Annotated in this window: 45 protein-coding genes (1 of these 45 running past the window's edge); 29 read left to right on the plus strand and 16 right to left on the minus strand. The window is 73.5% G+C overall.

Translation table 11 applies throughout. From position 1 onward, the window contains the following. The first annotated feature begins 162 nt into the window (after positions 1 to 162). The 3 genes from ACIQOW_RS35210 to ACIQOW_RS35220 all read left to right on the plus strand — a co-directional run bounded on the left by ACIQOW_RS35210 (position 163) and on the right by ACIQOW_RS35220 (position 4,129). On the plus strand, positions 163 to 1,200 hold the full coding sequence (locus ACIQOW_RS35210) for a carbohydrate ABC transporter permease (protein ID WP_188294925.1): 1,038 nt from the start codon (positions 163 to 165) through the stop codon (positions 1,198 to 1,200). Next, positions 1,197 to 2,117, plus strand: coding sequence for a carbohydrate ABC transporter permease (locus tag ACIQOW_RS35215; protein ID WP_317619903.1), 921 nt, complete (start codon positions 1,197 to 1,199; stop codon positions 2,115 to 2,117). The genes ACIQOW_RS35210 and ACIQOW_RS35215 overlap by 4 nt, the downstream gene beginning before the upstream one ends. Before the next feature lie 164 nt (positions 2,118 to 2,281). Beyond that, positions 2,282 to 4,129, plus strand: coding sequence for a DUF4153 domain-containing protein (locus ACIQOW_RS35220; RefSeq protein ID WP_401091941.1), 1,848 nt, complete (start codon positions 2,282 to 2,284; stop codon positions 4,127 to 4,129). A 143-nt stretch (positions 4,130 to 4,272) separates the two neighbouring features. Here ACIQOW_RS35220 and ACIQOW_RS35225 read toward each other — a convergent pair whose 3' ends face one another. Continuing rightward, positions 4,273 to 5,820 carry an MFS transporter gene (locus ACIQOW_RS35225; RefSeq protein WP_401091942.1) on the minus strand — a complete coding sequence of 516 codons (1,548 nt, stop codon included), beginning with the start codon at positions 5,818 to 5,820 and terminating at the stop codon, positions 4,273 to 4,275. 287 nt (positions 5,821 to 6,107) lie between these two features. Between ACIQOW_RS35225 and ACIQOW_RS35230 the strand changes: the two genes are divergently transcribed. From ACIQOW_RS35230 to ACIQOW_RS35240, 3 genes are all read left to right on the plus strand, one after another. Then, positions 6,108 to 6,794 carry a TetR/AcrR family transcriptional regulator gene (locus tag ACIQOW_RS35230; protein ID WP_401091943.1) on the plus strand — a complete coding sequence of 229 codons (687 nt, stop codon included), beginning with the start codon at positions 6,108 to 6,110 and terminating at the stop codon, positions 6,792 to 6,794. 152 nt (positions 6,795 to 6,946) lie between these two features. Beyond that, on the plus strand, positions 6,947 to 7,645 hold the full coding sequence (locus ACIQOW_RS35235) for a ribonuclease HII (protein ID WP_401091944.1): 699 nt from the start codon (positions 6,947 to 6,949) through the stop codon (positions 7,643 to 7,645). Between the two features lie 100 nt (positions 7,646 to 7,745). Beyond that, entirely contained in the window at positions 7,746 to 8,399 is a 654-nt protein-coding gene (locus tag ACIQOW_RS35240; protein WP_401091945.1) for a hypothetical protein, read from the plus strand. A 121-nt stretch (positions 8,400 to 8,520) separates the two neighbouring features. Here ACIQOW_RS35240 and ACIQOW_RS35245 read toward each other — a convergent pair whose 3' ends face one another. Together ACIQOW_RS35245 and ACIQOW_RS35250 are read right to left on the minus strand one after the other, a co-directional pair. After that, complete coding sequence (locus tag ACIQOW_RS35245; protein ID WP_401091946.1) at positions 8,521 to 9,237, minus strand: hypothetical protein; 717 nt, start codon at positions 9,235 to 9,237, stop codon at positions 8,521 to 8,523. Positions 9,238 to 9,604: 367 nt separating this feature from the next. Further along, on the minus strand, positions 9,605 to 11,800 hold the full coding sequence (locus tag ACIQOW_RS35250) for a DEAD/DEAH box helicase (RefSeq protein WP_401091947.1): 2,196 nt from the start codon (positions 11,798 to 11,800) through the stop codon (positions 9,605 to 9,607). A gap of 229 nt (positions 11,801 to 12,029) precedes the next feature. Here ACIQOW_RS35250 and ACIQOW_RS35255 point away from each other — a divergent pair, with 229 nt between their 5' ends. Next, a complete protein-coding gene (locus tag ACIQOW_RS35255) occupies positions 12,030 to 13,580 on the plus strand; it encodes a DUF4192 family protein (RefSeq protein ID WP_401091948.1) in 1,551 nt (516 codons plus the stop codon). A gap of 34 nt (positions 13,581 to 13,614) precedes the next feature. On the opposite strand, the gene ACIQOW_RS35260 is transcribed toward ACIQOW_RS35255, so the two are convergent. Further along, complete coding sequence (locus tag ACIQOW_RS35260) at positions 13,615 to 14,928, minus strand: alpha/beta fold hydrolase (RefSeq protein WP_401091949.1); 1,314 nt, start codon at positions 14,926 to 14,928, stop codon at positions 13,615 to 13,617. 754 nt (positions 14,929 to 15,682) lie between these two features. Between ACIQOW_RS35260 and ACIQOW_RS35265 the strand changes: the two genes are divergently transcribed. From ACIQOW_RS35265 to ACIQOW_RS35300, 8 genes are all read left to right on the plus strand, one after another. Beyond that, on the plus strand, positions 15,683 to 17,806 hold the full coding sequence (locus tag ACIQOW_RS35265; RefSeq protein WP_401091983.1) for a glycogen debranching N-terminal domain-containing protein: 2,124 nt from the start codon (positions 15,683 to 15,685) through the stop codon (positions 17,804 to 17,806). A gap of 170 nt (positions 17,807 to 17,976) precedes the next feature. Then, on the plus strand, positions 17,977 to 18,735 hold the full coding sequence (locus ACIQOW_RS35270) for an NUDIX domain-containing protein (RefSeq protein WP_401091950.1): 759 nt from the start codon (positions 17,977 to 17,979) through the stop codon (positions 18,733 to 18,735). A 178-nt stretch (positions 18,736 to 18,913) separates the two neighbouring features. Then, entirely contained in the window at positions 18,914 to 19,192 is a 279-nt protein-coding gene (locus ACIQOW_RS35275) for a hypothetical protein (RefSeq protein WP_401091951.1), read from the plus strand. Positions 19,193 to 19,447: 255 nt separating this feature from the next. Further along, positions 19,448 to 21,115, plus strand: a complete 1,668-nt coding sequence (locus tag ACIQOW_RS35280; protein WP_401091952.1) for an ATP-binding cassette domain-containing protein — start codon at positions 19,448 to 19,450, stop codon at positions 21,113 to 21,115. A 3-nt stretch (positions 21,116 to 21,118) separates the two neighbouring features. Then, a complete protein-coding gene (locus ACIQOW_RS35285) occupies positions 21,119 to 22,024 on the plus strand; it encodes a hypothetical protein (RefSeq protein ID WP_401091953.1) in 906 nt (301 codons plus the stop codon). A 255-nt stretch (positions 22,025 to 22,279) separates the two neighbouring features. After that, the gene (locus ACIQOW_RS35290) at positions 22,280 to 23,158 is read left to right on the plus strand and encodes a FadR/GntR family transcriptional regulator (RefSeq protein ID WP_188296077.1); all 879 of its coding nucleotides are present in this window, start codon (positions 22,280 to 22,282) and stop codon (positions 23,156 to 23,158) included. 503 nt (positions 23,159 to 23,661) lie between these two features. Further along, positions 23,662 to 25,299, plus strand: coding sequence for an RNA polymerase sigma factor (locus ACIQOW_RS35295; protein ID WP_401091954.1), 1,638 nt, complete (start codon positions 23,662 to 23,664; stop codon positions 25,297 to 25,299). A 196-nt stretch (positions 25,300 to 25,495) separates the two neighbouring features. Further along, positions 25,496 to 26,413, plus strand: a complete 918-nt coding sequence (locus tag ACIQOW_RS35300) for a S1 family peptidase (protein WP_401091955.1) — start codon at positions 25,496 to 25,498, stop codon at positions 26,411 to 26,413. A 219-nt stretch (positions 26,414 to 26,632) separates the two neighbouring features. Here the strand turns inward: ACIQOW_RS35300 and ACIQOW_RS35305 are convergent, their stop codons facing one another. Continuing rightward, positions 26,633 to 26,866: a hypothetical protein gene (locus tag ACIQOW_RS35305; RefSeq protein WP_401091956.1), complete on the minus strand. Its 234-nt coding sequence runs from the start codon at positions 26,864 to 26,866 to the stop codon at positions 26,633 to 26,635. A gap of 537 nt (positions 26,867 to 27,403) precedes the next feature. Between ACIQOW_RS35305 and ACIQOW_RS35310 the strand changes: the two genes are divergently transcribed. The 3 genes from ACIQOW_RS35310 to ACIQOW_RS35320 all read left to right on the plus strand — a co-directional run bounded on the left by ACIQOW_RS35310 (position 27,404) and on the right by ACIQOW_RS35320 (position 32,300). Further along, positions 27,404 to 29,515, plus strand: coding sequence for a type IIA DNA topoisomerase subunit B (locus ACIQOW_RS35310; protein ID WP_401091957.1), 2,112 nt, complete (start codon positions 27,404 to 27,406; stop codon positions 29,513 to 29,515). Positions 29,516 to 29,913: 398 nt separating this feature from the next. Next, complete coding sequence (locus ACIQOW_RS35315) at positions 29,914 to 30,531, plus strand: DUF485 domain-containing protein (protein WP_401091958.1); 618 nt, start codon at positions 29,914 to 29,916, stop codon at positions 30,529 to 30,531. Beyond that, a complete protein-coding gene (locus ACIQOW_RS35320; RefSeq protein WP_401091959.1) occupies positions 30,528 to 32,300 on the plus strand; it encodes a cation acetate symporter in 1,773 nt (590 codons plus the stop codon). Before ACIQOW_RS35315 ends, ACIQOW_RS35320 begins: the two co-directional genes overlap by 4 nt. Before the next feature lie 79 nt (positions 32,301 to 32,379). Here ACIQOW_RS35320 and ACIQOW_RS35325 read toward each other — a convergent pair whose 3' ends face one another. Beyond that, complete coding sequence (locus ACIQOW_RS35325) at positions 32,380 to 33,066, minus strand: response regulator (RefSeq protein WP_188296082.1); 687 nt, start codon at positions 33,064 to 33,066, stop codon at positions 32,380 to 32,382. Continuing rightward, entirely contained in the window at positions 33,066 to 34,661 is a 1,596-nt protein-coding gene (locus tag ACIQOW_RS35330) for an ATP-binding protein (protein WP_401091960.1), read from the minus strand. The genes ACIQOW_RS35325 and ACIQOW_RS35330 overlap by 1 nt, the downstream gene beginning before the upstream one ends. A 314-nt stretch (positions 34,662 to 34,975) precedes the next feature. Between ACIQOW_RS35330 and ACIQOW_RS35335 the strand changes: the two genes are divergently transcribed. Genes ACIQOW_RS35335 through ACIQOW_RS35345 form a run of 3 tightly spaced genes read left to right on the plus strand, consistent with a single transcriptional unit; the run spans position 34,976 to position 37,815 of the window. Beyond that, entirely contained in the window at positions 34,976 to 35,800 is an 825-nt protein-coding gene (locus tag ACIQOW_RS35335; RefSeq protein ID WP_401091961.1) for an ABC transporter ATP-binding protein, read from the plus strand. After that, a complete protein-coding gene (locus ACIQOW_RS35340; RefSeq protein ID WP_401091962.1) occupies positions 35,790 to 36,707 on the plus strand; it encodes an ABC transporter permease in 918 nt (305 codons plus the stop codon). The genes ACIQOW_RS35335 and ACIQOW_RS35340 overlap by 11 nt, the downstream gene beginning before the upstream one ends. Before the next feature lie 46 nt (positions 36,708 to 36,753). Beyond that, positions 36,754 to 37,815, plus strand: a complete 1,062-nt coding sequence (locus ACIQOW_RS35345; RefSeq protein ID WP_401091963.1) for an ABC transporter substrate-binding protein — start codon at positions 36,754 to 36,756, stop codon at positions 37,813 to 37,815. An 86-nt stretch (positions 37,816 to 37,901) separates the two neighbouring features. Here the strand turns inward: ACIQOW_RS35345 and ACIQOW_RS35350 are convergent, their stop codons facing one another. The 6 genes from ACIQOW_RS35350 to ACIQOW_RS35375 all read right to left on the minus strand — a co-directional run bounded on the left by ACIQOW_RS35350 (position 37,902) and on the right by ACIQOW_RS35375 (position 44,852). Further along, entirely contained in the window at positions 37,902 to 38,804 is a 903-nt protein-coding gene (locus ACIQOW_RS35350; protein ID WP_401091964.1) for a sucrase ferredoxin, read from the minus strand. A gap of 24 nt (positions 38,805 to 38,828) precedes the next feature. After that, the gene (locus ACIQOW_RS35355; RefSeq protein WP_401091965.1) at positions 38,829 to 39,578 is read right to left on the minus strand and encodes a hypothetical protein; all 750 of its coding nucleotides are present in this window, start codon (positions 39,576 to 39,578) and stop codon (positions 38,829 to 38,831) included. 17 nt (positions 39,579 to 39,595) lie between these two features. After that, positions 39,596 to 40,615, minus strand: coding sequence for a hypothetical protein (locus ACIQOW_RS35360; protein WP_401091966.1), 1,020 nt, complete (start codon positions 40,613 to 40,615; stop codon positions 39,596 to 39,598). Positions 40,616 to 40,627: 12 nt separating this feature from the next. Beyond that, positions 40,628 to 41,890: a hypothetical protein gene (locus ACIQOW_RS35365; protein ID WP_401091967.1), complete on the minus strand. Its 1,263-nt coding sequence runs from the start codon at positions 41,888 to 41,890 to the stop codon at positions 40,628 to 40,630. A gap of 29 nt (positions 41,891 to 41,919) precedes the next feature. After that, positions 41,920 to 42,213 carry a hypothetical protein gene (locus ACIQOW_RS35370; RefSeq protein ID WP_188296090.1) on the minus strand — a complete coding sequence of 98 codons (294 nt, stop codon included), beginning with the start codon at positions 42,211 to 42,213 and terminating at the stop codon, positions 41,920 to 41,922. Between the two features lie 188 nt (positions 42,214 to 42,401). Beyond that, complete coding sequence (locus tag ACIQOW_RS35375; protein ID WP_401091968.1) at positions 42,402 to 44,852, minus strand: DNA topoisomerase (ATP-hydrolyzing) subunit A; 2,451 nt, start codon at positions 44,850 to 44,852, stop codon at positions 42,402 to 42,404. Between the two features lie 276 nt (positions 44,853 to 45,128). Between ACIQOW_RS35375 and ACIQOW_RS35380 the strand changes: the two genes are divergently transcribed. The 3 genes from ACIQOW_RS35380 (at position 45,129) to ACIQOW_RS35390 (ending at position 49,381) form a co-directional block, all read left to right on the plus strand. Further along, on the plus strand, positions 45,129 to 46,481 hold the full coding sequence (locus ACIQOW_RS35380; RefSeq protein ID WP_401091969.1) for a M16 family metallopeptidase: 1,353 nt from the start codon (positions 45,129 to 45,131) through the stop codon (positions 46,479 to 46,481). Between the two features lie 20 nt (positions 46,482 to 46,501). Continuing rightward, a complete protein-coding gene (locus ACIQOW_RS35385) occupies positions 46,502 to 47,866 on the plus strand; it encodes a M16 family metallopeptidase (protein ID WP_401091984.1) in 1,365 nt (454 codons plus the stop codon). A gap of 321 nt (positions 47,867 to 48,187) precedes the next feature. Next, the gene (locus tag ACIQOW_RS35390; protein WP_401091970.1) at positions 48,188 to 49,381 is read left to right on the plus strand and encodes an RtcB family protein; all 1,194 of its coding nucleotides are present in this window, start codon (positions 48,188 to 48,190) and stop codon (positions 49,379 to 49,381) included. A 90-nt stretch (positions 49,382 to 49,471) separates the two neighbouring features. Here ACIQOW_RS35390 and ACIQOW_RS35395 read toward each other — a convergent pair whose 3' ends face one another. Further along, positions 49,472 to 49,753, minus strand: coding sequence for an HPr family phosphocarrier protein (locus ACIQOW_RS35395; RefSeq protein ID WP_188296094.1), 282 nt, complete (start codon positions 49,751 to 49,753; stop codon positions 49,472 to 49,474). A gap of 227 nt (positions 49,754 to 49,980) precedes the next feature. Between ACIQOW_RS35395 and ACIQOW_RS35400 the strand changes: the two genes are divergently transcribed. The 4 genes from ACIQOW_RS35400 (at position 49,981) to ACIQOW_RS35415 (ending at position 55,492) form a co-directional block, all read left to right on the plus strand. Further along, the gene (locus ACIQOW_RS35400; RefSeq protein WP_401091971.1) at positions 49,981 to 52,851 is read left to right on the plus strand and encodes a GNAT family N-acetyltransferase; all 2,871 of its coding nucleotides are present in this window, start codon (positions 49,981 to 49,983) and stop codon (positions 52,849 to 52,851) included. 91 nt (positions 52,852 to 52,942) lie between these two features. Further along, positions 52,943 to 53,542, plus strand: coding sequence for a DUF5998 family protein (locus ACIQOW_RS35405; RefSeq protein WP_188296095.1), 600 nt, complete (start codon positions 52,943 to 52,945; stop codon positions 53,540 to 53,542). A 35-nt stretch (positions 53,543 to 53,577) separates the two neighbouring features. Continuing rightward, the gene (locus ACIQOW_RS35410) at positions 53,578 to 54,765 is read left to right on the plus strand and encodes an alkaline phosphatase family protein (protein ID WP_401091972.1); all 1,188 of its coding nucleotides are present in this window, start codon (positions 53,578 to 53,580) and stop codon (positions 54,763 to 54,765) included. Between the two features lie 70 nt (positions 54,766 to 54,835). Next, positions 54,836 to 55,492 (plus strand): thymidine kinase, encoded by a 657-nt coding sequence (locus ACIQOW_RS35415; RefSeq protein WP_401091973.1) that lies wholly within the window; start codon positions 54,836 to 54,838, stop codon positions 55,490 to 55,492. Between the two features lie 27 nt (positions 55,493 to 55,519). Here ACIQOW_RS35415 and ACIQOW_RS35420 read toward each other — a convergent pair whose 3' ends face one another. Then, positions 55,520 to 56,272: a VOC family protein gene (locus tag ACIQOW_RS35420; RefSeq protein WP_401091985.1), complete on the minus strand. Its 753-nt coding sequence runs from the start codon at positions 56,270 to 56,272 to the stop codon at positions 55,520 to 55,522. A gap of 165 nt (positions 56,273 to 56,437) precedes the next feature. Between ACIQOW_RS35420 and ACIQOW_RS35425 the strand changes: the two genes are divergently transcribed. Further along, positions 56,438 to 57,316 carry a sulfurtransferase gene (locus ACIQOW_RS35425; RefSeq protein ID WP_401091974.1) on the plus strand — a complete coding sequence of 293 codons (879 nt, stop codon included), beginning with the start codon at positions 56,438 to 56,440 and terminating at the stop codon, positions 57,314 to 57,316. Between the two features lie 64 nt (positions 57,317 to 57,380). Here ACIQOW_RS35425 and sepH read toward each other — a convergent pair whose 3' ends face one another. Next, positions 57,381 to 57,671, minus strand: partial view of a septation protein SepH gene (sepH, locus tag ACIQOW_RS35430; RefSeq protein ID WP_188296100.1) — the end only. 795 nt of this gene lie beyond the right edge of the window; the window shows 291 of its 1,086 coding nt (coding positions 796-1,086); its start codon lies beyond the right edge, outside the window; the stop codon is at positions 57,381 to 57,383.

Consider the following 57,671-nt stretch of genomic DNA (forward strand, 5'->3'; position numbering starts at 1 on the left):
CGCGGGCGCCGGGGTTCCGGACACCGCCTTCCGGTTTCCGGTTGCCGTGCCGTTCCGGGGGCGGGCCGGACGCACACCGAGGACCACCTGTCGTGGGGGGGGCGGGGCCACCCACCCGCACCGCCCGCCCCCTTCCCACCACACCCGAAGGGACGCGCAGCCATGTCCGTACCCGGATTCCCGACACCCGTCGCCGAGGCGGCCACCACGAGACTGGCGGCCGGTGCCTGGAGCGACGCGGCGGTCAAGTTCGGCAACACCGTCGGAGCCGTCGCGGGCTTCCTCGGCATCCTGCTGGTGGTCTTCCTGGTCGCCGGCCGGGCCAGGGGCCGCCTGTCCCGCCCGCTGGCGGTCGGGGTGTTCCTCGGCCCGGCGGTGGTGCTGCTGGCCGTCGGCCTGGTCGTACCGCTGGTCCGCACGGTCTACCTCAGCCTCAGGAACGACGACAGCAGCCGGTTCGTCGGCGGCGAGAACTTCGGCTGGGCCTTCACCTCCGACCCGGTGCGGAAGGTGCTGGTCAACACGCTGCTGTGGCTGGTGGCCGCGCCGCTGGCGGCGACCGGGCTGGGCCTGGTGCTGGCGCTGCTGGTGGACCGGATGCGCGGCCAGGCGGTGTACAAGTCGCTGATCTTCATGCCGATGGCGATCTCGCTGGTCGGCGCGTCGATCATCTTCAAGTTCGTCTACGAGTCGCGCGGGCCGGGGCGGCCGCAGATCGGCCTGCTCAGCCAGCTCGCCGTCGCGGTGGGCTGGGACGACCCCCCGAACTGGCTGCTCTCGCAGCCGCTGAACACCTTCCTGCTGATGGCGGTGATGGTCTGGGTGCAGACCGGTTTCGCGATGGTGGTGCTGTCGGCGGCGATCAAGGCGATCCCGGCGGAGGTGGTGGAGGCGGCCCGGCTGGACGGCGCGAGCGGGGTGCGGCTGTTCTGGTACGTCACCGTGCCGATGATCCGCACCACGGTGATGGTCGTGCTGACCACCGTCATGATCATCACCCTGAAGGCCTTCGACATCGTCCGCACCATGACCGGCGGCAACTTCGGCACCCAGGTGCTGGCCAACGAGATGTACTCGCAGTCCTTCGTCCAGTTCAACGCCGGGCGGGGCAGTGCCCTCGCGGTGCTGCTCTTCCTCGCGGTGCTGCCGCTGGTGGCCTACAACATCGTCCAGCTGCGGAAGGAGCGTGAGGTGCGGTGACCAGGACGGACGGTCGGGAGAAGCCGGTGCGGAGGGCCTTCAGCAGCCCGCTGGCCTCGGTGTTCGTGATCGCGATGACGGTGCTCTGGACGATCCCGACGCTGGGTCTGTTGGTGACCTCGCTGCGGCCCAAGCAGGACGTGACCGACAGTGGCTGGTGGAACGCCTTCCTCCACCCGGACCTCGGCCTCGGCAACTACCACGCGGTGCTGTTCGAGGGCGGTTCCGGTGTCTCCAGCGGCCTGATGCCCTTCCTGGTCAACTCGCTGGCGATCAGTGTCCCGGCGACGGTCTTCCCGCTGGTGCTGGCGGCGATGGCGGCGTACGCGCTGGCCTGGGTGCGGTTCCGGGGGAGCGACGCGGTGTTCTTCACGGTGTTCGCGCTCCAGGTGGTGCCGATCCAGATGGCGCTGATCCCGCTGCTGCGGCTGTTCGCCGGCGGGGCGCACCTGGGCCCGCTGACGCTGATCCCGGCGGTGGACCTGAGGGGCAGCTACGCGCCGGTCTGGCTGGCGCACACCATGTTCGCGCTGCCGCTGGCGGTGTTCCTGCTGCACAACTTCATCGCCCAGCTGCCGCGCGACCTGATGGAGGCCGCGGTGGTGGACGGCGCCTCGCACTTCAAGATCTTCCGTTCGATCGTGCTGCCGCTGTGCACCCCGGCGCTGGCCTCGTTCGCGATCTTCCAGTTCCTGTGGGTCTGGAACGACCTGCTGGTGGCGCTGACCTTCGCGGGCGGCACGCCGGAGGTGGCGCCGATGACGGCACGGCTGGCGCAGCTGTCCGGCTCGCTGGGTGGGCGCTGGGAACTGCTCACGGCCGGGGCGTTCCTGTCCATCATCGTGCCGCTGATCGTCTTCTTCAGCCTCCAGCGCTACTTCGTCCGGGGGCTGCTGGCCGGGTCGGTGAAGGGGTAGCCGGGGAGTTCCTGGTGGCGAGGGCGTTCTGAACACGTTCAGAGTCAACTTTTGAACCTGTTCAGAATGGTCTACAGTCGGCAGCGTCCGAGGCGCCGAGCGCGCCCGCCGGCGGACCACTCGTGGGTGGCCTCCGCATGCCCGCCGACCACTGAGGGGGACTCATGTCAGGTCTGTCCGCGCCTGCCCCGTCCGATGAACCGGGTCCGTCCGGACCGCAGGGCCCGACTGAGGCGCGAGGCCCGGCCGAGGCGCGGGGGCCGGCGGCGCCGCAGGGCCCGACCGCCTCGCAGGGCCCGGCGGCGCCGCAGGGCCCGATCGGGGCGCCCGGATCGTATGACCCGCACGATCCGTATCGGCCGTACGACCCGAACCGGCCGTACGGCTCCCATGGCCCGCACAGCCCGTACGGCCCGCACGGCCCCCACCGTGCGCCCGGCCCCGGCCCGCAGGGCGGGTGGGGTCCGGGCCTGAAGCCCGGTGCGCCGGAGCCCCAGGCCGGCGCGTGGCTGCGCCGCAGTGACCCGGAGCGTCGGGCGGGGGCCACGCCCCGGGTCGTCCTGGCCGCCCTGCTCACCGGCCTGCTGACGGCCTGGCTGCTCTACGGCGGCCTGGGCGCCAACCTGCTGATCTGCGGCGCCGCCACCGCCGTCGGGGCCGGGTTCGCCGCCCGGGTGGCGGGTCGTCGGATCCGGCCCTGGACGGCTGCCTGGAGCCTGCTGGCCCTCGCCCTGCTCGCCGTCCCGGCCTGGTGGGACGCGGGCTGGCCCGCGGTGCTGGCCGCCGTCGGCGCGCTCGCACTGGCCTCGCTGGCCCTGCACGGCGGCCGCCGCTGGCCCGGTGTCCTGCTCGCCCTGCCGGGGATCCTCTGGCAGTCGGTGCCTGCCGTGGGCTGGGCCTGGACCAGCATGGAGGGGCGCGCGGTGCCGGGCCGCGGCCGGATCGTCCCGGTGCTCAAGGCGCTCGCGGTCGCCGCCGGCCTGCTGACCGTCTTCGGCCTGCTGTTCGCCAGTGCCGACGCCGCCATGGCGGACCTGCTGGGCAACCTCAGCCCGGACCTCGACCTCGACCAGCTCCCGGGGCGCGGCGCGCTGTTCGTGCTCGGGGCGGTGGCCGCGCTGGGCTTCGCCCACATCGCGGCCGGCCCGCGCCGCTGGGACCGTACCGAGATCAGGCCGGGCCGGGAGCGCCGCCGGCTGGAGTGGGCGCTGCCGCTGGTCGCGCTCGACCTGATGTTCGGCGTCTTCGCGGTGGTCCAGGCCGTGGTGGTGCTCGGCGGCGCGGACGCCGTACTGAGCAACACCGGGATGAGCCGCTCCGAGTACGCCCGGCAGGGCTTCTGGCAGCTGAGCGTGATCACCGTGCTGACCCTGGTCGTGGTGACCCTCGCCAAGCGGTGGGCCCCGCGCACCACCCCCACCGACCGGCGGGTGGCGCGGATCCTGCTCGGCCTGCTCTGTGTGCTGGCGCTGGCCGTGGTCGCCTCGGCGCTCGGCCGGATGTGGTTCTACGTGGACGCCTCCGGGCTCACCCGGCTGCGGCTGTGGGTGCTGGTGGTGGAGGTCTGGCTGGGCGCCGTCTTCCTGCTGCTGATCGCCGCAGGGCTGGCCCGCCGCACCGACTGGCTGCCGCGCGTCGTGCTCCTCAGCGGGATGCTCACCCTCGCGGTCTACGGCCTGATGGGCCCGGACGCGATCGTCGCCGAGCAGAACGTCACCCGGTACGAGCAGGCCCTGCGGACCGATCCGCCCGCCGCCGCCATCGACCTGCGCAACGTCCGCTCGCTCTCGGCGGACGCGGTGCCCGCCCTGGACCGGCTCCCCGAACCGCAGCGGAGCTGTGCGCTGCAGCTGATCGCGCAGGACCTGTACGGGGAGCCGAAGCCCTGGTACGCGACCAGTCTCGCGACCGCCCGGGCGCGGGAGGCCCTGGCGGAACGGCCCCTGGAGGGCTCGACCGCGATCGGCCGCACGGCCTGCGACTGGGCTGGGCTGTCGTACGACGCCCGGTAGACCGACCGGGGCGGGTGGCCCGCGGACAACGCCCGGGGCCGGCCGGGAGCGTGTTGCTCCCGGCCGGCCCCGGGCGTTGCGGCGCCGTCGGCGCGTGGCAGCGCGTGTCGGCGGTGTCGCGGATTTGGTGCCTCGCGGCGCCGTCAGTGCATCGCGACGGCGGAGGAGTCGCTCGGCAGGTCGCCGGCCTTGGCCTTGATCACGAAGACCGCGACCACCAGGGCCACCGCCGCGAGGGCGGCGCCCACGATGAAGCCGTGCGAGATTCCCTCGGTGAGCACGGTGTTGGCGGCGTTCGTGCCCTGCGGGAACTCGTGGTGCTGCTGGAAGTAGGCCAGCTGATCCGGCGTCGCGGTCGCCATGAACGCCGGCAGCTGCACGGTGGCCTCGGCCGTGGCGTAGTGCGCGAAGACCGTGGTCAGGATCGACAGGCCGAGCGAACCGCCGATCTGCTGCATCGAGTTGAGCAGGCCGGAGGCTGCGCCGGTCTCCTCGCCCGGGACGCCGGCGACCGAGAGCAGCATCACCGGGACGAAGATCAGGCCCATGCCGAAGCCGAACACCACCGTGGGGCCGAGCACCCCGTCCAGGTAGCCGCTGTCCTTGCCCATCTGGGTCAGCCAGGTGAGGCCGACGGTGACCAGCAGCGCACCGCCCGCCATGAAGGGCTTCGGACCGTACCTGGCCTGGAGGTTGGAGGCGATCTGCGCGGCGACGACGATCGCGACGCTGATCGGGAGGAAGGAGACGCCGGCCTTCAGCGGGCTGTAGCCGAGCGGTCCCTGCACGAACAGCACGACGTAGAAGAAGATGCCGAACATGGCCGCGGCCAGGCAGAGCATCATCACCAGGCCGCCGGTGCGGTTGCGGTCGGCGAACAGGTGCATCGGGGTGATCGGCTGGTCGGTGCGGCTCTCGACCACGAAGAACGCGGCGAGCAGGATCGCGCCGGCCGCGAAGGAACCGAGCGTGATGCCGTCCGACCAGCCGTCCGAGGCGGCTCGGATGAACCCGTAGACCAGGCCGACCAGGCCGAGTGTCGAGGTGAGCGCGCCGGGCAGGTCGAAGCGGCCCGGGTGGCGCTTGGACTCGGCGATGTAGCGCGGCGCGGCGATCGCGATCAGGATCGCGATCGGCACGTTGACGAAGAACACCCAGCGCCAGTTCAGGTACTCGGTGAGCAGGCCGCCGGCCAGCAGGCCGATCGCGGCGCCCGAGCCGGCCACCGCGGAGAACACGCCGAACGCCCGGTTGCGTTCCGGCCCCTCGTCGAAGTTGGTGGCGATCAGGGCGAAGGCCGTCGGGGAACAGATCGCTCCACCGATGCCCTGGAGCGCGCGGGCGGCCAGCAGCAGGCTGCTGTCCTGGGCGAAACCGCCGAGCAGCGAGGCCAGTCCGAACAGCAGGGTGCCGAAGATGAACACCCGGCGGCGACCGAGGATGTCACCCGCGCGACCGCCGAGCAGCAGCAGGCCGCCGAAGGTCAGCGTGTAGGCGTTGATGACCCAGGACAGGTCGGTGGTCGAGAAGCCCAGGGCGTCCCTGATGTGCGGCAGTGCGATGTTCACGATCGTCGCGTCGAGGACGACCATGAGCTGGGTGGCCGCGATGACGGTCAGGGTGATGCCCTTGCCCCGTCCCTGGCCGGACTGCGGTGGTGAGTTCTTGCTGAGCGTGTCGGAGATAGCCACGAATGTGCCCCCTGCTGGCTATGTGCTCGGTGGTGCGGGTCCGGCGGATGCGCCGGTCCGGGCGCGGCGGTGCGCCCTTGCGCAGGCCTGGAAGGAACGGGATCGTTCACTAATCGGGACGATATCCTGGCCGTGATTGTGAACGCAAGCGTTCCTTAAGGATGGTGGCGATGGAGCGGTTGGTGCGACGCCTGGTGACGGACCGGTCCGGTCGGTCGTCGGGTCGGTCACCGGGGGAGACGGCCCCTCGGCTGGCGGAGGCGGGGGCCGCGGCGGGGTCCGGAGCCGTGGTCGGCACCGGGGCGGTGGCCGCGGGGCCGGGCGTCGGGGAGGGTTCGGGGCCGGGTGTCGCACCCGACTTCTGCCCGGTGCGGGCCGCCCGCCAGGCTCTGGCGAGGCCGGTTCGGCGGCGGGGGAAGGAACTGGAGAACGCGATCTTCGAGGCCGCGCTCGACCAGCTCACCTCCGGCGGATACGCGCGGCTGACCATGGAAGGGGTCGCCAGTGCGGCACGGACCGGGAAGGCCGCACTCTACCGGCGCTGGGCGTCCAAGGACGAACTCGTCATCGACGCCCTGGACGCCACTCTCCCACGCCCTTACGACACCCCCGACCTGGGGTCCGCGCGGGACGAACTCCACCGGCTCGTCGAGGGGTTCACGGAGGCGATGACCTCCCGGGTGGGCTCCGCGCTCAACGCCCTGATGGGCGAGATCGACCACGAGCGGGCCGAGGTCTTCAAGGGCTTCATCACCGACCGGGTCCTCGAGCCGACCGCGCGGACCATCCTGGAGATCCTGCGCCGTGGTGCCGCGCGCGGCGACGTCAGGCCCGGCGCCGCCACCCCGCTGGTGGCGGACGTCATTCCGGCGGTACTGCTCTACCAGGTCAAGATCCGAGGGCTGGAGACCATGGGGCCGGACTTCGCCGGCCGCCTGGTGGACGAGGTGCTGGAGCCGATGATCCGGGCCTGAGTGGGTCCGGGCCGTCCTCGGCGGGTCGGTGTCGGGCTCGCTGCCGGGCTCGGGGCTTGGGTCGGGGCCGGGGCCGGGCCTCGGGCGGCAGGGAATCCGCGGTCGTGGGGCGGGCTTAGGCTGGAGGCTGCCCCCGCTGAACGGAATACGCCATGCCGATCGTCCCTCCGACGCACTCCGTCGAACGCTCGCTCCGCCGGGCCGGCGCCAAGATCGTCGTCGGTCTCGACGAGGTCGGGCGCGGCGCCTGGGCCGGGCCGGTCACCGTGGGTGCGGCCGTCACCGGCCTGCGCAAGGCGCCGGAGGGACTGACCGACTCGAAGCTGCTCACCGAACTGCGCCGCCGCGCGCTCGCCCCGGTCCTCGCCGACTGGGTCACCGCGTACGCGCTGGGGCAGGCCTCGCCACAGGAGTGCGACGAACTCGGCATGACGGCGGCGCTGCGGCTGGCCGCCGTCCGCGCGCTGGAGGCACTGCCGGTCGAGCCCGACGCGGTCATCCTGGACGGCAAACACGACTACCTCGGCGGCCCCTGGCGGGTGCGCACGGTGATCAAGGGCGACCAGTCCTGCATCTGCGTCTCCGCCGCCTCGGTGCTCGCCAAGGTCCACCGCGACGGCCTGATGGCCGAACTGGGCGAGGGGTGCCCGGAGTACGGCTTCGCCGACAACGCCGGCTACCCGTCCCCGGTGCACCGTGCCGCCCTGGAGGAGCACGGTCCCACCGGGCAGCACCGGCTCTCCTGGGCGTACATGGACGCACTGCCGAGGTGGCGTCACCTCAAGCGCGTCCGGGAGGTCGCGGGTGGCGGTCAGGGGTCCGCCGACGAACAGTTGACGCTCGGTTTCTGATGGTCCGTCTGGAATTGCCCAGGTGAGGGTGGCGGAGCGGCGGCGCCCAATGGGTGGGGTGCCCGTGCGCGTCCGACCGGCATTTGATAGATATCCGGGTATGCCTGCCTTCCCCGAGGAGCCGGAGATTCACGAGAGCATTCCGGGCCCCGGCGTTCCCGTCCCCCGCGAGTCGGACGCACCAGCCCCCGCCACCGCACCCACCACCGTCGCCGCCCCGGCGCCGGTGCCCGGCCCCCGTCCGGAGCCTCCGCGCCCGGCCGCGCCGCGCGCCGCCCGTCCGGGACCGCCGCGACTGATCCCCAAGCCCGGACCGGCGCCGCGCCGTCCGGCCCCCGCCGCGCCGCAGACGGAGATCCGGCGGATCGCCGCCACTCCGGCGCAGGCGGTGGAGCGCGCCGATGACGCGGTCGACCAGCTGCTGGAGTCCGGGCGTGACCCGGGCGCCATCCTGGTGCTGACGGTCGGCGGGGCGCACCCCTGGCAGCAGCACGAGCTCTCCTTCGGTGAGGAGCGCTACTGGGCGCAGCTCGCCGAGGGCGGGGACGTGTTCTACGCGGACGCCGCACTGACCCGTCCGGTCCGCCGCGAGGTGGTCGTCCTGGTGGTCAACGGCGGACCGTCCGCCCGGGCCGCCGAGGCGTACACCAAGGCGCTCGGCCACGCGACCTCGCTGCTGGTGGTCTGCGGCGACGCCGGCCCGACTGCCGCGGGCGCGGCCGGCACCGCGCCGGGCCGCCCGGTCAAGGCCTGACCCCAGTCGTCCACTCCGGGCCCGGTGCCGTCGTACGGTGCCGGGCCCGACGTCCGTCCTGCGGTGCTCGACGGCCGGTGGCCGGTGGCCGGTGATCCGTGCGGCCGAGGCCGCCGCCGGATCAGCGCGTGCCGGTGCGGCGGGTCGGTTCGGTCGCTGCGATCCGCGCCGGGGCCCACGGGGGTTCGGACTGCGGGGCGCGCACCGCGTCCTCGCCGTGCTGGGCCTGCTCGGGCGCCGACTGGCGGGTGAGCTGACCGCGCGGGGCGTCCAGCGCCGAGCGCGGCGGCAGCTCCGTCACGGTGTGCACCGGTCCGTCGGCCCACGAGCCCGCGTGCGGCTTGCGCCCGCCCCGCCCGTCCCCGAGGACCTGCCAGCCCGCCGGGGTGAGTCCGATGTACGCGCCGCAGCGCAGTCCGTGCAGCGCGGACGCGTCCCGCAGCGCCCACATCCAGGCGCCGTCCTGCTCGGTCCAGCCGGGCGCGCCGTCGCGGCAGCGCAGCAGCACGGCGGTCCGGGTCGGCTCCGGCAGCCGCAGGTCGTGCGGGATGATCCGGCGCAGGTGGGTCAGCAGCGCGTTGCGGTGCTTCCAGCCGTCGGTGTCGTGAGGCCAGGGGGTGAACGAGGCCGAGGCGACGAGGTGGTGGAGAACGTCCAGGACGGCGAGCACGACGGTGCCCGGCGGGGGCAGGTGGCGCTGGTGCAGCTCCAGGACGAACTCGCGAGGGTCGCGCAGCAACGGGATCCCCGAGGCGGTCCAGGCCTCCAGGTCCAGCACCCGTCTGGGTTCCGCACTCCCGGAGAAGGGATTCTGACCTCGGTCGATGCCGTTGATCACGATCCTCCTTCCTGGCCCGTGGGCAGTCGGGTGCCTGGGTACGCCGAAGGGCGGATCCAACGGACCGGGTTTCGGGTACCTCCCAATTCTCGGGGCATCGGGGCCGGAGCGGCAACGATGAAATGATGAACGCCATCCGATAGTCCATGGTCTGCCGGATATGTTCCACAGCGGATCCAGCGCCGCGAAGGTGCCGCCAGGCCTTGATCCACAACGCCCGGAGGGCAGGGCGAACCGTCATCGGCACGGTGACCACTCCTTTCCCGGGCCGTTCGACCGGTGTGACCGAAATCGCTTCGCCTGATCCTTTCTGCTAGGCCATTCGAGTGAACGAGGTGGGTTTCGGCGACGGCTTTCCGCCGTTCCGTCACCCCTGCACGGCCAGTACCAGTGGCAGCACCGCGCTCGCCCCCGCCCGGCGCAGCAGTCGGGCGGCCACGGTGACCGTCCACCCGGAGTCGACGAGGTCGTCCACCAGCAGCACCGGCCCGCCCGCGGCCGCCACCGCCTGCTCCACCTCCGGTGGCAGGACCAGCGCGCCGGCCAGCGAGTGCAGCCGCTGGGCGCTGTTGCTGCGGGCGCCGTGCGGAGGCAGCCCGCCGGCGTACTCGATCCGGCCGAGCAGCGGCAGCCGCCCGATCTCGGCGATCCGCGTGCCGAGGCTGCCGACCAGCCGGGGCCTGGCCGAGGAGGCCATGGTCACCACACCCACGGGCCGCTCCAGCCGGGCGCCCTCCGTCGTCTCCGGCCCGGCCCAGCCGCCCGGACCGCGGGCCCAGTCGGCGAGCACCGCCACCAGCGCGTCCACCGCCTCACCGGGCACCGGGACGTCCGGCGCCTGCTCGGCGAGCAGGGTGCGCAGCCGGTTGCCCCAGCCGATGTCGGACAGCCGGCCGAGCGCCCGGCCGGTCTCCGCCTGCTCGCCCGCCGGGATCCTGCCCTTGAGCGGCACCCCGAGCGCGTCCATCCCGGTCGGCCAGAGCCGGCGCGGCTCGAAGCTCACGCCGGGGCGGCCGAGGGCGGCCCTGGCCGCCGCCAGGATCTCGGCGGAGACGTCAGGGGTGTGCAGCGGCCCGGCGCAGTTGTCGCACCGCCCGCACGGCGCGGCCTGCTCGTCGTCCAGCTGACGGCGCAGGAACTCCATCCGGCAGTCGGTGGCCGAGGCATACTCGCGCATCGCCCGCTGCTCCGCCTCCCGGGAGGCCGCGACCTTGGCGTAGCGGGCGGTGTCGTACTCCCAGCTCTGCCCGGTGGCCGTCCAGCCGCCCTTGACCCGGCGGACGGCGCCGTCCACGTCGAGCACCTTGAGCATGGTCTCCAGCCGGGCCCGGCGCAGGTCCACCCGGGGCTCCAGGGCCGCGGTGGAGAGCGGGCGGCCCGCCTCGGCCAGCGCGTCGATGGTGCGGCGCACCTGCTCCTCCGGCGGGAAGGCCAGCGAGGCGAAGTAGCGCCAGATCGCCTCGTCCTCACGCCCGGGCAGCAGCAGCACCTCGGCCCGGTCCACGCCGCGCCCGGCCCGGCCGACCTGCTGGTAGTAGGCGATCGGCGAGCCGGGCGAGCCGAGGTGCACCACGAAGCCGAGGTCGGGCTTGTCGAAGCCCATGCCGAGCGCGGAGGTGGCGACCAGCGCCTTGACCCGGTTGGCCAGCAGGTCGGCCTCGGCGGTGCGGCGGTCGGCGTCCTCGGTGCGGCCGGAGTAGGAGGCCACCGGGAAGCCGCGCTCGCGCAGGAAGGCCGTCACCTCCTCGGCCGCGGCCACCGTCAGGGTGTAGACGATGCCGGAGCCGGGGAGCCGGTCGAGGTGGTCGGCCAGCCAGGCGAGGCGGTGGGCCGGGTCGGGCAGGGAGAGCACGCCCAGGGTGAGGCTCTCCCGGTCGAGCGGCCCGCGCAGCACCAGGGCGTGCTCGTCGGTGGCGCCGGTGCCGAGCTGCTCGGCGACGTCGGCGGTGACCCGGGCGTTGGCGGTGGCGGTGGTGGCCAGCACCGGGACGCCGGGCGGCAGGTCCGCGAGCATGGTGCGCAGCCGGCGGTAGTCGGGGCGGAAGTCGTGCCCCCAGTCCGAGATGCAGTGGGCCTCGTCGACCACCAGCAGGCCGGTGGAGGCGGCGAGCTCGGGCAGCACCTGGTCGCGGAAGTCCGGGTTGTTCAGCCGCTCGGGGCTGACCAGCAGGATGTCGACCTTCCCGGCGCCGACCTCCTCCTGGATCCCGGCCCACTCGTCGGTGTTGGCCGAGTTGATGGTGCGGGCGTGGATGCCGGCCCGGCCGGCCGACTCGACCTGGTTGCGCATCAGGGCGAGCAGGGGCGAGACGATCACCGTCGGTCCCGAGCCGCGGGCCCGGAGCAGGGCGGTGGCGATGAAGTAGACCGCGGACTTCCCCCAGCCGGTGCGCTGGACGACGAGGGCACGGCGGCGGTCGACCACGAGGGCCTCGATGGCCGTCCACTGGTCCTCGCGCAGGGTGGCTCCGGGGCCGGCGAGCTCGCGCAGGACGGCCTCGGCCCTGGCCCGGACCTCGGCTCGGTCGGCGGTGGCGGTGGTGTGGGTGTCGGGCTGCTGCATGGCGTCCATGTAACCCCGTGCCGCTGACAAGCGACGAATGCCGGGGAGGGGAGACGGGGGAAGGACGGGTGTATTTCATCCGCTGGTCCGTTGAACGGCGGTCAAAATCCACTCGCGGGAGGCAGTTTCGACTACTCCGAATGAGTGAGGGAAAATTCGGGGTCGGAGTTATCCACAGGAAAAAAGAAGTTTTCGGTGGGGTTCGTGGATTGCGTCCACTCTTGCGGCCATGAACGCGATGAACAACGAGCACGTCATTCTGTCCCTCGGTCCGGCCTCCGGTCACCGGCAGGTCGTCATGCGCGGTCCGGCCGACATGGCCGAGCTGCTTCCGTACTTCCTGGGCTTCTACCCCGACGACAGCATCGTCGCGGTCGGCCTCCACGGCCCCGGTCTGCATCAGGGCGGGGTGATCCGGGCGGACCTGCCGCGGTCGCCCGCGCAGTGGCCGGCCGCCGCGGAGGAGACGGCCGCGCTGCTGGTCGCCCTCTCCGAGCGGCACGGCGCCCGGCCGCTCCAGGTGCTCCTCTACCTCTGCCAGGATCCCGGCACCGCCCACGCCCCACCGGTGGCGGACGGGCTGCGGCCGCTGGCCGACGCCCTCAGGGCGGCCTTCGGGCGCCGGGGCGTGGCCGTCAAGGAGTCGCTGTGCGTCTCGGACGGCCGCTGGTGGTCCTTCATGTGCCGCGGCGACGGGTGCTGCGATCCGGCGGGCAACCCGGTGCGGCGCAGCCCCGGTCCCGGTCCCGCGGCAGCCGCCGCGACGGTCGCCGGCCTGGTGCCGCGCGGCAGTCGGAAGGCGATCATCGGCGGGCTGGATCCGGTCGGCCCGCCGGAGGAGGCCGCCCAGCGCGAGGCGCTCGCCCGGGCCGAGGCGGTGGACGCCCTCGCCAGGGAGCAGCGCATCGCCCTGCTCGACCAGGCGGTCGCCGAGTTCCGGGCCGGGGCCAGGGAACTCGACGCGGACCGGACGGCGCAGCTGCTGCTCGCCCTGCGGGACCGCCTGGTGCGGGACCGCGGCGTCGAGTACGCCAGGCCCGACGAGCTGGCCCCGGCCGAGCGGCTCTGGCGCTTCCTCGCCCGGCGGGCCGTGCCGCCGTACGGGGGCTGCGCGGTGGCCCCGCTCACCCTGTTGGCCTGGACGTCCTGGGTCGCGGGGGACACGGCGACGGCGCGGGTCGTCCTGGGCCACGTGCTGCGCCTCGCCCCGGGCTACCTGCTGGCCGAGCTGCTCTACGAGTCGCTGAACGACGGCATGACGCCCCAGGGCCTGCTGGCCGCCGTCGAGGCCCAGCGGCGGCGGCGCGAGGAGCCCGCTCCCGGGACGGTCCCCGGCGACGGAGCGGAGCCTCCGGCAGGCGGGGCGCCGAGCGGTGGGGCACCGAGCGGGGAGGCGCCGCCGCCTGCCGGAGGCGTGCCGTCGGGCGCCGCGGCCGGCGGGGCCTCCGGTGAGCGGCCCGGACGGTCGTCCGGCGCGCGGCGGCACCGGCGAGGTGGGCGCCGGAAGGGCTCCTCCACGGCGTCGGCACCGGCTGATCCGGGCGCGGGTGCCCCCGAGGGCCCGGAGCCGGACGCCGGCGCCGCCGGATCGGTCGCCCTGCTGCCGGCGCCCGGGAGGGCTGTGACACCCGGGCACACCCCGGCCGCCGGGGAGCGGATCGCCCGCGGCCTGCGGCTCGGCCGGGCGGCGGCGTGCGCGCCCGCCGCCCACACCGCCGGCGGCCTCCACCGCTGCCGGGGCGTCCGGCGGGCGACCAGAGGAGGCCACCGTGCGCACTGAGCCGCTCCGCGCCGCCGCACCGGCCCCCGGGCCGCTACGCCTCGCCGTGCGCCATCTTGATCAGGCGGTCCAGCACCGTGCCGCCGCCGACCCGGAGGCCGTCGTGCTCCCACTCGTTGGTGACCCAGGCCCGCAGGCCGTGCACCGCGCGGGCGGTCTCCAACGAGTCGGCGGTGTCCACGTACATGTCGTCGTGGTACACCGCCGCCACCACTGGCACGGTGTTGCCGGCCAGCCGCGCCCGGTCGTACAGGTCGGGCCAGTCGGTGCGCGCGGCGAGCAGCTCCGCGGTCTCCTTGAGCGGGCGCAGCGCCGGGTCGGTGTCGAACATCCAGGGGTAGATCATCTCCCCGGTGAACAGCACCGGCGCGCCGGACTCCAGCGCGGCCCGGGCGTCGAACTGCGGGAACTCCTTGCGGACCCGCTCGGCCGCCCAGGCGGTGCCGCCCTGGTCCACCGACCGCTGGCCGTAGATCGACTCGTGCAGCACGGCGTACAGCGGGCCGCCCGCGAAGGAGAGCTGCGCCTGGGCGCCGGCCAGGAAGGTGTCGGAGAGCTCGGGCCCGGCCGCGCCCTCCACCCAGGCCTCCTCCAGCAGGTAGTGCAGGGTGCCGGAGCCGCTGCCGCCGCCGAGCAGCAGGCCCAGCACCTGGAACGCCTCGACGGTGAGCAGTCCGCCGTCCGGCAGGGTCGCGGGGGAGTCCGCGAGGTGGGCGGCGATCCGGCGCACCGCCTCGACGTCCTGCGGGAACCGGGCGTAGTGGTCCTCGTTCTTGCGGACCACCCGCGGGTAGGCGGCGCGGTAGACGTCGTCGGCCGAACTGCCGAGGCCGGCGAGGCCGCCGGTGATGAAGGCCTCGGTCAGGCCTTCGGGCGCGATGGAGAGGTAGGTGAGGGTGCAGAAGCCGCCGAAGCTCTGGCCGAGCAGGCTCCAGCGCCGGTCGGCGCCGAGCAGCCGTTCACGGATCAGCTCGGCGTCCCGGACGATCGAGTCCGCGCGGAAGTGGGCCAGGTAGTCCGCCTGCTCCTGTGGGCCGCCACGCCGGGCGAGGGTCTGCCGGGTCGCGGGAGTGGACCGCCCGGTGCCGCGCTGGTCGAGCAGGAGCACCCGGTAGTCGTCCAGGGCGCGATCCAGCCACGAGTCCCGGCCGAGCGGGCGGGCGGCCTTGCCACCGGGCCCGCCCTGGAGGAAGACCAGCCAGGGCAGGTCGTCCCGCTCGCGGCCTGCGGCCACCACCTCGCGGGCGTACACCTCGATCTGCTCGCCCTGCGGGGCGGCGTGGTCGAGCGGCAGCTGGAAGACGTGGTCGGTCGTGACAATCCCGGGCAGCCGGCTGATGGCGGACATGCAACTCCTCGGTCTCTGCTGGTCACAGCGATGGCGTCGCGGTTCACGGGGTCACCGGGTGCGGGGGCCGCGACCCCCGCACCGTATCCTGGCGGCGGTCGGGCCCCGGTTGGACCGCCCTGTCCGCCCGACGGACGGCCGGCACCGGCAGGCGCCCGGTCCGAGCCGGTCCCGCGGCGGGCGGGAAGACAGGAGTCGGCTCCGGATCGCGACTGATGACGCACCCGCGACAGCCCCGGTGACGTTCCGGCGGAAGCGGCACGACCGCCTGGCGGAGCCGCCGCGACCAGCGGCGCAATGGCGGGGCGTGACCTGGCGGCGGTGCGCGGCGTTGACTCCGGGGGCCTGCGCCCGGTTCGGGCGGGCCGATCGCCGGGCGGTGCGGACCAGGCCGCGCGGGCGGCCGGCAGCGGTCGGCGGTCGCGTGCGGCGCCACGACCGGTCGCCGCCGCGGGACCGGGCGGTCCCGCGGGTGCGCGCCGTGGGGGAAGGGCGCCACCGGCAGGCCGGGACGTCGGACCTGACGGCGTGCCGGGCACGGTGACGGCCTCGGAACGAAGGCGCGGAGCGCCGGTACCGGCCCGGTACCGAGCACCGCATGGCACGACCCGCCGCCGGGTACGGCCAGACACGGCACACCGCCGACGGGACAACCCGCCGGCCCGGCACCATCAGCACGCGATCGAGCATGCTCGCGGCCCACCGGCCTGACCGGCCACCGGACCGCCGAGGGGAGGAGAGTCCGGTGACCGCCATGAGGCCACCACAGGCCATGCCGGCCGAGAGCGTGGTCGGCGCACCGCCCAGGCTGGTGGGTCGTCCCGACCAGGTGCCGGCGGCAGGACCGTCGGGCGCACCCGGCGGCCCGGGCCGCCCCGCGGCCCCGCCGCGCCCGCAACCGCCCGCCGTCCACCACGCGGTGATCTGCGTCAACGCCCCGTCGATGGCCGCCTCCGGTCCCGACGGCCAGCTGCGCGGCCACGGCCTGCACGGCTTCTTCCGCAACGGCGTCCGGGTGCTCGCCCGGATGGAGCTGCGGATCGGCGGCATGGAGCCGCTGCCGCTCCAGGGCACCCTGACCAGTACCGCCCAGGCCCGGTTCCTCGGAGCCGTCCGCCTTCCCGGCGACCTCGATCCGGACCCGGCGCTCACCGTGGAGCGGCTGCGCCACGCGGACGGCGTGGAGACCGTGGTCGTGCGCAACACCGGTCCGCGGCCCGCCCGGCTGCCGCTGGAGATAGCCCTCGGCACCGACCTGGGCCCGGTCGCCGAGATCGCCGCCGGGCACCGCCAGCCCGACCTGCCGGGCCAGGTGCAGTCCGCCGGGCTGCGCTGGGCGGGCCAGGTGCACAGTGCCGTGGTCAGCGCCCAGCCCTCCCCGCACGCCGTCCTGGCCGGCGCCGGCGTGCTCCGCTGGGACCTGGAGGTCCAGCCGGGGGCCCGCTGGTCGGTCGAGCTGCGCACCGAGCTGGAGAGCGCCGTCACCGGCCCCCGCCCGCCGGGCGGGCGCGGCACCGGGGTCCCGCTGCCCTGGTCCGAGCCGGAGATCCGCAGCGACGACGCCCGGGCCGCCCCGCTGGTCTCCCGCTCGCTGGACGCGCTCGGCGGGCTGCTGTTCGCCGATCCGGACCGCCCGACCGATCTCTACCCGGCCTCCGGTGCGCCCTGGCGCTTCGGCCTCGCTCCCGCCGACGCGCTCTGGGCCGCCCGGCTGACCCTGCCGCTCGGCACCCGGCTGGCCGCCGGCACCCTTCGCGCGCTGGCCCGCCGGCAGCAGCCCGCCGCCCAGGGCCGTACGGAGGGCCTGCTGCCCGGTGCCCTGCGCCACGGCGGACCGGAACTGCCGCCCACCTGCACCGCCACCGAGGCCACCCTGCTGTTCGTCACCGTGCTGGCCGAGGCCTGGCGCTGGGGCCTGCCCCGGGCGGAGGTCGCCGACTTGCTCCCGGCCGCCGAGCGGGCCCTGGCCGCCCTGCGCGAGGGCCTGGTCGACGGTTTCGTCACCGACCTGAGCCGTCCGGCCGAGGAACGCTCCGCCCACCCGGTGGCCGCCCGCGCCGAGGTCCAGGCGCAGGCCCACCGCGCCGCCCTGCACGGGGCCGAGCTGCTGGAGGCCTTCGGCCGACCGGGCGCCGAGGACTGGCGCGGCTGGGCCACCGCGCTGCGCGGGCGCTTCCGCGAGCGGTTCTGGGTCGACGACCTCTCCGGCGGCCGTCCCGCGGCCGGGCTGGCTCCGGGCGGCCAGCCGCTGCCCGCCGTCGCCTCCTCCCTGGTGCACCTGCTGGACACCGGGCTGGCCGTCGACGGCGGTCGGCACGAGAGCCTGCTGGACCGCGAGCAGACCCGGCTGCTCGCCCAGCGCCTGGTCGCGCCGGAGCTGGACAGCGGCTGGGGCCTACGGACCCTGAGCGCCAAGTCCCCCCGCTTCAACCCGCTGGGCCACCGCGGCGGCGCCGTGCGGGTCCACGAGACGGCGCTCGCGGTCGCCGGGCTGGCCGAGGCCGGTCACGAGAACCAGGCAGGCACCCTGCTGGAGGGCCTGCTCGCCGCGGGCGCCCACTTCGAGGGGCGGCTGCCGGAGATGTACGCGGGGGAGCAGCGGACCCTCGGCTGCCCGCCGGTGCCGCACCCGGCCGCCTGCCGCCCGGCGGCGGTCTCCGCGGCCGGTGCCGTGCACGCGGTGTTCGCCCTCGCCGGGGTCAGACCCGATGTCCCGGGTGGCCGGGTGCTGGTCCGCCCGGCCAGCACCGCACCGCTCGGCGAGCTGGAGCTGACCGGTCTGCGGGTGGCGGGCGAGCCCTTCTCCGTCCGGGTGAGCCGGATCGGCGTCGCGATGGTGGAGGAGGCGTCCGCGGACCTGCAACTCGTCGCCCACTGAGCCTGCCGCCGCGTCCGCGCCCCAGGCGTCGGTGACACCGGGTCACCGACGCCGCGCCCGCCCGGGCGTGGACCGGCGCGAGCCGCACCGGGCGGTAGGAGCGCCTGGCCCTGCGCGGGTCCATGAGCGGGCCTGTGCTTATCGTCAGAGAGACGACTATGATCGTGACCATGTCGCGTTACGATCCGTCGGCCTTTCCCCCGTTCGCTGTCACGGTTGACCTCGTGGTGCTGACGGTGCGCGACCACTCGCTCTGCGCCCTGCTGGTCAGACGTGGTGAGCCGCCGTTCCAGGGCTACTGGGCGCTGCCCGGCGGCTTCGTCCGTCCGGACGAGGGCCTGGCCGAGGCCGCCTCCCGCGAACTGGCCGAGGAGACCGGCCTGCGCGCCCACACCGCTCCCGGCCACGACGCGGTGGGCCTCGGCGCGGCCGGCGCCCACCTGGAGCAGCTCGCCACCTACGGCCACCCGCAGCGCGACCCCCGGATGCGCGTGGTCAGCGTCGCCTACCTGGTGCTCGCCCCCGACCTGCCGACTCCCCGGGCGGGCGGCGACGCCAGCGGCGCCCGCTGGGCCCCGGTCGGCGAACTCCTCGGCGAGAACCCGGCCGACGGCGTCCCGCTCGCCTTCGATCACGGCCTGATCCTCGCCGACGGCGTGGAACGTGCCCGCTCCAAGATCGAGTACTCCTCCCTCGCCACCGCCTTCTGTCCGACCGAATTCACCGTCGGTGAGCTGCGCCGCGTCTACGAGGCGGTCTGGGGCGTGGTGCTGGATCCGCGGAACTTCCACCGCAAGGTCACCGGCACCCCCGGCTTCCTGCTGCCCTCCGGCGGCACGACGACCCGTCAGGGCGGCCGTCCTGCCCAGCTGTTCACCGCCGGTGGCGCGACGGTCCTCAACCCGCCCATGCTCCGCCCGGAGTCCTGAGCCCCGCCCGTCTGTTCCGGGCCCGCGCCAAGCGCCCCGCCCGGCCCACCCCACCGGGGCGCGGCCCCGGGCAGCCGAACGGCCCGGCCCGGCTGCGGGCACGGCGGCAGCGGCGCAGAGTGTCGGTGAACGCCCCGGCCGCAGGGCCGGAGGCCCACCGGACCCAGGGAGCCCCGCGATGGCCCTCAAGGACTGCGCCAACCAGCGATTCCTCATCGAGGGGCTGGCGGCGGACTACCGCAGCCTCGACGCGACCACCACCGGTACGGAGGGCGAGCTGGCCGCGCTACAGGCCGGGCCAGGGGCGCCCGCGGCGATCGCCGCGGTGGAGGAGCGATTGGCCGCCGAGCGCGAGCGACTGGGCGAGATCGCCGTCCAGGGCCAGGCCGCCGTCGACGAGTTCCGGGCGGTCTGCGGAGGCGAGCAGCTCCCGCCGCTGCCCTGGCCCGCTCGGTAGGCCGCCCCCTCCGCCGGCCCGGTGCCCCGCCCGGCCGAAGGCCCGGAACGGGCCGGTCACTCGTGAATCGCAGGATCGGATTGTCCCCTGATCGGGTGAGGTGGGCAGTCGTAGGGCCCGTGCCGTTCCCGTAATGCCCGGAATAGCCGTCGCGGCCCCCTAATGTGCTGGCGCGGAGCCGCGCGGGCGCGTGCCCGCCCGTCAGGGGGCGCTCCGTGTCGAGCAGGTGGGCCGAAGGCATGGGAGCAGCCAGCGATGATCCAGATCACCGGACTGACCAAGGTCTATCGCAAGGGGGCTCCGCCTGCGGTGCTCGACCTGACCTTCGACGCCAGGCCCGGCACGGTGACGGCACTGCTCGGCGCTGAGGGGGCGGGCAAGTCCACCGCGCTGCGGCTGATGCTCGAACTCGAACGCGGCCAGGGTGTCACGCTCTTCGACGGCCGCCCCTACCGCCGGATCCGTCACCCCGAGCGCGAGGTCGGCGTGCTGCTGTCCGGGCCGGGGCAGGGCGCGGCCGCGGTGGCCGGGCACCCGGGCCGCCGGGCGCGCAGCCACCTGCGGATGCTCGCCGCGGTCGCCGGCGTCTCGGCCCGGCGGGCGGACGAACTGCTGGAGCAGACCCGGCTGGCCGCCGTGGCCGGGCAGCGGCTGCGCACCTTCTCGCCGGGCATGCACCGCCGGCTGGGGCTGGCCGCCGCCCTGCTCGGCGACCCGGGCACGCTGCTGCTGGACGGTCCGGCCGAGGGCCTGTCGCCGCGCAACGTCGAGTGGTTCCACTCCTTCCTGCGCTCGTTCGGTGCCGCCGGCGGGACGGTCCTGGTGACCACCCGGACCCCGCAGGAGGCCTCGCAGCTCGCGGACCGGGTGGTCACCCTGGATCGCGGCCGTCTGGTGGCCGACCAGCCGGTCGCGGAGTTCCGGCGGACCAGGCTCAGCCCCGAAGTGGCCGTCCGGGGGCCGCAGATGGCGCGGCTGGCGGACCTGCTGGTCAGCCAGGGCGCCGAGGTCCGCCGAGACGGCAGCGTGGGGCTCGCGGTGGTCGGCATCGACCGCACCGAGATCGGCGAACTCGCCTACCGCCACGGGATCCTGCTGCACGAGCTGGCCGACCGGGTGGTCGAGCAGCCGGCGCCGCGGGTCGTCCTGCCGGCCGGTTCGGGCCGTTCCGGCCACCTCCGCCTCCACCCGACGGCCGAGGCCGGACCGAGTTCCCGGCCGGCCGCGGAGCCGGCTCGGGAACCGGCCGCTGAGCCGAGCCCGCGGCCGACGTCCGAGCGGGTCCCCGAACCGGCCGCCGAACCGCCTGTCGAGCCGGTCACCGAGCCGGCCTCGGCGACCGCTTCGACGCCGGCGGTCGAGCCGGGGACGGCCCCGAGCAAGGCCCCGGGTCCGGCCCCGGGTCCGGCCTCGACAGAACCGGCGGAGGCCGCCACCGCCGGGCAGCGCCGGGCGCCCCGCCGTCCCCGGGAGGACGGTTCGCTGCCCACCCGCGCGCTGCCCGTCGTGGCCGTCGCCGCCGCGCTCCCGGCGGCCGCCCTCCCCGTTCTCGGCTCGTCCGGGCGACGGTCCGACCCCGCCGCCCGCCGACCCGCCCCGGTCGCGCCGACCGCCCCGGTCGCGCCGATCGCTCCGGTGCCGGCCGCGATGGTCACTCCGACCAGGCCCGACACCTCCGAAGCAGCCCCCACGGTGGCCGTCGACCGGCTCTTCCGTGACGACCCCGTCCCGGCCGAGGGCCAGGCCAGGGCGCGGACCCCGCGCCGTCGGGCGAGCGCCGACGACCTGTTCACCGAGGACACCGTCCGCCTGCGCCGCCCGGTCCCGGGCGCGGCCGCGGCCTGCCCCTCCGCGGCCCGGACTCCCGCCCTGCCCGCCGCCCCTGCGGCCCCCGCCACCCCCGACGACCACCGGAGCGAGTGAACCGTGCGTGTCCTGGCCTACGAGCTGCGCCGCCTGCGCGGCCTACGTTCCACCTGGCTGCTGCTCGCCGTCGTGCTGTCCGGCGGCGCCGTCGTGGCCGCCGTCCTGGCGAGCCAGGCCCCGGACGGCCCGCTGGCCGCCCCGGCCGGGGTGCGGCTGCTGACCGCTGCCGTCCCGCTGGCCCCGCTGCCCTTCGCGGCGCTCGGCGCCGGAGTGCTGGGCGCACTCTCGTACGGGCACGAGGTGCGCCACCCCGGACTGCCCGCCTCGCAGGTGTCGTACCCGCGCCGGGTGCGGCTGCTGCTGGCCAAGCTGCTGGTGATCGGCCCGGTGGCGGCGCTGCTGGCACTGGCCACCCTGCTGCTGGACACCGTGGCAGTGCACCTCGCGCTGCCGGACGGCGTGACCGTGGCGGCCTGGGCGGACCCGGCCGCGCTGTCGGACCGGGCCTCCGAGGCGCTCACCGGTGCCGGGCTGTCCGGGCTGTCCGACCTGCCGGACGCCTTCGCCCCGCTGGGGCTGGTGGCCGGCCACGGCGTGCCCGCCGCACTGCTGGCGTTCGTCCTGCTGGCCGTGGTGGCGGGCTGGACCGGGGTGCTGACCGCCTCGCTGACCCGCAGCGCCGTGGCCGGGGTGCTGCTGCTCTGCGCCCTGCCGCCGCTGCTGGAGTCCGGCGTCGCCCTGCTGCTGCGCCACACCGGCAGGCCGTGGCCGACCCGGGCGGCCGAGCTGCTGCCGTTCCAGTCCGGGATCGAGTGGGCCTACGGCTGGGTGTACGGCGGGGCGCAGGAGGCCGTGGCCGGGAGCGCGCCGCTGACCGATCCGACGCTGCTCGCCGCCGTCGCGGCGCCCGCGGCGGTCCTGCTGCTGGCAGCCCTGCTGGTCCAGGCCCGCCGCCGCGCCCTGTAGGGGCTCCCGGCAGAACCGCTCCCGGCCGGTCAGCGTCCCGCGCCGCCGCTCCCCGTACCGCCGGGCCCCGCCGCCGCACCCCGGGAGCGGTCCCGCCAGGGGCGCCAAGATCGACCGACAGTGACCGCGGCGGTGACCACAATGGGCGTTTCTTCCTGATAAGAAGTCAATTATCCAGTCGCGGCCGATCACCCTTTCGTGTGCTTTTCACGAGAATTCTCAAGCCATGCCTGCCGATCGCCGACAAAGGAGAGCGTGAGTACCCTTGCGCACCCCACCATGACCCCCGCCCGTTCCGCCGATGGGCCCATCCACGGCCCCGGCGACCTGGACCGCTACTCGTACGCCGACCGGCCGACCCCGCCGGCGCCCCGCTGGGAGGGCGCCGAGTCCGACATCACCCGGGTCGGTCGCAAGACCACCAGCAGCCGCGGCCGCGGTCTGCACGGCCAGCTGGTCCAGCAGCTCGGCCAGATGATCGTCTCCGGCGACCTCGGTGCGGACCGCCCGCTGGTGCCCGAGGAGATCGGCCAGCGGTTCGAGGTCTCCCGGACCGTCGTCCGCGAGTCGCTGCGCGTGCTGGAGGCCAAGGGCCTGGTCAGCGCCCGGCCGAACGTCGGCACCAGGGTCCGCCCGGTCGGCGACTGGAACCTGCTGGACCCGGACATCATCGAGTGGCGCGCGTTCGGCCCGCAGCGGGACGAGCAGCGCAGGGAGCTGTTCGAGCTCCGCTGGGCGATCGAGCCGCTGGCCGCCCGGCTCGCCGCCGGCCACGGCCGGGAGGACGTCCAGCAGCGCCTGGTCGAGCTGGTCGAGATCATGGGCCACGCCGCCTCCCAGGCCGACCTCGCCACCTACACCCGGGCCGACACCGAGCTGCACGTCCTGATCCTCCAGATGGCCGGCAACCGGATGCTGGAGCACCTGTCCGGGATCGTCGCCTGCGCCTTGCAGGTCTCGGGCGGTCCGGCGATCTCCTGCGAGCGGCCCTCCGAGTCCTCGGTCGGTCTGCACGCCCGGCTGGTGGACGCGCTGGGCGCCGGTGACGGGACCGCGGGCGAGGTCGCGATGCGGGCGCTGCTCACCGTCCACCCCGAGGTCGAACCGTCCGTCCCCGCGCCCCGGGAGCACTGAACGGGCTGTTTCGACGAGTGGAGGCGCCGGACCGCGGCGGCCCGCTCCGCCAGGGCCCTCCGGCCGCACCGTGCGGCGCAGCTGGAGGGCCTCCGCATGCCCCCCGCCGGCCGGGCGCCGGGTCAGGGAAGGCGGACCCGGGAATGGCGGCGGGAAAGCCGGACGCCCGGCAAGGTTTGTCCATGACAAATGATTTGCCCGGGAGTGCGCGATGATGGAAGCGGCCCCGGGTTGCGGACGCCGGATGGTGTGACCCGCGACACGAAGGCCATGCGTAACACTTGACGAGTAGCAGCGATGTGTCCTGAGCGGAAGCAGCTCCGGAATACTCCAACATGTCAGAATGCCGTGTTGGTCCGCGGCGCTGCTGCCGTCCTGCAAACCCAGTCCTCAAGCCCGAGTCGGTCGGAATCGACACCGCGCGCCCGGCGCGGGATCTCCTTCCCCGCCCGCTCGGGCGGCCGGTACGGGTTCGAGTCCACTCATCGTCCGAGAGGTTGTTCGTGTCGGCCAGCACATCCCGTTCGCTTCCCCCCGAGATCGCCGAGTCCGCGGCTCTGCTGGCGCTCATCGAGCGGGGCAAGGCCCAGGGGCAGATCGCCGGTGACGACGTGCGCCAGGCGTTCGAGGCGGACCAGATCCCGGTCACCAAGTGGAAGAACGTCATGCGCAGCCTCAACCAGGTACTGATTGAGGAGGGGGTGGACCTCATGGTCAGCGCGGCCGAACCGGCCGGCGCCAAGCGCAAGAGCGTTGCTGCCAAGAGCCCCACCAAGCGCACCGCCACCAAGGCTGTCACCACCCGGACCCCGGCCGCCCCGTCGGCCCCGACCAAGCCGCCCGTGCGGATCGCCCCCGGCGCCCCCGTCGCGGCCGCCGCCGCTCCGGCCCCCACGGTCTCCGCCGAGATCACCGCAGAGGGGTCGGCCACGGGCATCGCCGAGCTGAAGGCGGCTCCCGCGAAGAAGGCCGCCGCGGCCAAGAAGACCGCGGCCAAGAAGACCGCGGCGCCGGCCAAGAAGACCGCCGCCAAGAAGACCGCCGCCAAGTCCGCCAAGGGCGGCGACGAGGAGCTGCTCGGCGAGGAGGAGAACCTCGAGGACGCCGCGCTGCCCGGTGACAAGACCGAGGCCGAGGGCACCGCCACCGGTCCGGAGGAGGAGTCGGAGGGCTTCGTCCTCTCCGACGACGACGAGGACGACGCGCCGGCCCAGCAGGTCGCCGTCGCCGGTGCCACCGCCGACCCGGTCAAGGACTACCTGAAGCAGATCGGCAAGGTCCCGCTGCTCAACGCCGAGCAGGAGGTCGAGCTCGCCAAGCGCATCGAGGCCGGCCTGTTCGCCGAGGACAAGCTTTCGGCCGCCGACAAGCTCGCCCCGAAGCTCAAGCGCGAGCTGGAGATCATCGCCGAGGACGGCCGCCGGGCCAAGAACCACCTGCTGGAGGCCAACCTCCGCCTGGTGGTCTCGCTGGCCAAGCGCTACACCGGTCGCGGCATGCTCTTCCTGGACCTGATCCAGGAGGGCAACCTCGGTCTGATCCGTGCGGTCGAGAAGTTCGACTACACCAAGGGCTACAAGTTCTCGACCTACGCCACCTGGTGGATCCGCCAGGCGATCACCCGCGCCATGGCCGACCAGGCCCGCACCATCCGCATCCCGGTGCACATGGTCGAGGTCATCAACAAGCTGGCCCGCGTCCAGCGCCAGATGCTCCAGGACCTGGGCCGCGAGCCCACTCCGGAGGAGCTGGCCAAGGAACTCGACATGACCCCCGAGAAGGTCATCGAGGTCCAGAAGTACGGCCGTGAGCCGATCTCGCTGCACACCCCGCTGGGCGAGGACGGCGACAGCGAGTTCGGTGACCTGATCGAGGACTCCGAGGCGGTCGTCCCGGCCGACGCGGTCTCCTTCACCCTGCTCCAGGAGCAGCTGCACTCGGTGCTGGACACCCTGTCCGAGCGTGAGGCGGGCGTGGTCTCGATGCGCTTCGGCCTGACCGACGGCCAGCCGAAGACGCTGGACGAGATCGGCAAGGTGTACGGGGTCACCCGTGAGCGCATCCGCCAGATCGAGTCGAAGACCATGTCGAAGCTGCGCCACCCGTCGCGCTCCCAGGTGCTGCGCGACTACCTGGACTGATCGACGGCAGTCGTTCCACGCGAAGGCCCGGAGCCGCACGGCTCCGGGCCTTCGCGGCTGTCCGGGCCCGTGCGCGTCAGCGTCCGGGTGGTGGTTGTCCCTCGTCCGGGTGGCGGTGCGGCGGGAAGCGGTCGCACCGTGTAGCCGGTCACCTACGCTTTGGCGGTTGCCTGCTTCCGAGCCTCCTGGAGTCACGGTGCCGACCGAGCCGGACCGCACTGACCTGCCGACGCCCACCCCGTTCCCGGCAGACCTCGCCGACCCCGCCGATCCGGCCGCCGCCCGGGTGGGTCGCCGCCGCCGCAGGGCCGCCGTGCTGGCGCTGCTCGCCGCGGTGCCCGTTCCGCTGGTTGCCCTCGGCACCGCGGCACCGGCCGAGGCCCAGCGCCGGGTGGTCGGCGGCACCGGGGTGAGCACCGCGGAGCACCCGTGGATCGTGGCGCTGTCCAGCCGTACGCAGTTCGGCAGCGGCCGTTCCGGCCAGTTCTGCGGGGGCGCGCTGGTCACCCCGACCAAGGTGGTGACGGCCGCGCACTGCTTCTACGACGAGTCCAAGGGCCGGGTGGACCGGCCGGGCCTCAAGGTGATCGTCGGCCGGGACGACATGCGCGGCACGACCGGCCGCGAGGTGGCGGTGCGGTCGGTCTGGGTCCACCCCGGCTACTCCTTCGCCGCCAACATGAACGACGTCGCGGTGCTCACCCTCGCCGAGTCCCAGGGTGCCCGGCCGGTGGTCGAGCTGGTCGGCCAGGGCGAGAGCGCACCGTACGCGGCCGGGACCAGGGCGCAGGTGTACGGCTGGGGCGACACCACCGGCCGCGGTGACTACTCGCCGACGCTGCGCGGGGTGGACGTGCCGATCGTTCCCGACCACGCCTGCGCGCAGGCCTACCCGGGCGGGGAGGACGGCAAGTTCGACGCCCGGGGCATGGTCTGCGCGGGGGAGGAGAGGGGCGGCAAGGACGCCTGCCAGGGCGACAGCGGCGGCCCGATGGTCGTCCAGGGCCGGCTGGTCGGCCTGGTGTCCTGGGGGACGGGCTGTGCCGAGGCGGCCCACCCGGGCGTCTACACCAGGGTGTCCTCGGTGGCGGACGAAGTCCGTTCGGTGCTGTGAGCGTCGCGTCGGGTGAGCGGGCCGTCACCTACTGACACCGGGTTCTGACGCCGTGTCGGGCCGCTACGGCGGGGCCGACGTCCGGCCCCGGCGGGCGCCCCGAGGTACAGCAGAGCCGGGCGACCGGCCCCCGAGAGGGTCAGTCGCCCGGCCCGCCGGTCGCGCGCGGTGCACGACCGGGCACAGCTCGACGCTGGCTGCTGGTTCCGGCGCTCGGGATCAGCGCTCGTCTTCGGCGGCCGTGGCGTTGGTCGTGGTGGTCAGGCGGCCGCTCTCGTCCTGTATCTCCACGGCGATCTTCTTGAGCTCGGGCTCGAACTTCCGGCCGTGGTGGGCGCAGAAGAGCAGCTCTCCGCCGCTGGCGAGTACGACGCGCAGGTAAGCCTGGGCGCCGCAGCGGTCGCAGCGGTCAGCCGCGGTCAGCGGGCTCGCAGGGGTCAGAACAGTAGTCACGTCGCCTCTTCTCTAGCTCGACGAGCTGTCGTACCAGGGTCAACATCCAACCAGGCCGAAAACGTTCCCGCTCGTGGCTTTTCTTCTCTGAGGATTCTGCTGTGTTGATGAGGACGTGCCCCGGGCGTCGGTGGTTCATGCGTGCCGAGTCCCGGGATCCGCCCGTGGCTCGAACGCCCGATCGGGATCGGGTGCGGGGTCCGCGTAGCATAATCCTCTGCCGGGTTGGAGCATAAGCCCCTTCCCGGGCCCCGGTAGCCTGCATAACGGCAGTTCCGGGGCCTGCGCCGGGCCCCACGATCCGCCAGGACCGGTGGTACCGGGAGGAGATGGCGCCCCGGGGCCCGCACCCGGGTGCGGTGCTTGTTCGCGCAGCGCGTACAAGCTGCGCGGGGCCGGCCCGTCGTGCTGTGCACCCGGTGCAGGGGTTCGGGCACGCAGGGCGACGGATGTCGGTGCGGCGTGCTGCACTGGCGTTTGGTACGGATGCGTCCGGATGTGACCGATGAGACAGAACTTCACCGAGGAGAGTGCCGCGTGAGTGCCGAAACGACCGTGCCGTCCGCGCTGCTGGCCGGCGACGACGGTTCCAACTACACCGCGCGGCACCTGCTCGTCCTGGAGGGGCTGGAGGCGGTCCGCAAGCGCCCCGGCATGTACATCGGCTCGACCGACAGCCGCGGTCTGATGCACTGCCTCTGGGAGATCATCGACAACTCCGTCGACGAGGCGCTGGGCGGCTACTGCGACCGCATCGAGGTCCTGCTGCACCCCGACTCCTCGGTCGAGGTCCGCGACAACGGGCGCGGCATCCCGGTCGACGTCGAGCCCAAGACCGGGCTGTCCGGCGTCGAGGTCGTGATGACCAAGCTGCACGCGGGCGGCAAGTTCGGCGGCGGCTCCTACGCGGCCTCCGGCGGTCTGCACGGCGTCGGCGCCTCGGTCGTCAACGCGCTCTCCGCCCGCCTCGACGTCGAGGTCGACCGCGGCGGGCACACCCACGCGATCAGCTTCCGCCGCGGCACCCCCGGCCTCTTCACCGAGACCAGCCCGGACGCGCCCTTCGAGCCGGGCAACGGCCTGACCAGGACCCGCAAGGTGCCGAAGGCCCGCACCGGCACCCGGATCCGCTACTGGGCCGACCGGCAGATCTTCCTCAAGGACGCCAAGCTCTCCCTGGAGACGCTGCACGGCCGCGCCCGGCAGACGGCCTTCCTCGTGCCCGGCCTGACCATCGTGGTGCGTGACGAACGCCTCACCGAGAGCGAGCAGATCGACGAGTCGGTCTTCCGCTACGACGGCGGCATCGCCGAGTTCTGCGAGTTCCTGGCCCCCGACAAGCCGGTCTGCGACGTGCTGCGGCTGCGCGGCGAGGGCACCTTCAAGGAGACCGTTCCGGTCCTGGACGACCTCGGCCACATGACCCCCACCGAGGTCACCCGCCAGCTCGGCGTGGACATCGCGCTGCGCTGGGGCGCCGGCTACGACACCACCCTGCGCTCCTTCGTCAACATCATCGCCACCCCCAAGGGCGGCACCCACATGACCGGCTTCGAGCGCTCGCTGGCCAAGACCGTCAACGAGGCGCTGCGCGCGAGCAAGCTGCTGCGCGTCGCCGAGGACGACATCACCAAGGACGACGCCACCGAGGGCCTCACCGCGGTGGTCACCGTCCGGCTCGCCGAGCCGCAGTTCGAGGGCCAGACCAAGGAGGTGCTCGGCACCTCGGCGGCCAACCGGATCGTCGCCGCCGTCGTCGCCAAGGAGCTCAAGGCCTTCCTCACCTCGGCCAAGAAGGACCAGAAGCTCCAGGCCAGGGCCGTGCTGGACAAGGTCGTCGCGGCCGCCCGCACCCGGGTCGCAGCCCGGCAGCACAAGGAGGCCCAGCGCCGGAAGACCGCGCTGGAGACCAGCTCGCTGCCCGCCAAGCTGGCCGACTGCCGCAGCGACGACGTCGAGCGCAGCGAACTGTTCATCGTCGAGGGGGACTCCGCGCTCGGCACCGCCAAGCTCGCCCGCAACTCCGAGTTCCAGGCGCTGCTGCCGATCCGAGGCAAGATCCTCAACGTGCAGAAGGCCTCGGTGAGCGACATGCTCAAGAACGCCGAGTGCGCCGCGATCATCCAGGTGATAGGGGCCGGCTCCGGCCGCACCTTCGACATCGACCAGGCCCGCTACGGCCGGGTCATCTTCATGGCCGACGCCGACGTCGACGGCTCGCACATCCGCACCCTGCTGCTCACCCTCTTCCACCGCTACATGCGGCCGATGGTCGAGCAGGGCCGGGTCTTCGCCGCGGTGCCGCCGCTGCACCGGATCGAGCTCACCAATCCCAAGCGCGGCCAGGAGAAGTACCACTACACCTACTCGGACGCCGAACTGCGCTCCACGCTCCTGGAGTTCCAGCGCAAGAACCTGCGCTGGAAGGACCCGGTGCAGCGCTACAAGGGCCTGGGCGAGATGGACGCCGACCAGCTGGCCGAGACCACCATGGACCCGCGCCACCGCACCCTGCGCCGGATCAACCTGGGTGACCTGGAGCAGGCCGAGAGGATCTTCGACCTGCTGATGGGCAACGACGTGGCCCCGCGCAAGGAGTTCATCGTGGACTCGGCGGCCACCCTGGACCGCTCCCGCATCGACGCCTGAACCGGCTCGTACCTCCGGGGCGCTGCCGACCGGCCGGGCCCTCCACCCACAGGTGGGGGGCCCGGCCGCTGTTCGGGCGGCCGCGGGGAGACGTCCGCCGGGGAGCCGTCCACCGGCGCGTCGTCCTGGTGATGCGCCGTCACCCGGACGTGGTGCTGACGTCTGTGCGGACGCCGGCGCTGTGACAATCTGCCCGCTCGGGGCCGCTCTGTGGGGCCGGGCGCAGGTGGTCGCACGCGCGTCCGACGCGGAATCACCGGGACGCAGCAGTAGTCGGATGAGTGTCCGTCAGATGATCGATCACCTCATCGAGTGAACGTATCTGCGATGGTCAGAGGGGCTGTCCAAGGGCCGCCATCATGGTTCGGGTCAGAACATCCGGCCGTCCAGGAGCAGCAGTGCCACAGCCGCAGACGAGCAGTCCCGGACAGGGACAGCGATTCGACTGGTGGGCCGCTCCGGCCGCCGGTACCCCCGTTGAGCCCGCCGAGCCATCGGCCGCGCACCGCCGAACGGCGGTACCGGCGCAGTCGGGCCACGCCCGTACGGGCCAGTCGGCAGAGGCCGTCGTCGAACCGGTGGCCGTCGGCGCACCGGTCCACGGGACCGCCGTCGAGCCGTTCGCCACCACCCCCACCGACCCGGCGGCCCCGGACGCGGCGGACACGCCACTCGTGCCGCCCGCCGACGAACCGGTCGCCGACAGCACCGAGGTCTACCGCACGGTCCAGGCCAGCGAGACCTTCCGGCAGATCCGCCGCAGCTACCGGACGTTCGTCTTCCCGATCACCGGCGGCTTCCTCGCCTGGTACCTGCTGTACGTCGCGGCCCAGGCCGGCGCCCCGGACCTGATGCGCCGCGCGGTGGCCGGCCCGCTCAACGTGGCCTGGATGCTGGGGCTCTCGCAGTTCGCCTCCACCTTCCTGCTCGCCTGGCTCTACGCCCGCAACGCCCGGACCAAGCGCGACCGCGCCGCCCTGGGCCTGCGCTGGGACACCCAGGACCAGCTGCGATGACGACCCTGACGAGCATTGTGCCGACCGACGCGGCCAAGGCCGCGCTGCGGACCGTGGTGACCACCGCCACCCCGCCGCCCGTCGCCCCCACCGGCGACCACCACTCGCTCGCGATCGCGCTGTTCGCCGTCGTGGTCCTGGTCACCCTGGGGGTCACCCTCTGGGTCGGCCGCCAGGGCAACGCGGCCGAGGACTTCTTCGCCGGCGGGCGCGACTTCACCCCGCTGCAGAACGGCTTCGCGCTGTCCGGGGACTACCTCTCCGCCGCCTCCTTCCTGGGCGTCGCCGGGTTGATCGCGCTGTACGGCTACGACGGCGTCCTCTACAGCATCGGCTTCCTGGTCGCCTGGCTGGTGGTGCTGATGCTGGTCGCCGAACTCGTCCGCAACGCGGGCCGGTACACCCTCGCCGACGTGCTCGCGCTGCGGCTGCGCCGCCGCAAGGTGCGCGCCGCGGCCGGCGGCGCCAGCGTCGTGGTGACCCTGCTCTACCTGGTCGCCCAGATGGTCGGCGCCGGTTCGCTGGTCGCCCTGCTGCTCGGCACCGGCAGCCCGCACGCCCGCACCTGGACCATCATGGCGGTCGGCGCTCTGATGATCGTCTACGTCACCATCGGCGGGATGCGGGCCACCACCTGGATCCAGATCATCAAGGCCTTCCTGCTGACCGGCGGTTCGGTGCTGCTCACCGTGCTGCTGGTGATCCGCTTCCACGGGGACCTCGGCGAGCTGATGCGCCAGGCCGCCGAGCACAGCGGCGCCGGCCACCGCTACCTGGAGCCCGGGCTCAAGTACGGCGGCAGCCTCACCAGCCGGCTGGACTTCGTCAGCCTCGGTCTGGCCCTGGTGCTCGGCACCGCGGGGCTGCCGCACATCCTGTCCCGCTTCTACACCGTGCCCACCGCGCGGGCCGCCCGCCGCTCCACGATGTGGGCGATCGGCCTGGTCGGCAGCTTCTACCTGATGGCCATCGTGCTCGGCCTCGGCGCCACCGCGCTGATCGGCTCGGCCGAGGTGCGGCACGCCAACTCGGCCGGGAACACCGCCGTTCCGCTGCTCGCCCTGGTGCTCGGCGGCGGCAACGGGAGCACCGGCGGGGTGGTGCTGTTCGCGCTGATCTCGGCGATCGCCTTCGCCACCATCCTCGCCGTGGTCGCCGGGCTGACCCTGGCCTCCTCGGCGGCCTTCGCCCACGACATCTGGGCCGGCGCCTGGCGCGCCCGGCCGGGGCGCGAGCAGGAGAAGCGCGGCCGCGGGCGTCGCCGCCGGAACGAGTCCGTCCCCGCGTCGCGGTCGGCGGAGGAGTCGGTGTCCGAGGTCAGCGAGCAGCAGGAGGTGATGGTCGCCCGGATCGCCGCCGCCGGGATCGGTGCGACGGCGATCGTGATCAGCCTCTTCGCCCAGCAGCTGAACGTCGCCTTCCTGGTCGGCCTGGCCTTCGCGGTCGCGGCCTCCTCCAACCTGCCGGTGCTGCTGTACAGCCTGTTCTGGTCGCGGTTCACCGTCCGGGGCGCGGTCTGGGCGGTGTACGGCGGACTGGTTCCGGCGATCGTGCTGGTGTTCTTCTCGCCGGTGGTCTCCGGCTCCTCCGAGGCGCTCTTCCCCGGCCTCGACTTCCACTGGTTCCCGCTGGAGAACCCCGGCATCGTCTCCATCCCGCTCGGTTTCCTGGCGGGCTGGATCGGGACGGTCACCTCGTCGGTGCCGACCGACCCGGACCGGTTCGCCGAGCTGGAGGTGCGAGCACTCACCGGTGCGGGCGCGGCCTGAGCCGTCGCGCCCGGGGAACCCCGGCGGGCCTGGGGCCGCCGGGGTTCCCCCATGTCCGCCCACCGGCCTGGTGGCCCGGTTACGCCCGGGCCGCCAGGCCGTAGCGGTGCTCGGGGCGGCCGGTGTCGCCGTAGCGCAGGGTCAGCCGCAGCCGGCTGTCCCGCTCCAGCTGCTTGAGGTAGCGCTGCGCGGTTGAGCGGCTCAGCCCGGTGGCGTCGGCGACCTCCTGAGCGGACAGCGGCCGTCCGGCCCGGCGCAGCACGCCGAGCACCAGGTCGGTGGTGGGCGCCGAGTGGCCCTTGGGGAGCGTCCCGGCCGGGGCGGCGGCGCTGCGCAGGGTCGCGAACAGCCGGTCCACCTCGTCCTGCCCGGCCTCCCTGGCCGGGGCGGCGAGCGCGTGCCGCAGCTGCGCGTACGCCACCAGCTTCTCCCGCAGTCCGGCGAAGGTGAACGGCTTGACCAGGTACTGGAGCGCGCCGTGCTGCATCGCGGCGTGCACCGTCGAGACGTCCCGGGCGGCCGTCACCATCATCACGTCGCAGGCGACTTGGCGGTCCCGCAGCCGGCGCACCAGGGCCAGACCGGTCTCGTCGGGCAGGTGGTGGTCGAGCAGCAGCAGGTCCACCGGGCGGCGCTCCAGGGCGGCCAGTGCCTCCGCGGCCGAGTGCGCGGTGCCGGTCACCCGGAACCCGGGGACCTTGGCCACGTACGCGGCGTGCACGTCGGCGACCCGGAAGTCGTCGTCCACCACGAGTACGTCGATCATCACGCCTCCACGAGCCGAGTGGTGAGCAGGGCCTCGGGCAGCTCGACGGTGAACCGGGCGCCGCCGAGCGGCCCGGTGTCGAGCACGATCCGGCCGCCGGTCCGCTCGACCAGCCGCCGCACCATCGCCAGCCCCAGCCCGCGCGGACGGTGCGCGGGCGCGTCCTTGCTGGTCCACCCCTCTTCGAAGACCCGCTCGCGCAGGTCCTCCGGCACGCCGGGCCCGCTGTCCGCGACCTGGAGCAACAGGGTCGGGCCGGCCGCCGCCAGGCTCACCTCGACCCGGCCCCCGCCGCCCGCGGCCAGCGCGTCCACCGCGTTGTCGATCAGGTTGCCGAGCACCGTCACCAGGGCCCTGGCGTCCACCACCGTGTCCGGCAGGTGCGCCGCCGGGGCCAGCGCCAGCCGCACCCCGCGCTCGCCCGCCACCGCGGTCTTGCCCGCCAGCAGGGCGGCGACGTGCGGGTCCTGCACCTGCTCGGCGATCCGCGCGGCGATCACGGCGTGCGAGCCCGACTGTTCCGAGATGAACGCCACCGCCTGCTCGTGGCGGCCCAGCTCCAGCAGGCCCAGCAGGGTGTGCATCCGGTTGGCGTGCTCGTGGTCCTGGGCCCGCAGCGCCTCGGTCAGGCTGCGGGTGGTGTCCAGCTCGCGGACCAGCGACTCCAGCTCGGTGCGGTCGCGCAGGGTCACCACCGCGCCGCCCTCGGGCGTGGCCGTCCGGTTCACCACCAGCACCCGGTCGTCCCGGACGGCCGGCAGGTCGGCGCCGGTGATCCGCCCGGAGAGCACGTCCGCCAGCCGGCCGGGCGGCAGTACCGCGTCGATCGGCCGGCCGGCGCAGTCCTCGGGCAGCCCGAGCAGCCGCAGGGCCTCGTCGTTGGCCAGCCGGATCCGGCCGTGCTCGTCCAGTGCCACCATGCCCTCGCGGATGCCGTGCAGCATCGCCTCCCGTTCGACCAGGAGCGCCGAGATGTCGGCCAGCGCGATGTTGTGGGTGCGGCGCTTGAGGCGGCGGGCCAGCAGGAGGGTGGCGAGCGTCCCCGCGGCCAGACCGGCCCCGGCGCACAGCAGGATGCCGGTGAGCATCTTCAGCAGCCGGCGGCGGATCGAGTCGTCGCTGATGCCGACCGACACCTCGCCGACGATCCGGCCGTCCGCCATCCGCAGCGGTACCTTGCCGCGGGCGGTGCGGCCCAGGGTGCCCTCCTGGATGGCGGTGACGCTGCGACCGCTGAGGGCCGGCTCCGGGTCGGTGCTGACCCGCAGGCCGATCCGGCCCGGGTCGGTGTGCGAGAGCCGGATGCCGTCCAGGTCGGTGACCACCACGAAGGTGGCGCCGGTGGCCAGCCGGATCTGCTCGGCGTTGCGCTGCGCGGCCACCACGTCGCGGCCGGCCGCGGCCCGGGCGATGCTCTCGTCGGCGGCGGTGGCCTGGGCGATCGACAGCGCCCGCTGCATCGCGTCGTGGTCCAGCTCGCTGCTCACCGGGGCGAGGAACAGCCCGGCGGTCACGGTGGTGACGCCGACGGTGACGACGGTCTGGCTCAGCAGCAGCTGGGCGAAGACCCGGCGGGGCCAGTGGGGGAGCTTCAACCGGGCCTCCTCTCGGGGGCTGCGGGGGATCGGGCGCCTTCGGCTGGGGTGGACGGCGGTCGGTGCGCCTTTCGGCGGGGGGAGGTCGGCGGTCGGGGCGCTCTCGGAGGGGGAGACCGGGGCGCCTTCGGTGGGGGTCGGGACACCTTATGTTTCCGGGGTGCTTCTGTCAGCCGCGTCCCCGCAGTTGTAGCGGAAGCAAAACGAGCAGAACACCCCTCTATGCGGAGAAGTCGCACTACGCGAAGAAGGCTCCCGCCGGGGCAGCTCCCGCTCCTACCTTTCCGGGGCAAGCACAGACCCGGGAGGATTGCATGACAGACACCCCGGCGATCGAGCTGACCGGCGCGACGAAACGCTTCCGCACCCCCTCGGGGGCGTTGCACACCGCCGTCCGCGACCTCGATCTGACCGTCGCCCAGGGCGAGTTCGTCGCCGTCGTCGGCCCCACCGGCTGCGGCAAGTCCACCACGCTGACCCTGGTCAGCGGCCTGGAGGAGCCCACCGAGGGCGAGGTCAGGGTGTACGGCGAGCCCGTGAGCGGGATCGACCCCAAGGTGGGGTTCGTCTTCCAGCAGGACGCCGTCTTCCCCTGGCGCACCGTCCTGTCCAACGTGATGGCCGGCCCGCGGTTCCGCGGCGTACCGGCCGCCGAGGCCCGCGACCGGGCCAGGGACTGGCTCGGCCGGGTCGGCCTGGCCGCCTTCGAGGACCGCTACCCGCACCAGCTGTCCGGCGGCATGCGCAAGCGCGTCGCGCTCGCCCAGACCTTCGTCAACGACCCGGCGATCCTGCTGATGGACGAGCCCTTCTCGGCACTGGACGTGCAGACCCGCGCCCTGATGTCGGACCAGCTGCTGGAGCTGTGGGCGGGCACGAGTTCCGCCAGGAACGCGGCCTCGGTCGTCTTCGTCACCCATGACCTGGACGAGGCCATCGCGCTCGCCGACCGGGTCGTGGTGATGACGGCGGGACCGGCCACCGTCAAGGAGGTCTTCACCGTCGACCTGCCGCGCCCGCGCACCGTGGAGGCCGTCCGGCTGGAACCGAGGTTCGTCGAGCTGTACCGCGAGATCTGGGCCTCGCTCGGCGAAGAGGTGCGCATCACTCGGGAGAGAGGAGCGGGTCATGCCGCTTGAGACCGCGTCCGCGTCCGAGTCCCCGTCCGGAGCCGGAGCCGGAGCCGCGCCCGGGTCGCCCGTCGCCGGGAAGCCCCAGGCCGTCACCACGAGGACCGAGGCCCGCGAACGGGCCGCCCGCCACCGGAGGCTGGTCGTCTTCGGAGCCCGGGTCGCGGTGCTGCTCGCCTTCCTCGGCCTCTGGGAGGTGTGCGCCCGCACGGACGTCATCGACCCGTTCAACTTCTCCCAGCCGTCGAGGATCTGGGACCAGATCTGGCAGTGGATCACCCACGGCACCGCGCAGGGATCACTCGGCGAGCAGATCGGCTACACCCTCTACGAGGCCCTCACCGGGTGGGTGCTCGGAGTGGTCGGCGGCGTGCTGCTGGGCATCGCGCTCGGCCGGATCCGCTTCCTGGCCGACGTGTTCGGACCGTACATCAAGGTGCTCAACGCCATCCCGAGGATCGTGCTCGCACCGATCTTCCTGATCTGGTTCGGCCTGGGACCGGCGTCCAAGGTCGCCTCCGCCGTGGTGCTGGTGTTCTTCCCGGTGTTCTTCAACGCCTTCCAGGGCGCCCGCGAGGTGGACCGCAACCTCGTCGCCAACGCCCGCATCCTGGGTGCCGACAACCGCAGGGTCACCCTCCAGGTGGTCATCCCCGCCGCCACCACCTGGATCTTCACCAGCCTGCACGTGAGCTTCGGCTTCGCGCTGATCGGCGCCATCGTCGGCGAGTACATCGGCGCCACCAAGGGCCTCGGGCTGCTCGTCGCCGCCGCCCAGGGCACCTTCAACGCGGCCGGGGTGTACGCCGCCATGACCATCCTCGCCGTCGTCGCGCTGCTCACCGAGGGGCTGCTGACCTTCGCCGAGAAGAAGCTGTTCCGCTGGAAGCCCGCCGACGCGGGCGACGGCCGCTGAACTCCCCCTTGCCGTAAGAGCCGTAAGAAGAGAGAGGCCCCCACCCATGCGCAGATCAGTTGCCGCCGCCCTCGCCGCCGTCCTGCTCCTCCCGCTCTCCGCCTGCGCCAACGACGCCGCCACCGCCGGCCACGGCGCGGGCGCCGCCCCCGCCGGGCAGCAGGTCGACGGCCCCAAGGTCAAGATCATGGTCGGCGGCCTGGACAAGGTCATCTACCTGCCGGCGATGCTCACCCAGCGGCTCGGCTTCTTCGCCGAGGCCGGCGTCAACGTCGAGCTGATGACCGAACCGGCCGGCGTCAACGCCACCACCGCGCTGCTCGCCGGGGACGTCCAGGGCGCGGTCGGCTTCTACGACCACACCATCGACCTCCAGGCCAAGGGCAAGAAGGTCGAGTCCGTGGTGCAGTTCGCCCAGGCCCCCGGCGAGGTCGAGGTGGTCTCCACCAAGCAGGCCGACGCCATCAGGTCCGGCGCCGACTTCAAGGGCAAGAAGCTCGGCGTCACCAGCATCGGCTCCTCGACCGACTTCCTCACCAAGTACCTCGCGGTCAAGAACGGCACCGCCGTCAGCGAGTTCAGCCCGATCGCGGTCGGCGCCGGCCAGACCTTCATCGCCGCGCTCCAGCAGGGCAGCATCGACGCCGGGATGACCACGGACCCGACCGTCGCCAACCTCCTGGACAAGGGCCTCGGCAAGGTGCTGTACGACATGCGCACCCCCGAGGGCTCGCGCGAGGCGCTCGGCGGCCTGTACCCGTCGTCCTCGCTGTACATGAACACCGACTGGGTGGAGAAGAACAGGGACACCACCCAGAAGCTCGCCGACGCCTTCGTGAAGACCCTCAGGTGGATGTCCACCCACAGCCCCGAGGAGATCGCCGCGAAGATGCCCGCCGACTACGGGCAGGGCGGCGCCGGGCAGTACGCGGCGGCGATCAGGGCGACACTGCCGATGTTCACGACGGACGGCGTGATGCCGGCCGACGGGCCGAAGACGGTGCTCTCGGTGCTCGCCGCGTTCCACCCGGACGTGAAGGGCAAGGAGGGGTCGATCGACCTGTCGAAGACCTACACCACGGAGTTCGTCGCCAAGGCAGCCGGCTGAGCCCCGGCGGCAGCGGTCCCGCGCTCACCCCCACGGGCGCGGGGCCGTGCCAGGTCCGGGGGCCGTGCCAGGTCCGGGGCCGGTGTTCAGAGCCCCCGGACGGAGAGCGCCTCCATCCGCGACGGTGTCCCCGCCGCCTTGCCGCAGCTCTCCGGACGCGCCGGCTCGCTCACCGTCTCGATCACGTCCACCTCCCAGGACCGGCCGTCCCGGTGCAGCACCCCCACCAGCCAGCGGCCCTCGCCGTCCGGCCGCTGGGCCAGCGTCAGCACGTCCGCCGCGGTCTCGCCGGTGGCCAGCCGCACCGCGTGCTCGGCGGCCTGGCCCGGACGCTCCCAGCCCGAGCAGCCGCGCGACCACTCCGGCACCAGGTGCCCGGCCGCCGTCGCCGCCAGCACCTCCTTGGCGGTCTCCGGCGTCAGCCGCCCGTACGCGTAGCCGTACGGCAGCACCAGCATCGTGGGGGAGAAGCGGTGCCCGCCCAGGTGGGTGACCTCCCACACCTCGCTGTGCCCGGCCGCCGCCAGCTCCGCCGCGAGCGGTCGGCCCAGCAGCGCGCAACAGCGGTCCCGCCGCCCGTTGGTGCACACCAGCGCCACCGGGCCGCCGACGTGCTCGGCCCCGAAGCCGGTGTGGTCGCCGGCGCCCAGCGCCGCGAAGTCCAGCCCCAGCAGCTCCGCGGGATCCGCGACCGCCGCCCGGCGCACCCAGCCGCGGCCCGGCACCGTGTGCGCCACGATCACCTCGTGGCGGGGGGTCGGCAGGCAGTCGGCGTGCCGCCCCGGCCGCCGGATCAGCGCGACCCGCACACCCGTCCCGGCCGAGGCCGTCTCCAGCGCCCGCCCGATCGCCGCGTCCAGGTGGCTCTCACCCAGCGCCTTCGCGCCCCACGGACCGTTCTGCTCGACCAGCAGCCAGGTGCTCGCCACCGCCGCCGTCGCGGCCAGTGGCTCCGAAAGTTCACGCGACACAGTCGCACAGGTGCTCACCCTGGCAAGGCTACCCTCGCCCGATCAGCCGAAAGCGGCCTTCATCCGCTGCGCCATCGCCTCGGCCACCGGCTCCTCCAGCGGTTCGTACAGCGCCTCGGGGACGGTCGGGAGGTCGGCGAACTCCAGGTGGATGCTGCGCACGACGTCCGCGAACAGCTCCGAGTACAGCTCCCAGTCCTCGCGGCACGGGGTGCTCAGCTCCAGCGAGAGCAGCTGGGACTCGTTCGGCAGCGGCAGGTGCACCTGGATCACCGAGGTGGTCAGCACCCCGTCGTGGAGCGGGACCGCCATGCCGTCCAGCGGGGCCGGTCCACCGTCGATCGACGTCGACACGGCGTCGATCACCGCCGCCGCGCGCCCGGCCGGCAGCTCGATCGCCGTCACCTCCGCCTCCGGGCGGGACCGGGCTAGCCGGGTGAGCAGGACGTCCACCGCGCCCGCGTGGTCCGTCCCGGCCAACGGGCACACCGAGGCCACGATCGAGGCCGTGCTCGGGCGGCCGTCCACGTCCACCAGGCACATCCCGGCGTGGATCACCCCGGCCTCGGCCATCGGCGGGATCAGCCCGGCCAGCGCCACCGCCCAGCGCACCCGCGTCTCGTCCGGTTCGGAGGCCAGGACCTCGCAGACCAGCTCCCAGAGCTCCTCGGCCACCTGGTCCTCGGTGCCGAACACCGGGATCTCGTGGAAGGCGGGCGGGACGACGAAGCGGATCTGGAGCCGGGCGTCCTCGGCGGGAGCGGGGAGACGGGCTGTCGGGGTGCCGGACATCGGTCCTTCCACGGGGGTCATGAGGGCTTGCGGATCCGGTTGCGGACGTCCAGCCAGGCCGGAGGGACGGGGACCGGGACGCCGTACGTACGGGCCTCGATGAGCAGGTCGAGGTAGGCGTCGGCGTGGTCGCGCAGACCGGAGCGGCGCCAGGTCCGGTGCGCCCTCAGAGCGGGGAGGGCGGCGAGCGCACCGACTGTTGTCAGCCCGATGGCGGCGGATCGGAGCTGCTGGGCGTGCTCGGTGCCGGAGGGATCGTCGAACAGGGAGACGAGGAGCACGGCCGCGATCAGAGCCAAGGCGGAGACCGACCTCCACGCGGCCAGCCACTGGCGGCAGCGCCGGACGGCGGTGAGCAGTCCCCGGACGGTCTGTTCGTTCAGGAAGTCGAGGCCGTGCGGAGCACCGAGTTCACGAGCCCGGCCGGCCAGCGTCGAGTGGCGTGTGAGTGCGGCAGCCGGCAGCACAGGGAACTTCGGGTCGATCGCCGCGCCGGCCGGCCACCAGGACTCGGGCTGCGCGGCGACGGGCGGGGGAGCGGCGTCGAGATGCGCGGCCGGGGCAGCCGGCGGCCGCAGGTGCGGAGCAGCCGCGGTGCCCTCCTCCCAGGAGGCCCGATCGGCATCGGCTCCCCAGTCGACGGGAATCCGAACCGTCAGCCCCGCCCTCCGCGCCTGGTTCAACAGCCCGATGTACGTGGTGAAGTGCACGGAGGCGGTGCTCTTCGCCGAGCCGCGGTCGGCGCCCCGCAACCAGATCGCGATTCCGGCCGGAATTCCCAGGATCGCTGCCGCCCAATTGCCAGTGACCAAGGAGACCACTATCCCGCCGAGGATGAACATGGCCGCTACTTCGCCGTGCCAGTCCAGTCGGTTCCGTAGCCGCATATGCCTGATCACCACATTGCGCGCCACATCGTCGTTCAGCAGGGTGACGCCGTACAGAGTCTCGGCCCGCCGTGCTGCCTCGGCTACTTCGGGCACGGAAGCGAGCTGCCCGCCCGAGATGGGGAGGGTCACATAGAGGTCCTTGACCATGAGTCTCTCCTCTCAGCCCACGGCGCTCAGGAACGGCGTGGGCGACGGGCGGTACGCGGGTTTGGGCGTCGGTCCGGGAGGCGCGATGTGCGGCTCCTCCGCCTCTTCCTTCTCCTGGCCGGCACGGAGACTGCGGGCGAGCCCGACTGTCTTGTTCGTGACCGTGACCAAGGAGGGATTCACTTCGATGCCCGCTTTCGCGAGCCCGGCGACGATGCCGTTGGTCGACATGGGGGTGCGGGTCATCTCGAACAGGGCCGTGCCGGCGGATCGGGTACGTTCGGCGGCACTGGCTCCTTCCCCCAGTTTCACCGACTCCTTGAAGGCACCGGTGTGAGCCTTGATCTTGTTGACGAGGCCGGGAACCTTGGCTGCCTTGACCGAGTTCCCCGCTGTTGCGAAGCCCCTGATGGCACCGACACCGGGAAAGGCTCCGAGCACGTCCATCCCGATCTTCCCCCAGGACACGTCCTTGCCACGGGACTTGGCGATGCTGTGCCCAGCCAGCGCGGCCGCGCTGGTCAGCACGGCCGCAGCACCCAGCAGCGGGCCGATCCCGGGGACTATCAGAGCCGCGATCGCCAGCCCGGCCGAGATCTGGGACAGGTCGTCCGCATGGTCGGCCAGGAAGTCCACCGACTTCTGCCAGGCGTGCTCCACCTTGTCCAGCATCCGCTTGAGGAAGTTCGGGTCCGGCGGGTGGTGCCGTGACGCCTCCTGGATCGCCCGGGCGGCGGCCTCGGCCTTGTTCTTGTGGTCGGCCAGCTGCTTGTGGCCGCTCGCGATCAGCTCGTCGAGCTGGTGCACGAGCTGCTGCTGGGCCTGGAGCTTGGCCTCGAAGTCGGCCTTGGCCTTCGTCTGTGCCGCCGCGTCGGCGGACTGCGCAGAGGCGTCCAGGGCCTTCCCCATGGCGTCGAGTTGGACGTTCGTGTCGCCCACTCGGGAGCGTAGCTCGACGGCCTGGGCCTCCATCGTCCTGCCGGAGGCGAGCAGGCCGGTGAGCTGGGTGTGCCAGGCCTTGAGGGCTCGCGAGCAGGCGGCCATCGATTCGTGGCCCTGGGTGAGGTACTTGGGCAGCTCGCCGAGCTTGCCCGCGAAGTTGCGGGCCGCCTCGCCCTGCCAGGCGCTGCCCTCGGAGCCGAGGTCGGCGAGGGCGTGCCGCAGTTCCTCCAGTTCGCGGGCGACGGCGTCGACGTCCGCGTACATCTTGGCGATGGCCGGAAGGTCCCCCGGGGCCGGGCAGAAGCCGAGGCCCGGCCAGTTCTTGTCACTCATGCTGGAAGTCCAGTCCCCTGCTGGTCGGTTCAGGTCGCGCCGAGGCCCTTGGCGGTGCCCTTCTCGTTCTCCCCGTAGTTGTCGAGCGATGCGTCCAGGCCTTCGCGCAGGCCGTGGGCGAGCTTGGCCATCCGGCCGATGCCGCCGTGCCAGTGGTCCTCGAAGCCCTTGCACGCGGCGTCGAGCCGTTCGGTGCCCAACTGCCTGCCCTTGCCGAGGTTCTCGAGGCTCTTGGCGACCGCCCCCATGCGGTTGCCGCATTCGTCGAGTTGTTTGGACACGGTCTTCATCCGGCTCATGTCGATCTTGAACTCTTCGGCCAATTGCCCGTCCCCCAACGGATGATGACGCGCTGTGGAGCACCTGTTCGACGAACCTAACCCATGGGTGGGCAAAGTTCGCGCCATGGCCGGGAATTGGAGATCACCGTTCCGGATTCCTGGTCGGACGGGCACGAAAAAGCGGAGGGGCACCGGAACCATCCGGTACCCCTCCGCTCGGACGAGCGCCGTTACGCCGGGCCGGCGACCACCGCGATCGGGGTGGTCACCGGGGTGCCGGAGCCGTCGCGGCGCGGGTCGCGCTCGGGCAGGTCGACCGGGGCGCCCTTGGCGGTGGCGGCGCGGGCCGGGGCGGCGCCGGCCCAGGCGAAGGTCAGGGCGTCCTCGCCGCGCAGGAAGCGCTGGCAGCGCACCCCGCCGGTGGCGCGGCCCTTGCGCGGGTACTGCTCGAACGGGGTGACCTTCCAGGACGTCTGCTCGCCGTCGGACAGCGTGTCCGTGGCCGTGGCCACCGAGACCACCACCGCGTCCGCCGCCGGGTCCACCGCCGTGAAGGACAGCACCCGCGCGCCGTCCGACAGCTTGATGCCGGCCATGCCGCCCGCCGGGCGGCCCTGCGGACGCACCTGGCCCGCCGGGTAGCGCAGCAGCTGGGCGTCCGAGGCGATGAAGACCAGGTCCTCCTCGCCGGTGCGCAGTTCGATCGCGCCCACCAGCTCGTCACCCTCCTTGAGGGCGATCACCTCGAACTCGTCCTTGTTCGCCGGCCACTCCGGCACCACCCGCTTCACCACGCCCTGCGCCGTGCCCAGCGCCAGCCCCGGCGAGGACTCGTCCAGCGTGGTCAGCGCCAGCACCCGCTCTCCGGCCTCCAGTCGCAGGAACTCGCCCACCGCGGCCCCGCCCGCCAGCGTCGGCGACGGCGTCGGCGGCAGCGCCGGCAGGTCGATCACCGGCAGCCGCAGCACCCGGCCGACGGACGTCACCACGCCCACGTCAGCCCGCGCCGTCGCGTGCACCGCCGACACGATCACGTCGTGCTTCGCCCGCTTCTCCGACAGCTCGAACGGCTCCCCGTCCGCCGTCCGTGCCAGCAGCCCCGTCGAGGACAGCAGCACCCGGCACGGGTCGTCCGCGACCTCCAGCGGCACCGTCAGCGCCGCCGCGGGCGCCGCCCCCGCCTCCAGCAGCACCGTGCGCCGCTCCGTCCCGAACTGCTTGGACACCGCGGCCAGTTCGGACGAGACCACGCTGCGCAGCTTGGTGTCCGACTCCAGGATCTCGGTCAGGTCCGCGATCTCGGAGTTCAGCTTCTCCTTCTCCTGCTCCAGCTCCACCCGGTCGAAGCGGGTCAGCCGCCGCAGCGGGGTGTCCAGGATGTACGCGGTCTGCGTCTCCGACAGCGAGAAGCGCTCCATCAGGCGCTCCTTCGCCTGCTGCGCGTTGTCACTCGACCGGATGATCGCGATGACCTCGTCGATGTCGAGCAGGGCCACCAGCAGGCCCTCGACCAGGTGCAGCCGCTCCTCCCGCTTGCGGCGGCGGAAGTCGCTGCGCCGGCGCACCACGGTGAAGCGGTGGTCGACGTAGACCTCCAGCAGCTCCTTCAGCCCCAGCGTCAGCGGCTGCCCGTCCACCAGTGCCACGTTGTTGATGCCGAAGGTCTCCTCCATCGGCGTCAGCTTGTACAGCTGCTCCAGCAGCGCCTCCGGCACGAAGCCGTTCTTCACCTCGATGACCAGCCGCAGCCCGTGCTCGCGGTCCGTCAGGTCCTTGACGTCCGCGATGCCCTGGAGCTTCTTCGCGTTGACCAGGTCCTTGATCTTCGCGATGACCTTCTCCGGGCCGACGTTGTACGGCAGCTCGGTGACCACGATGCCCTTGCGGCGGGCCGTCACCGCCTCCACCGTCGTCGTCGCCCGGATCTTGAACGTGCCGCGGCCCGACTCGTACGCGTCCCTGATGCCCGACAGGCCCACGATCCGCCCGCCGGTCGGCAGGTCGGGACCGGGCACGAACCGCATCAGCGTGTCCAGGTCCGCGCTCGGGTGCTTGATCAGGTGCCGGGCAGCCGCCACCACCTCCGACAGGTTGTGCGGCGGCATGTTCGTCGCCATGCCCACCGCGATGCCCGTCGCGCCGTTCACCAGCAGGTTCGGGAACGCGGCCGGCAGCGCCATCGGCTCCTGCTCGCTGCCGTCGTAGTTCGGGCCGAAGTCGACGGTGTCCTCGTGGATCGACTCCACCATCGCCATCGAGGCGGCCGTCAGCCGCGACTCGGTGTAGCGCATCGCGGCCGGCGGGTCGTCGTTGCCCAGCGAACCGAAGTTGCCGTGCCCGTCGATCAGCGGCAGCCGCATCGAGAACGGCTGCGCCATGCGCACGACCGAGTCGTAGATCGACGCGTCGCCGTGCGGGTGCAGCCGGCCCATCACCTCGCCCACCAGGCGGGCGCACTTCACGTGCCCGCGCTCGGGGCGCAGGCCCATCTCGTTGGCCTGGTACAGGATCCGGCGGTGCACCGGCTTCAGGCCGTCCCGCGCGTCGGGCAGCGCACGCGAGTAGATCACCGAGTAGGCGTACTCCAGGAAGGAGCCCTGCATCTCGTCCACGACGTCGACATCGAGGATCCGCTCCTCGAAGTCTCCGGGCGGCGGGGTCTGCGAACTGCGGCGGGCCATCGCGGCGGGGCTCCCTTACGTGTCGCTGGCTGTGTCTCGGTCGGGCGTCGGTCGTCTCGGTGCCGACCTGTCACCGGACCCGTCAACCGGGCGCCGTCGACAGGGCGCGGCGCCCCCATTGTGGACCCTCGCGGTGACAGTCCCGGTCAGCGGCCCTCTTCCGCCCCTGGCGAACGCCCCGGTCCGCGCGGACACGAACACGACTCCCGGACGTTGCACCACAATGGGGGACGCCACACGAACCCCCGACATCGACGACGGGAAGGACCCGAGCGCATGGCCAACCCGGCCCCCGCCTCCAGCCGAGGCATCGCCATCACCGAGCACCGCCTGGCCAACGGCCTGCGTGTCGTCCTCTCCGAGGACCACCTCACCCCGGTCGCCGCCGTCTGCCTCTGGTACGACGTGGGCTCCCGGCACGAGGTCAAGGGCCGCACCGGCCTCGCCCACCTCTTCGAGCACCTGATGTTCCAGGGCTCCGCCAACGTCTCCAACAACGGGCACTTCGAGCTCGTCCAGGGCGCCGGCGGCTCGCTCAACGGCACCACCAGCTTCGAGCGCACCAACTACTTCGAGACCATGCCCGCCCACCAGCTGGAGCTCGCCCTCTGGCTGGAGGCCGACCGGATGGGCTCGCTGCTCGCCGCGCTCGACGAGACGTCCATGGAGAACCAGCGCGACGTCGTCAAGAACGAGCGCCGCCAGCGCTACGACAACGTGCCGTACGGCACCGCCTTCGAGAAGCTCACCGCGCTCTCCTTCCCCGACGGCCACCCGTACCACCACACCCCGATCGGCTCCATGGCCGACCTCGACGCCGCCACGCTGGAGGACGCCCGCGCGTTCTTCCGGACGTACTACGCGCCCAACAACGCCGTCCTCTCCGTGGTCGGCGACATCGACCCCGAGCAGACCGTCGCCTGGGTCGAGAAGTACTTCGGCTCCATCCCCGCGCACGACGGCAAGCAGCCCCCGCGCTCCGGCGAACTCCCCGAGACCATCGGCCGCGAGATCCGCGAGGAGGTCCACGAGGACGTCCCCTCCCGCGCCCTGATGGCCGCATACCGCCTCCCGCACGACGGCACCCGCGAGGCCGACGCCGCCGACCTCGCCCTCACCATCCTCGGCAGCGGCGAGTCCAGCCGCCTCTACAACCGGCTGGTCCGCCGTGACCGCACCGCCGTCGCCGCCGGCTTCGGCCTGCTGCGCCTGGCCGGCGCCCCCAGCCTCGGCTGGCTCGACGCCAAGACCTCCGGCGACGCCACGCTCGAACAGATCGGCACCGCCGTCGACGAGGAGCTCGCCCGCTTCGCCGCCGAGGGCCCCACGCCCGAGGAACTCGAACGCGCCCAGGCCCAGATCGAGCGCGAGTGGCTCGACCGGCTCACCACCGTCGCCGGCCGAGCCGACGAACTGTGCCGCTACGCCGTCCTGTTCGGCGACCCCAAGCTGCTCAACGACGCCCTCCCCAAGGTCCTCGACGTCACCGCCGAGGAGGTCCAGGCCGTCGCCAAGGCCAGGCTCCACCCCGACAACCGGGCCGTCCTCGTCTACGAGCCGACCGCCGCCGAGACCGACGCCGACGCCGCTTCCGACGCCGCTTCCGAAGAGGAGGGTGCCGCCGTATGAGCACCGACTACGTCCCCGCCATGACCTTCCACCCCCAGCCCCAGCCGGGCACGCCCAGCCCCTGGGACTTCCCCGCCCCCGAGCGGGCCGCCCTCGGCAACGGCATCACCGTCCTGCACTGCCACCGGCCCGGTCAGCAGCTGGTCGCCGTCGAGGTCCTCGTCGACGCCCCGCTCGCCGCCGAGCCCGAGGGCCTCGACGGCATCGCCGGCATCCTCGCCCGCGCCTTCAGCGAGGGCACCGACACCCTCAGCGCCGAGGAGTTCGCCGCCGAGCTGGAGCGCGCCGGCGCCACCCTCGACGCGCACGCCGACCACCCGTGCATCCGGATCTCCCTGGAGGTCCCGGCCTCCCGGCTCCAGCGCGGCCTGTCCCTGCTCGCCGACGCCCTGCGCGCCCCCGCGCTGCCGGAGGCCGAGATCGAGCGACTGGTCGCCAACCGCCTGGACGAGATCGTCCACGAGCAGGCCAACCCCGCCCGGCGCGCGGCCAAGGCTCTGTACGCCGAGCTCTTCGACGCCGCCGACCGGCTCTCCCGGCCCCGCGCCGGCACCGCCGACACCGTCAAGTCGATCGACCGCGCCGCCGTCAAGGCCTTCTACGACGCCCACGTGCGCCCCGGGACCAGCACCCTCGTGGTGGTCGGCGACCTCACCGGCGTCGACCTGCCCGCCCTGCTGGAGAGCACCCTCGGCACCTGGACCGGCACCGCCGCCGAGCCCTCGGTCCACGCCCCGGTCACCGGCGACGACCGCGGCCGGGTCGTCATCGTGGACCGCCCCGGCTCCGTCCAGACCCAGCTGCTCATCGGCCGGATCGGGCCCGACCGCCACGACCCGGTCTGGGCCGCCCAGACCCTCGGCACCTACTGCCTCGGCGGCACCCTCACCTCCCGGCTCGACCGCGTCCTGCGCGAGGAGAAGGGCTACACCTACGGCGTGCGCTCCTTCGCCCAGCCGCTGCGCTCGGCCGCCGACGGCAGCGGACGCTCGCTGCTCGCCATCAGCGGCTCGGTGGACACCGCCTCCACCGCGCCCGCGCTGGCCGACACCTGGACCATCCTGCGCACCCTCGGTACCGAGGGCCTCACCGACGCCGAGCGCGACGAGGCCGTGCAGTTCCTGGTCGGCGTCGCGCCGCTGAAGTACGAGACCGCGGGCTCGGTCGCCGGCACCCTGGCCGACCAGGTCGAGCAGTACCTGCCGGACGACTACCAGGCCGAGGTCTACCGGCGGCTCGCCGAACTGCCCACCGCCGCCGCCACCGAGGCGGTCGTCGCGGCCTTCCCGCCGGACCGCCTGGTCACCGTCCTGGTCGGCGACGCCTCCGTGATCGCCGACGACGTGCGGGCGCTCGGGATCGGCGAGGTCACCGTCGTCGGCTGACGCCCGCCGCAGCCCCGTCCGGCCCGGTGGAGCACCCGCTCCGCCGGGCCGGACGCGTTTTTAAATCCGTTGCGGGCCACGCCCGTTCCGTGGATAGATGTTCCCCGACGCACAGCACGTGCGAACGGCGACGAAGGAAGGGAGGCGGCCACCATGCGGGTCGAGCAAGCGATACGACGACGCTCCCCGAGGCCGTATTCCCCCTGCACCGTCGCCCCGGGCGTCTGAGCCCGCACTCCCGAACTTCCCCGAGCCGCGCCGGGATTCCTCGCGCGGCAGCTTCCTCACGTGAACTTCCCGACCTCTGGAGGTCGTTCGACCATGACGTACACCGAGGTGCCCGGCGTCCGGGTGCCGATCCGGATGTGGACCGACCCGGCCACCGTCGAGGGCCAGGCCATGCAGCAGCTGCGCAACATCAGCTCCCTGCCCTGGCTGCACGGCCTCGCCGTGATGCCCGACGTCCACCTGGGCAAGGGTGCCACCGTCGGCTCCGTCATCGCCATGAAGGGCGCGGTCTGCCCGGCGGCGGTCGGCGTCGACATCGGCTGCGGGATGAGCGCGGTGAAGACCTCGCTCACCGCCGAGGACCTCCCGGACGACCTGTCCCGCCTGCGCCGCAAGATCGAGCAGGCCATCCCGGTCGGCCGCGGCCTGCACAGCGACCCGGTCGACCCGACCAGGCTGTACGGCTTCCGGGCGGCGGGTTGGGATGACTTCTGGCAGCGCTTCGACGGGGTGGCGGAGGCGGTCAAGTGGCGCCGGGAACGGGCGATGCAGCAGATGGCCACGCTCGGCGGAGGAAATCACTTCATAGAACTGTGCGTTGATACGACCAATGTGGTCTGGTTGATGCTGCACTCCGGCTCCCGCAACATCGGCAAGGAGCTGGCGGAGCACCACATGGGCGTCGCCCGCTCGCTGCCGCACAACCAGGGCCTGATCGACCAGGACCTCGCGGTGTTCATCGCCGACACCCCGCAGATGAACGCCTACCGCCAGGACCTGTTCTGGGCGCAGGAGTACGCGAAGCGCAACCGCGCGGTCATGATGGCGCTCTTCCAGGGCGTCGTCCGGCGCGAGTTCGCCAAGTCGAAGGTCGCCTTCGACGAGGTGATCAGCTGCCACCACAACTACGTGGCGGAGGAGGCGTACGACGGCGTCGACGTGCTGGTGACCCGCAAGGGCGCGATCCGGGCCGGCAGCGGCGACCTCGGGATCATCCCCGGCTCGATGGGGACGGGCTCCTACATCGTCCGCGGCCTGGGCAACGCGGCGGCGTTCAACTCCGCCTCGCACGGCGCCGGCCGGAAGATGAGCCGCAACGCCGCGAAGAAGCGCTTCACCACCCAGGACCTGGTCGAGCAGACCAAGGGCGTGGAGTGCCGCAAGGACGGCGGCGTGGTCGACGAGATCCCGGGCGCCTACAAGAACATCGAGAAGGTCATCGAGCAGCAGAAGGACCTCGTCGAGGTGGTCGCGCACCTCAAGCAGGTCGTCTGCGTCAAGGGCTGACGCGGCCGGCCGCGGTCCGGGCCGACCGGAAATGCCGATCGGGGTGCCACCGGAAATCCGGTGGCACCCCGATCGGGTGGCTGCGAGGGCTCAGGCCGCGGCGGGGAGCTCGTCGAGGCCCTCGGAGACGAGCTTGGCGAGGCGGTCGAGCGCGTCGCCGGCGTTCTCGGCGTCGGAGGCGAGGATGACCTCGTCGCCGCCCTGGGCGCCCAGGGCGAGGAGGCCGAGCATGGAGGCGGCGTTGACCGGGTTGCCGCCCGGCTTCGCGATGGTGATCGGCACGCCGGTGGCTGTGACGGCCCGGACGAAGACGGAGGCGGGACGGGCGTGCAGGCCCTCGGCCCAACCGATGGTGACGCGGCGCTCAGCCATGAGACGTGCCTTTCCGGTGAAGCTGGTCACGGCCGCGCTCCGGGAGCGGGGGAAAACGACCGTGTTGTCTAGACCAGTGTTGCACGCAGGTAGCTCCTCGGAGCCGCTGCGTTCAAGACTTGTGATTGTTTCTTTTCGGGGCATAAACCCCGGTCGCCGACCCTGCCCACCCTGCCGCGAGCACGCGCCCGACGCCATTCGGCTCGCCGCCGGATAACCTGACGAATGTGGAAGACCCCGCGGTGGCGAACCTCGATCAGCCCGACTATCCGCAGCACTGGGAAGCGGACATCCTGCTGCGTGACGGCGGCACGGCCCGGATCCGGCCGATCACGCCCGCCGACGCCGGACGGCTCGTCGAGTTCTACGAGCAGGTGTCGGACCAGTCCAAGTACTTCCGGTTCTTCGCCCCCTATCCGCGGCTCTCCGACAAGGACGTCCGCCGCTTCACCCACCACGACTTCGTGAACCGGGTGGGCCTCGCGGTCGTGGTCGGGGACCGCTTCATCGCCACCGTCCGGTACGACCGGATCGACGCCGACGGCCGCCCGTCCGACACCGGCACCGACGCCGAGGTGGCCTTCCTGGTACAGGACGCCCACCAGGGCCGCGGTGTGGCCTCCGCGCTGCTGGAGCACATCGCGGCGGTGGCCCAGGAGCGCGGCATCCGCCGCTTCCAGGCCGAGGTACTGCCGGAGAACCGGAAGATGGTGAAGGTTTTCACCGACGCGGGCTACACCCAGCGCCGCAGCTTCGCCGACGGCGTGGTGCACCTGGACTTCGACCTCGAACAGACCGACCGCTCGCTCGCCGTGATGCGCGCCCGCGAGCACCGCGCCGAGGCGCGCTCGGTGCAGCGGCTGCTCACGCCCCGCTCGGTGGCGGTGATCGGCGTCTCCCGCACCCCGCAGACCGTCGGCCGGGCCATCCTGCGCGACCTGCTGGGGGACGAGGCCCCGGCCGACCGCCCGGTGTACGCGGTGAACCGCAACGCCGAACCCGGCACCGAGCTGGACGGCGTCCCGGTCCACCGTTCGGTTCTGGACATTCCGGGACCGGTGGACCTCGCGGTGATCGCCGTCCCCGAGAGCGCCGTCCCGGCCGCCGTCGCCGAGTGCGGCGCCCACGGGGTGCAGGGCCTGGTGGTGGTCACCGCCGGCTACGCGGAGACCGGCCTGGAGGGCCGGGACCGGCAGCGCGCGCTGGTCCGCCAGGCCCGCGCGGCCGGCATGCGGGTGATCGGCCCGAACGCCTTCGGCCTGATCAGCACCGACCCGCAGCGTCCGCTGAACGCCTCGCTCGCCCCGCGCCTGCCCGGCCGCGGCGGCTTCGGCATCTTCTGCCAGTCCGGCGCGATCGGGGTGGCCCTGTTGGAGGCCGCCCACAAGCGCGGCCTCGGCGTCTCCTCCTTCGCCTCGGTCGGCAACCGCGCCGACGTCTCCGGCAACGACTTCCTCCAGTACTGGGCCGAGGACGAGGCCACCCAGGTGGTGCTGCTGTACCTGGAGTCCTTCGGCAACCCCCGCAAGTTCACCCGGATCGCCCGCCGCCTCGCGGCCGTCAAGCCGGTCGTGGTGGTCAAGGGCGCCCGGCACACCGGCAGCCTGCCGCCCGGCCACGCCGTCCCCGCCACCGCCACCGGCCTGCGCGACGCCACGGTGGACGCCCTGTTCGAACAGGCGGGCGTCACCCGGGTCGCGACCATCACCGAGCTGTACGACACCGGCGAACTGCTGGCCCAGCAGCCGCTGCCGACGGGGGACCGGGTCGCGGTGGTCGGCAACTCCGACTCCCTCGGCCTGCTCACCTACGACGCCCTGCTGAGCGCCGGCCTGCGCCCGTGCACCCCCGTCGACCTCACCACCGCCGCGACCGGCGAGAACTTCCGGATCGCCCTGGACGTCGCCCTCGCCGACCCGGCCGTGGACGCGGTGATCGCCGTCGCGATCCCGCCGATCGGCACCTCCGCGCACGCCTTCATGGGCGGCCGGCTGACCGCCGAGGACGACCCCGAGATGGGCTCGGACGACCCGGAGATCGCCGCCGCCCTGCTCGAAGCCGGACAGCGTGCCCGGGAACTGGGCAAGCCGCTGCTGCTCACCCACCTGGCGCTGACCGACCTGCCGGCCCGGCTGCGCCCCGGCGGCATCCCCGCGTACGCGGCGCCCGAGCGGGCCGTGAACGCCCTCACCCACGCCGTGCACTACGCGCAGTGGCGCCGCCGTACGGCCGAGGCCGAGGAGACGGCGCGGGTCCCGGAACTCGACCGGATCGACGAGCCCGGCGCCCGCCGGCTGGTGGAGGAGGCGCTGAGCACCAGGGCAGCGATCGCCCGCCCGTCGCCCACCGCCACCCTTGTCCGAGGCGCTACGCGACGCTCCCTCCTCTGGCGCACCCAGCCCGGCGGCGCCCGGATCACCCTGCCCGAGCCCCAGGCCAGGGAGCTGCTGGCCCGCTACGGGATCGACGTCTCGCCGACGATGCCCGCCCCGGACGAGGAGACCGCGGTGAGGGCCGCCGGGGCACTCGGCTACCCGGTGGCCCTCAAGGCGACCGCCCCGCACCTGCGCCACCGCCCCGACCTGGGCAGCGTCCGGCTGGACCTGACCGACGAGGCGGGCCTGCGCCGCGCCCACCACGAGCTGGACGCGCTGCTCGGCGGCGCCGCGCAGGCCGGGCTGATGGTCCAGCGGATGGCCCCGCGCGGCGTGGACACCGTGATAGCCGCCACGGTCGACCCCGCGGTCGGCGCGATCCTCTCCTTCGGCCTGGCCGGCGCACCGGCCGAACTGCTGGGCGACCTGGCGCACCGGCTGGTTCCGGCCACCGACCAGGACGTCGCCGGGCTGATCAGGGAGGTGCGGGCGGCGCCGCTGCTGTTCGGCTGGCGCGGTGCCGAGGCGGTGGACACCGGCGCCCTGGAGGAGTTGCTGCTGCGGGTGTCGCAGCTGGTGGACGACGTGCCGGAGATCGCCTCGGTGGATCTCGAACCGGTGGTCGTGGCCCCGCACGGACTGGCGATCCTGGGGGCGCGGGTGCGGGTCGCACCCCTGCCGGTCCGCAGCGATCTGGGCCCGCGCGCGATGAGCACGCTGTAACCTTCCTTGGTTGCGCCCTGCCCGGGCGCTGTTGTCCGAAGCTCGGCGCCGTGCCGCCCGCTTCGTCGGCGGACCATGCCAGGATGGAGATATGGCGAAGACCGGTACCACCACCACTCAGGACCTGCGCTCGGCGATCGAGCGCAGCGGCTACTACCCGGCCCTGGTGTCCGAGGCGGTCGAGTCCGCGGTGGGCCCGGAGCCGATCAGCTCCTACCTGGTGCACCAGGAGACGACCTTCGACGCCAACGAGGTGCGCCGGCACGTGACGGTGCTGGTGCTCACCCCGACCCGGTTCGTGGTGAGCCACACCGACGAGCAGTCCGGCGCCGAGGGCAGCCCGGCGGTGCCGTTCGCGACGACGTCGACGGAGAGCGTGCGGCTGGACCGGATCGGCTCGGTCGTGGTGAGCCGGATGGTGGCGAACCCGGAGACGTACACCCCCGGCACGCTGCCGCGCGAGGTGGTGCTGACGATCGGCTGGGGCGCGGTGCAGCGCCTGGACCTGGAGCCGGCCGGCTGCTCCGACCCGAACTGCGAGGCGGACCACGGCTACACCGGCTCGGCCACGGCCGACGACCTCTCGCTGCGGGTGAGTGAGGCCGGTGACGGCCCGGAGACGGTGTCCCAGGCGCTGGTGTTCGCCCGGGCCCTGTCCGACGCGACGATCAGCAACGGTCCGCGGGTCTGATCGCCGCCGTTTCCGCCCGCTACGAATCCGGTTCCATGTCCTTCGTTCCTGCCGACGGCTACGACGCCTTCGAGATCCTTGACCCCGCCACGGCCCCCGCGCCCCCGTACGGCAGCGGTTCGCTGTGCGACCTGCTGCCCTCGGTGGCGGCGGGGCTCGGCGTCCCGGGGTTCACCGCGACGCTGCCCGTCGCCCCGGCCGACCGGGTGGTGGTGTTCCTGGTGGACGGCCTGGGCTGGGAGCTGCTGCTGCGCCACCCCGAGTACGCGCCGTTCCTGTCCTCGCTCGCCGGGAGTTCGCTGGGCGGCAGCGGCCGTCCGCTGACCGCGGGCTTCCCGTCCACCACGGCGACCTCGCTGGCCTCGGTCGGCACCGGTACGCCGCCGGGCCTGCACGGCCTGGCCGGGTACACGGTGGCGGTGCCGGGCGCCGGCTACCTGATGAACCAGCTGCGCTGGCAGCCGCCCACCGCGCCGCACGTCTGGCAGCCGTACCCGACGGTCTTCGAGCGCACCCACCAGGCCGGGGTGGCGACGGCGCAGGTCTCGTCCCCGCTGTTCGCCCAGACCCCGCTGACCAAGGTGGCGCTGTCCGGCGGCACCTTCCTCGGCCGCACCACGGGCGAGGAGCGGATGGACCTGGCGGCCTCCTGGCTGGCCGAGCACGACCGGGCGCTGGTGTACACGTACGTCAGCGAGCTGGACGGCGCGGGCCACCGCTTCGGGGTGGACTCGGACGAGTGGCGGATGACGCTGGACGCGGTGGACCGGCTGGCCCGCCGACTGGCCGGGCAGCTGCCGCCGCGCTCGGCGATGTACGTGACGGCCGACCACGGCATGATCGACATCGCCCCGGAGGACCGGATCGACTTCGACGAGGACTGGGAGCTGGGCGCCGGCGTCGCCCTGCTCGGCGGCGAGGGCCGGGCCCGGCACGTGTACGCCGTCCCCGGGGCCGCGGCCGACGTGCACACGGTCTGGAGCGAGGTGCTGGGCGACCGGATGTGGGTGGCGACCCGCGACCAGGCGATCGAGGCGGGCTGGTTCGGCCCGGCCGTGGACGAGCGGGTGTACGCCCGGATCGGCGACGTGGTGGCCGCGGCGCGCGACGACATCGCGATCGTCGCCTCCCGCAACGAGCCCGGCGAGTCCGCGATGATCGGTCTGCACGGTTCGATGACCCCGGTCGAGCAGTTCGTGCCGTTGCTCGAAGTCCGCGGCTGACCGGGCCCCGCAGCGCACCTGACTCCTCTGTGTCCGAACTCCCTTGATGTGAAAGGCCCTTGCTCCACCCATGGCTGAACTGGTGTTCTTCTCGGGCACGATGGACTGCGGAAAGTCGACGCTGGCGCTGCAGATGGACCACAACCACGCGGCGCGCGGCCGGAGGGGCGTGATCCTCACCCGCAACGACCGGGCGGGCGCGGCGACGATCTCCAGCCGGCTGGGCCTGCGCGCCGACGCGGTCGAGGTGACGGACGACTTCGACTTCCACGCGCACGTGGTGCAGCGGCTCTCGGCCGGCGGCCGGGTGGACTACCTGATCTGCGACGAGGCGCAGTTCTTCGCCGCCGAGCAGGTCGACCAGCTGGCCAGGGTGGTGGACGAACTGGACATCGACGTCTACACCTTCGGCATCACCACCGACTTCCGCACCCGGCTGTTCCCCGGCTCGCAGCGGCTGATCGAGCTGGCCGACCGGGTGGAGGTGCTCCAGGTCGAGGCGCTGTGCTGGTGCGGCGCGCGGGCCACCCACAACGCCAGGACGGTCGGCGGGGTGATGGTGGTCGAGGGCGCCCAGGTGGTGGTCGGCGACATCTCGGTGGACCGGGACGAGGTCGGCTACGAGGTGCTGTGCCGCCGTCACCACCGCCGCCGGCTGACCGCGGCGACGGCGCGCGCCTCGGTGCTCTCACCGGACGTGCTGCCCTTCGAGGAGCAGCAGGCCTGAGGGCGGGCGCGCCCCCGGCTTCACGGGTCAGTGCTCCTGGGGAAGCACCTCCAGGACGGAGAAGTGCCCGCCCTGCGGGTCGGCCAGCCGGGCGGCCCGGCCACGGGCGGTGTCGTGCGGTCCGACCAGGATCCGGCCGCCGAGATCGACGGCGTGACGGGCGGTCAGGTCGGCGTCGCCGACCGCGAAGTGGGTGCGCCAGCGAGGCGGGTGGCCGCGCAGCTCGGCGCGGTTCCGGATGCCGGCGACCGGACGCCCGTGCACCAGCAGCGCGGTCTCGTCCGCGGCGGAGCGGACCGGGCGGTCGAGCACGGTGGAGTAGAAGGCGGCGGCGCCTTGTGCGTCGGGGGTGAGGAGTTCGGCCCAGGCCGGTCCGCCGGGTTCACGGCCGGCCTCCCGGCCGAGGTGCTCCTCGCCCTGCCAGAGTCCGAAGACCGCGCCGGAGACGTCGGAGGCGATGGCCATCCGGCCGGCGCGCTCGGCCTGGAGCGGCCCGACGGCGACCGTCCCGCCGCACGCGCGGACCAGCTGGGCGGTGCGGTCGGCGTCGTCCACGGCGAAGTACGTCGTCCACTGCACCGGGAAGCCGGTGGCGGTGGAGACGCCGAGGCCGGCCACCGGTGCCCCGTCCAGCCGGGCCCGGACGTAGTCGCCGATCTGGCCCGGCCCGGGCGCGTACGTCCAGCCGAGCAGGGCGCCGTAGAAGGCGCGGGCGCCGGGCAGGTCGTCGGTCAGCAGGCTGGCCCAGCAGGGCGTGCCCTGGGCCAGTCGGAGTTCCACCGCGGGCAATGCGGGCCTCCTCGTGGGTGGTTGGCGCACGGAAACCTCGCGCGCGAGGGTGATGCTTCCACTCTGACGGGCGCCCAACCCTCGGGCCGCGCGGAAAGTCCGGCAAAGAGCGCACAAAGAGCGGCGAGTCGGCCGGGCTGCGCGACAATGGCCGCCATGACCACCACCTACAACGACGGTTCTCCGCTGATCTCCGCGGCCGGACTGCGGGAGGCGCTCGCCTCCGCGCTGCCGCCGGTGCTGTTGGACGTGCGCTACCAGCTGGTCGGTGCCACTCCGGGCGGCCCGACCGCGGCCGAGGAGTACCGGGCCGGGCACCTGCCCGGCGCCCACTTCGTCGAGCTGGACCGGGACCTGGCCGCGCCGCCCGGCGCCCCCGGCCGGGGCGGCCGCCACCCGCTGCCGGACCCGGAGGAGTTCGGCGCGGCGATGCGCGGCTTCGGGGTGGGCACCCGGCGCCCGGTCGTGGTGTACGACGGTGCGGCCTCGATGGCGGCGGCCCGGGCGTGGTGGCTGCTGCGCTGGGCCGGGCACCGGGACGTCCGGGTGCTGGACGGCGGCTTCGCGGCCTGGGAGGCGGCCGGGCTGCCGGTGACGGCCGAGGTGCCGGACCCGGAGGAGGGCGACTTCAAGCCGGTGCCGGGGCAGCTGCCGACGGTGGACGCGGACGGCGCCGCGGCCTGGGCGCGCGGCGACCTGCTGCTGGACGCCCGCTCCGGGGAGCGCTACCGGGGCGAGACCGAGCCGGTCGACCCGCGGGCCGGGCACATCCCGGGCGCGGTCTCGGCACCGACGGCCGGGAACGTGGGGCCGGACGGCCGGTTCCTGCCGGCGCCCGAACTGGCCGCCCGGTTCAGGGCGCTGGGCGCGGGGGAGCGGGACACCGCGGTGTACTGCGGTTCGGGCGTGACGGCGGCGCACCAGATCCTGGCGCTGGAGGTGGCGGGCCTGCCGGCCACGCTGTACCCGGGCTCGTGGAGCGAGTGGTCGAGCGACGAGGCGCGCCCGGTGGCGGTCACCGGGCAGCCGGGCTGAGCCGGCGGGACACGCCGGAGGGGCGGGAGGCCAGGCCTCCCGCCCCTCCGGCGTACCGCTACGGCTACTCCTGCTTCTTGCGCCGGCTGCCGAAGACGATCTCGTCCCAGCTGGGCACGGTGGCCCGGCGGCCGGGCCGGACGCCGTCGGCCTCGGCCTGCCGGTCGGTGGTGCCGACCAGGCGCTCGCGGTGCGGGGCGACGGCGCGCGGCATCAGGATGTCGGCGTAGGCCGAGCCCGCGCCGACCGCGGGTGCGGCGGCGGCCGCCGCGGCCGTCTCCTCGCTCTCCTCGGCGACCTCGGCGGGCACCGGTTCGACCGGGGCCGGGCCACCGACGGCGAGGTCGCCGCGGAA

Source organism: Kitasatospora sp. NPDC091335, from assembly GCF_044757205.1.
Classification (GTDB): Bacteria; Actinomycetota; Actinomycetes; order Streptomycetales; family Streptomycetaceae; genus Kitasatospora.

Bases quoted from the DNA above. Each gene is read 5' to 3' on its own strand.
- ACIQOW_RS35210 (WP_188294925.1), top strand. From the start codon at position 163: ATGTCCGTACCCGGATTCCCGACACCCGTCGCCGAGGCGGCCACCACG.
- ACIQOW_RS35220 (WP_401091941.1), top strand. From the start codon at position 2,282: ATGTCAGGTCTGTCCGCGCCTGCCCCGTCCGATGAACCGGGTCCGTCC.
- ACIQOW_RS35235 (WP_401091944.1), top strand. From the start codon at position 6,947: ATGCCGATCGTCCCTCCGACGCACTCCGTCGAACGCTCGCTCCGCCGG.
- ACIQOW_RS35240 (WP_401091945.1), top strand. From the start codon at position 7,746: ATGCCTGCCTTCCCCGAGGAGCCGGAGATTCACGAGAGCATTCCGGGC.
- ACIQOW_RS35250 (WP_401091947.1), bottom strand. From the start codon at position 11,800: ATGCAGCAGCCCGACACCCACACCACCGCCACCGCCGACCGAGCCGAG.
- ACIQOW_RS35255 (WP_401091948.1), top strand. From the start codon at position 12,030: ATGAACGCGATGAACAACGAGCACGTCATTCTGTCCCTCGGTCCGGCC.
- ACIQOW_RS35260 (WP_401091949.1), bottom strand. From the start codon at position 14,928: ATGTCCGCCATCAGCCGGCTGCCCGGGATTGTCACGACCGACCACGTC.
- ACIQOW_RS35265 (WP_401091983.1), top strand. From the start codon at position 15,683: ATGAGGCCACCACAGGCCATGCCGGCCGAGAGCGTGGTCGGCGCACCG.
- ACIQOW_RS35270 (WP_401091950.1), top strand. From the start codon at position 17,977: ATGTCGCGTTACGATCCGTCGGCCTTTCCCCCGTTCGCTGTCACGGTT.
- ACIQOW_RS35275 (WP_401091951.1), top strand. From the start codon at position 18,914: ATGGCCCTCAAGGACTGCGCCAACCAGCGATTCCTCATCGAGGGGCTG.
- ACIQOW_RS35280 (WP_401091952.1), top strand. From the start codon at position 19,448: ATGATCCAGATCACCGGACTGACCAAGGTCTATCGCAAGGGGGCTCCG.
- ACIQOW_RS35320 (WP_401091959.1), top strand. From the start codon at position 30,528: ATGACGACCCTGACGAGCATTGTGCCGACCGACGCGGCCAAGGCCGCG.
- ACIQOW_RS35325 (WP_188296082.1), bottom strand. From the start codon at position 33,066: ATGATCGACGTACTCGTGGTGGACGACGACTTCCGGGTCGCCGACGTG.
- ACIQOW_RS35335 (WP_401091961.1), top strand. From the start codon at position 34,976: ATGACAGACACCCCGGCGATCGAGCTGACCGGCGCGACGAAACGCTTC.
- ACIQOW_RS35340 (WP_401091962.1), top strand. From the start codon at position 35,790: ATGCCGCTTGAGACCGCGTCCGCGTCCGAGTCCCCGTCCGGAGCCGGA.
- ACIQOW_RS35345 (WP_401091963.1), top strand. From the start codon at position 36,754: ATGCGCAGATCAGTTGCCGCCGCCCTCGCCGCCGTCCTGCTCCTCCCG.
- ACIQOW_RS35355 (WP_401091965.1), bottom strand. From the start codon at position 39,578: ATGTCCGGCACCCCGACAGCCCGTCTCCCCGCTCCCGCCGAGGACGCC.
- ACIQOW_RS35360 (WP_401091966.1), bottom strand. From the start codon at position 40,615: ATGGTCAAGGACCTCTATGTGACCCTCCCCATCTCGGGCGGGCAGCTC.
- ACIQOW_RS35365 (WP_401091967.1), bottom strand. From the start codon at position 41,890: ATGAGTGACAAGAACTGGCCGGGCCTCGGCTTCTGCCCGGCCCCGGGG.
- ACIQOW_RS35375 (WP_401091968.1), bottom strand. From the start codon at position 44,852: ATGGCCCGCCGCAGTTCGCAGACCCCGCCGCCCGGAGACTTCGAGGAG.
- ACIQOW_RS35380 (WP_401091969.1), top strand. From the start codon at position 45,129: ATGGCCAACCCGGCCCCCGCCTCCAGCCGAGGCATCGCCATCACCGAG.
- ACIQOW_RS35385 (WP_401091984.1), top strand. From the start codon at position 46,502: ATGACCTTCCACCCCCAGCCCCAGCCGGGCACGCCCAGCCCCTGGGAC.
- ACIQOW_RS35390 (WP_401091970.1), top strand. From the start codon at position 48,188: ATGACGTACACCGAGGTGCCCGGCGTCCGGGTGCCGATCCGGATGTGG.
- ACIQOW_RS35395 (WP_188296094.1), bottom strand. From the start codon at position 49,753: ATGGCTGAGCGCCGCGTCACCATCGGTTGGGCCGAGGGCCTGCACGCC.
- ACIQOW_RS35405 (WP_188296095.1), top strand. From the start codon at position 52,943: ATGGCGAAGACCGGTACCACCACCACTCAGGACCTGCGCTCGGCGATC.
- ACIQOW_RS35410 (WP_401091972.1), top strand. From the start codon at position 53,578: ATGTCCTTCGTTCCTGCCGACGGCTACGACGCCTTCGAGATCCTTGAC.
- ACIQOW_RS35415 (WP_401091973.1), top strand. From the start codon at position 54,836: ATGGCTGAACTGGTGTTCTTCTCGGGCACGATGGACTGCGGAAAGTCG.
- ACIQOW_RS35425 (WP_401091974.1), top strand. From the start codon at position 56,438: ATGACCACCACCTACAACGACGGTTCTCCGCTGATCTCCGCGGCCGGA.